The following is a 57,290-nucleotide window of genomic DNA, read 5'->3' as shown; positions in this document are numbered from 1 at the left end:
ACGAAGAAGCCGACCGTGGACCAGACGAGGACGACCATCACACAGATGAGGGCCAGGTTCGGGTCGCCCAGCCAGTCGGGCTGGATGCTGCCGAGCCCCACCCCCTTGAGGACGGAGTTGATGGCTCCGCTGTTGGGGTTGTAGGCGAACTGGAAGAGCAGCGCCACGATCGCGATGGACAGCACCTGCGGGAAGAAGTACACGATCTTGTAGAAGGACGAACCGCGCACTCCGGCGACGGCCGCTCCCCGGCGGCGCCGACCGCCGACATTGAGCATGAACGCGAAGAACAGTGCCAGACCGACGGTGACCAGCGGCAGGACGACGGCGAAGGTCAGGCTGTGCTGGAGCGATTTCCAGAACACCTCGTCGTCGAGCATGCGGCTGTAGTTGTCGAATCCGACCATCCGGAACTCGGGGCTGAGACCGCTCCAGTCCGTGAACGAGTAGTAGATGGACTGGATGAAGGGCCAGATGACGAACAACGCGTACATGGCCAGGGGAACCGCCAGGAACCCCACGATGAAACGGTACTTGCCGTGCTGCATTCCTACCGACCCCGATCTTCCCGCGGAAGTGCCGCTGGTGCCGTGCGTGCGGTGAGTGCCGTACGCAAGGAGCCGGGGCCCGCTCCCGGTCGGCGGGAAGGGGCCCCGGCACAGCTCACTGGTGCTTGTAGTGCTTGATGGAGGAGTCCTTGGCCGCCTCGTCGGCGAACTTCTGGATCTTCTTGATCGTCTCGGCCGGGGTCGCCCGGCCTGCCATCATCTCGCCGATGCCGGCGACACCGATCTTCTCCTTCTGCAGCGCCACATACCAGTCCTGCAGGCGCGGGTTGACCACGTTCTGTCCGGCCTTGTCGAGCGCCGCGACACCGGACTTCAGACCGGGGGTCAGCTCGATCCCGTCGGTGCCGCCGTTGAACGCGGTCAGCGACTTGACGGACTTGGTGAAGTTCTTCGAGGAGGCCTCGCTGAGCATGATGCGCAGCTGCTCCATGCCGCCCTCGATGTTCTTCGCCTTGGCCGGGACGATGAAGGGCTCACCGCCGGAGGCCCAGATCGTGCCGAACGGCATCTTGTCGGAGGAGTCGATGCCGGTCGGGGCGGAGACGGCGAGGTTGAAGTCGGCCGGCATGGTCTTCGCCGCCTCGTTCTCCACCCACGAGCCGTTCGGGATGAAGAGGGCCTTGCCCTCGGTCCAGGCCGTCTGCGACTGGATGTGGTCGAGGCCCGGGGTGCCCTGGAGGATGTAGCCCTTCCGCTGGAGCTCGTAGTACGCCTCGAAACAGGCCTTGACCGCGGGGTGCTCCCAGGCCTTCGGCTCCAGGTTGTCGATCGCGTCGAGGACCTCGCGGCCGCCGACCTTGCCGATCATCGGGTAGAGCGAGAAGGGGACGTAGTACGGGTGCTTGCCGGCGTACGTCCAGCCCGCGATGCCCTTCTTCTTGGCCTTCTCGCAGACGGCCAGCATCTCGTCCCAGGTCTCGGGGTACTTCGCGTCGAGCGAGTCGAGCAGCTTCTGGGAGTACCAGACGCCGTAGACCGTGTAGGCGTAGTACAGGATCCAGACCGGGGCGCCGTCGAACTGGCCCATCTCCACGATGCCCGGGCGCAGGGTGTCGCGGACCTTCTTGCTCGGGTCGTCGACCGAGGCGGCGTCGAGCAGGGCGGTGAGGTCGGCCAGCTGCTTCTGGCCGACGAGGACGCCCATGTCCATCTGCTCGGCGCCGGAGTTGTCGATGAGGTCCGGCGGGTTGCCGCCGTTGAACCGCGGCTGCAGCTCGGTGGTGATCTTCTGGGTGGCGGTGAACTTGACCTTGGCCTGCGGATAGGTGGTCTCGTAGACCTTCACCGCGTCCTTGGCGTACTGCTGGCCGAAGCCTCCGTCGAAGAGGACGAAGTCGAGCGGAGCCGACCCGTTGACGCCGAGCGGGTTCTTCTCGGTCTTGGTGCCCTTCTCGACCTTGTCGCCGCCGTCGGTGGTGCCGCCGCTGGCGCAGGCGGAAAGGAAGCTCATCGTCGGCACCGAGATCAGACCGAGAGCGGCGGAGCGCTTGATCAGATCGCGGCGGCCGAGGCCCTCGTCGTTGTGCGCGGAGGTGGATCCCATGCTCAAGTCCTCGCCTTCATTCAGGACTCAGGCGGTGTACCGGTCGCCCGTTATCTGCTCGCCACAGGCGAAGGGCCCCGCCACCGCATTCGAATGCAGCTTGGGTCGTACACGTGCAGGCGTCGTGCCGTCGATCGCGTGGTACGACGGTCCGGACGCCGACAGGTATAGTCCACTTCCCTTCTCCTGAGCAAGATCGAAAGCAGGTTTGCGCGGCAGTCTTTCCCGAGTTGAGACCTCGCGGATTATGCAGGCGTATCTATGCCGTTTCATCCCCCGACTTGCCGTCAACACCCTTGACACCATCACACACTTGACCCCCTACTGGAGCCTGCGTCTTCGGTTTGACAACGTTGTCCAAATCCAGTGGCAGGAGCGGCGACACGGCATGGAGCCCAGAATTCGCACCCGATCACGGTCCCGGAACCCCCGCTTCAGAGCCGCCGCGCTGGTCGCGTCGACGGCATTGGTACTGAGCTCGGCCCCCTCGGTGGCACAGGCACTTCCCGGCCAAAAAGACATATCCTCCGGGGAGTTCACCACCTCCTTCGAATCGGACGAAACTCAGCCCACTTGGCGTAACACGGTGGACGTCGGATCGGACGGCGCCAAGCGTGCGTCGGGTGTCGACGGCGGCTTCGCCAGTGGAATACCGGGCAATGTCACCGACAAGGTGGTGACGCTGCGCGCCAGCGGCGAGAACGCCGGCTCGGGAGAGACCAAGGAGAACCTGGTCGATCTTCAGCCCTCCACGAAATGGCTGGTCTTCGAGCCCACCGCCTGGATCGAGTTCGACCTGGACGAGCCGGTCAAGGTGGTCACGTACGCGCTGACGTCGGCGAACGACGCGGCCGAGCGCGACCCGCGCGACTGGACGCTGAAGGGCTCGGCCGACGGCAAGGAGTGGAAGGTCCTCGACACCCGCGAGGGACAGGGCTTCACCAAGCGCTTCGAGACGAAGACGTACGACGCCGCCAACGACACGGCGTACGGCCACTACCGGCTCGAGTTCACGAAGAACGCCGGCGCGGGCCTCACCCAGCTGGCCGACGTCCAGTTCTCGAACGGGGACACCTCGACCCCCGTGCCCGAGGACATGCGCAGCCATGTCGACCGCGGCCCCGGCGGCTCGCCGACCGCCAAGGCGAACGCCGGCTTCACCGGCACGCGGGCCCTGCGCTATGCCGGCACGCACAAGCCGGACGGGCGGGCGTACTCGTACAACAAGATCTTCGACGTCGACACCCGGATAGCCCGGGACACCGAGCTGTCGTACCGGATCTTCCCGTCCCTCCCCGAGACGGACCTCAACTATCCCGCCACGAACGTGTCGGTGGACCTGGCCTTCACCGACGGCACCTATCTGAGCGACCTCGGGGCAACCGACTCCCACGGAGGCCTCCTCTCCCCCGGGGGCCAGGGCGCGGCCAAGCGGCTCTACGTCAACCAGTGGAACCAGGTGACCTCGCGGATCGGCACGGTCGCGGCCGGCCGGACCGTCGACCGGATCCTGGTGGCGTACGACTCCCCCAAGGGTCCGGCGAAGTTCCAGGGCTGGATCGACGACGTCGCGCTGAGGGCCAAGGCCCCGGAGAAGCGGCTCGACCGGCTCTCCGACTACGCCTCCACCACCCGGGGGACGAACTCCAGCGGTTCCTTCTCGCGCGGCAACACCTTCCCGGCGACCGCCGTCCCGCACGGCTTCAACTTCTGGACGCCGGTGACCAACGCGGCCTCCAAGAGCTGGCTGTACGAGTACGCGCGCGGCAACAACGCGGACAACCTGCCCACGGTGCAGGCGTTCGCCGCGAGCCATGAGCCGAGCCCCTGGATGGGAGACCGGCAGACCTTCCAGGTGATGCCGTCGGCCGCGGCGGGCACCCCGGCGACGGACCGGGTCGGACGGGCGCTGGCCTTCCGCCACGAGAAGGAGACGGCCCGGCCGCACTACTACGGCGTCACCTTCGAGAACGGCCTGAAGGCCGAGATCACCCCGACCGACCACGCGGCGCTGATGCGCTTCACCTATCCGGGCGACGACGCGAGCGTCGTCCTCGACAACGTCACGGCGGAGGGCGGTCTGACCCTCGACGCGGCGAGCAGCTCCTTCACCGGCTTCTCCGACGTGAAGAGCGGTCTGTCGACGGGCGCCACCAGGATGTTCGTGTACGGCGTCTTCGACGCGCCGGTCACCTCCTCCACGGCCGAGGGCGTCAGAGGTCTGCTCCGCTTCGACGCGGGTGGGGACCGCACGGTCGGCCTGCGCATCGCGACCTCGCTGATCTCCGTCGACCAGGCGAAGGCGAACCTCGCGGACGAGCTCCCGGCGGGCAGCCGCTTCGAGAGCGTGAAGGAGCGGGCTCAGGACGCCTGGGACGAGATCCTGGGCCGGGTCGAGGTCGAGGGTGCCACCCACGACCAGCTGGTGACCCTCTACTCCAGCCTCTACCGGCTCTACCTCTACCCGAACTCCGGATTCGAGAAGGTCGGTTCGAAGCACCGGTACGCCAGCCCGTTCTCCCCCATGACCGGTCCGGACACCCCCACCCATACCGGGGCGAAGGTCGTGGACGGCAAGGTGTACGTCAACAACGGCTTCTGGGACACCTACCGCACGACCTGGCCGGCGTACTCCCTCCTCACGCCGGACAAGGCGGGCGAGCTCGTCGACGGGTTCGTGCAGCAGTACAAGGACGGTGGCTGGATCTCCCGCTGGTCCTCCCCCGGCTACGCCGACCTGATGACCGGCACCTCCTCGGACGTGGCGTTCGCCGACGCCTTCGTCAAGGGCGTGGACTTCGACGCGGAGGCGGCGTACGAGGCGGCGCTGAAGAACGCCACGGTCGTGGCGCCGAGCCGGGGTGTGGGCCGCAAGGGGATGGAGACCTCCCCCTTCCTCGGCTACGCGTCGACCGAGACCCACGAGGGTCTCTCCTGGTCGCTGGAGGGCTACCTCAACGACTACGGCATCGCGAGGATGGCGCAGGCGCTGCACGAGAAGACCGGGAAGAAGCGGTACAAGGAGGAGGCGGCGTACTTCCTCTCCCGCGCGCAGAGCTACGTCTCCCTCTTCGACAAGAAGGCCGGCTTCTTCCAGGGCCGCGACCTGAAGGGCGAGTGGCGGGTTCCCTCGGAGAGTTTCGACCCGAGGATCTGGGGCCACGACTACACCGAGACCAACGGCTGGGGTTACGCCTTCACGGCCCCGCAGGACTCGCGGGGACTCGCCGCGCTGTACGGCGGCCGCAGCGGCCTGGGCAAGAAACTGGACACGTACTTCTCCACGCCGGAGACGGCGAGCCCGGAGTTCGTGGGCTCGTACGGCAGCGTCATCCACGAGATGACCGAGGCGCGTGACGTCCGGATGGGCATGTACGGCCACTCCAACCAGGTCGCCCACCACGTCCCGTACATGTACAACGCGGCCGGGCAGCCCTGGAAGACGCAGGAGAAGGTCCGCGAGGTGCTCTCCCGGCTCTACACGGGCAGCGAGATCGGGCAGGGATACCACGGCGACGAGGACAACGGCGAGCAGTCGGCCTGGTACCTCTTCTCGGCGCTGGGCTTCTACCCGCTCGTGATGGGCAGCGGGGAGTACGCGATCGGCTCGCCGCTCTTCACCAAGGCGACGGTCCGGACGGACGACGGCCGCAAGCTCGTCGTGGAGGCCCCGCGCAACAGCGCGAAGAACATCTACGTCCAGGGCGTGAAGCTGAACGGCAAGCGCTGGAACTCCACCGCACTGCCGCACGACCTGCTGGCACGCGGCGGCACGCTGTCGTTCGAGATGGGCTCCGAGCCCTCGGCCTGGGGCACGGGCGCGCAGGCGGGCCCGGTCTCGATCACCCCGGCCGGCAAGACCCCGTCGCCCCGCACGGACGCCACCACCGGCACCGGCCCGCTCGTCGACGACACCTCGTCCACGTCTGCGGCCGTGACCTCGGTCGAGCTGCCGGTCGCGGAGAAGACGCGGGCGGTGCAGTACACGCTGACGTCGTCGGCGGCGGAATCGGCGCCGACGGGCTGGGTGTTGCAGGGCTCGAAGGACGGACAGAAGTGGACGGACCTGGACAAGAGGTCTGGAGAGACCTTCACTTGGGACCGCCAGACCCGCGCCTTCACGGTCCGGACGCCGGGCTCGTACACGACCTACCGCCTAGTGCTCGCCACGGAGGCACAGTTGGCGGAGGTGGAACTGCTCCACTGACACCCGGTAAACAGGAGCTCCTTACCGAAACAGTTCTGTCACAAACGAATTGACCCGTGAAGATCCTGTGCGAGGATTCCTGGAAGTGAGTGGCCCGCCGCGTCCCTCGGGGCGCGGCGGGCCCATTTCCACCAAAAACGGGAGTAAATACGTGGCCAAGACTTCTGGCCTGAACACCACGGGCATCGTGTCCCGTGTCACGGTCGCGGCGATAACCGCGGCTCTGGTCGCGACGACCACGTCGGCCTTCGCGGCCGACGCCCCGAAGGGCGCCGACCGCGCCCAGGCTGCGCCGTCCGCCTCCGCGTTCAACACGGAGGCCGCGGCCGACGCTCCGGTCAACGCGCTGTACGGCGTGACCAGCGGTGGCGACCTGTACGGCTACGTGCCCAACGGCTCGGGCGGCCTCGACAGCCGGCTGTACACCGGCTTCGGCTGGAACTACGCCAAGCACATGACGCAGGCCGACCACGACGGCGACGGCAGCTCCGACGCCGTCTGGGCCGTCACCAACGGCAACCTGGAGCACCTGCCGTGGGGTGGGGACCCGGTCAAGATCGGCAGCGGCTGGGGCATCTACAACAAGGTCACCTCCGCGGGCAACCTCGGTGGCGCGGCCGCCGACGACCTGCTCGCGCGGGACACCTCCGGCAAGCTGTACCTGTACCTGGGTTACGGCAACGGCAAGCTGACCGGCCGCAAGCTGGTCGGCAGCGGCTGGGGCCAGTACAACCAGATCACCGGCAAGGGCGACCTCACCGGTGACGGCAAGGCCGACATCGTCGCGCGCGACGGCTCGGGCAACCTGTACCTGTACAAGGGCACGGGCAGCTCCACGGCCCCCTTCTCCGGTCGCGTCAAGATCGGCAGCGGCTGGAACATGTTCAACTACCTCGTCTCGGTCGGCGACATCGACTTCGACGGCATCACGGACCTCATCGCCCGTGACAGCGCCGGCGCGCTGTACCTGTACAAGGGCACCGGCAACGCCGCGGGCGTGTTCAAGCCGCGCGTGAAGATCGGCACCAGCGGCTGGAACACCTACCGCCTGATGTTCTGATCGACGTCCTCGACGTCCGGCAGAACGGCGAACAGCCGAACGGGCCCCGCTCCTCTTCCGGGGAGCGGGGCCCTTCGCTTCTGACGACCCCTTTCACCACCGACACTGGAGACTGACGTGGCCAACTCTGGCCTGAACACCACGGGCATCCTGTCCCGTGTCACGGTCGCGGCGATCACCGCGGCCCTGGTGGCGACGACCACGTCGGCCGTCGCGGCCGACGCCCCGAAGGGTGCCGACAAGGCGGCCGCGGCGGCCACCAAGCCCGTGCAGGCGCCGAAGGCGGGTATCGCCTCCACGACCGCCGAGGCCGACTACCGCTGGCTGGGTGCCGTCACAGGCAACACCCTGTACTGGTACTCGCCGAACGGCACGGGCGGCTACGACGCCCGCTCGTGGCAGACCGACACGTGGGGCGACGTCAAGAACGCCCAGCAGGCCGACAACGACGGCGACGGCGTCGCCGACGACATCTGGGTGTGGACCACCGATGGCACCCTCGGCTACGCCGACGGCGACACGGCGGACGACGGCATCAACGTCGGCGGCGGCTGGAACATCTACAACAAGGTCCTCGTCCCGGGCAACCTCGGTGGCGCGGCCGCTCCTGACCTGCTGGCCCGTGACACGTCCGGCAAGCTGTACATCTACCTCGGCTACGGCAACGGCAAGCTGACCGGCCGTACCCTGGTCGGCTCCGGCTGGGGCCAGTACAACCAGATCACCGGCGTCGGCGACCTGAGCGGTGACGGCAAGGCCGACATCGTCGCGCGCGACGGCTCCGGCACGCTGTGGCTGTACAAGGGCACCGGCGACCAGAAGGCCCCGTTCTCGGCCCGTACCAAGGTCGGTACCGGCTGGAACATGTTCAACAACCTCACGGCCGTGAGCGACCTGGACTTCGACGGGATCGCCGACATGGTCGCCCGCGACACGACCGGCAAGCTGTACCGCTACTCGGGCACCGGCAACGCCGCCGCCCCGTTCAAGTCCCGCGTGCTGATCGGCAGCGCCGGCTGGAACACGTACCGCCTGATGTTCTGACCGACGCCCTCGGCGTCCGACGGACACCAGACGAACGGGCCCCGCTCCTCTTCCGAGGAGCGGGGCCCGCTTCGTTCTGTCACCCGATGCGTCAGCCGCGGATCAGGTTGCGCAGCACGTACTGCATGATGCCGCCGTTGCGGTAGTAGTCGGCCTCGCCGGGGGTGTCGATGCGGACGACCGCGTCGAACTCGACACCCGTGTCGGTGGTGACCTTGACCGTGCGCGGCGTGACGCCGTTGTTGAGCTCCTCGACGCCGGTGAAGGAGAAGGTCTCCTCGCCGGTCAGGCCGAGGGTCTCGGCCGACTGGCCCTCCGGGAACTGGAGCGGCAGGACGCCCATGCCGATGAGGTTCGAGCGGTGGATGCGCTCGTACGACTCGGCGATGACGGCCTTGACGCCGAGCAGCGCGGTGCCCTTGGCGGCCCAGTCGCGGGACGAGCCGGAGCCGTACTCCTTGCCCGCCAGGATCGCGAGCGGGGTGCCCTGCTCGATGTAGTTGCGGGAGGCGTCGTAGATGAAGGAGACGGGGGCGCCGTCCTTCGTGAAGTCGCGGGTGTAGCCGCCCTCGGTGCCCGGCGCGATCTGGTTGCGCAGGCGGATGTTGGCGAACGTGCCGCGGATCATGACCTCGTGGTTGCCACGACGCGAGCCGTAGGAGTTGAAGTCACGACGCTCCACACCGTGCTCGGTGAGGTACTTGCCGGCCGGGGTGTCGGCCTTGATGGCGCCGGCCGGGGAGATGTGGTCGGTGGTGACCGAGTCGCCCAGCTTGGCCAGGACGCGCGCGCCGACGATGTCGGTGACCGGGGTGGTCTCCATCGTCATGCCCTCGAAGTACGGGGGCTTGCGGACGTAGGTGGACTCGGTGTCCCACTCGAAGGTGTTGCCGGTCGGGATCGGCAGCGCCTGCCACTGGGCGTCGCCCGCGAAGACGTCCTGGTAGGACTTGTTGAACATGTCCTCGCCGATCGCGTTGGCGACGACGTCGTTGACCTCGGCCTCCGACGGCCAGATGTCCGCGAGGTAGACCGGCTTGCCCTCGGTGTCGGTGCCGAGCGCGTCCTTGGTGATGTCCACCTTCATGGAACCCGCGAGGGCGTACGCGACGACCAGCGGCGGGGAGGCCAGGTAGTTCATCTTGACGTCGGGGTTGATACGGCCCTCGAAGTTCCGGTTGCCGGAGAGGACCGAGGTGACCGCGAGGTCGTGCTCGTTGACGGCCTTGGAGACCTCCTCCGGCAGCGGGCCGGAGTTGCCGATGCAGGTGGTGCAGCCGTAGCCGACGAGGTTGAAGCCGACCTTGTCGAGGTACGGGGTGAGGCCCGCCTTGTCGAAGTAGTCGGTGACGACCTTCGAGCCCGGGGCGAGGGTGGTCTTGACCCACGGCTTGCGGGTCAGGCCCTTCTCCACGGCCTTCTTCGCGACGAGCGCGGCGGCGACCATGACGTACGGGTTCGAGGTGTTGGTGCAGGAGGTGATCGCGGCGACGGTGACGGCGCCGTGGTCCAGCTCGTAGGTGGTGCCGTCGGGAGCGGTCACCTGGACCGGGTTCGACGGGACGCCGTTGCTGACGGCCGGGGCGTCGGAGGCCGGGAAGGACTCCTGGCCCGCCTCGTCGACCATGTCGACGTAGTTGCGGACGTCCTGCTTGAACTGCTCCGCCGCGTTGGCGAGGATGATGCGGTCCTGCGGGCGCTTCGGGCCGGCGATGGAGGGGACGACCGTGGAGAGGTCGAGCTCCAGCTTCTCGGAGAAGTCGGGCTCGGCGGACGGGTCCAGCCAGAGGCCCTGCTCCTTGGCGTACGCCTCGACGAGCGCGACCTGCTGCTCGGAGCGGCCGGTGAGCTTGAGGTAGTTCAGGGTCTCGCCGTCGATCGGGAAGATCGCGGCGGTGGAGCCGAACTCGGGCGACATGTTGCCGATGGTGGCGCGGTTGGCGAGGGAGGTGGCGGCCACGCCCTCACCGTAGAACTCGACGAACTTGCCGACGACGCCGTGCTTGCGCAGCATCTCGGTGATCGTGAGGACGAGGTCGGTGGCGGTGGTGCCGGCCGGGAGCTCGCCGGTCAGCTTGAAGCCGACGACGCGCGGGATCAGCATGGAGACCGGCTGGCCGAGCATGGCGGCCTCGGCCTCGATGCCGCCGACGCCCCAGCCCAGCACACCGAGGCCGTTGACCATGGTGGTGTGCGAGTCGGTGCCGACGAGGGTGTCGGGGTACGCCTGGCCGTTACGGACCATGACCGTACGGGCCAGGTGCTCGATGTTCACCTGGTGGACGATGCCGGTGCCCGGGGGGACGACCTTGAAGTCGTCGAAGGCGGTCTGGCCCCAGCGCAGGAACTGGTAGCGCTCCTTGTTGCGGCCGTACTCCAGCTCGACGTTCTGGCCGAAGGCGTCCTTCGTGCCGAACTTGTCGGCGATGACCGAGTGGTCGATGACCAGCTCGGCCGGGGAGAGCGGGTTGACCTTCGCCGGGTCGCCGCCGAGCTCCTTGACGGCCTCGCGCATGGTGGCGAGGTCGACGACACAGGGAACGCCGGTGAAGTCCTGCATGATCACGCGGGCCGGCGTGAACTGGATCTCCTGGCTCGGCTGGGCCTGCGAGTCCCAGCCTCCGAGGGCCCGAATGTGGTCGGCGGTGATGTTCGCGCCGTCCTCGGTGCGGAGGAGGTTCTCCAGAAGGACCTTCAGGCTGTAGGGAAGGCGCGCGGAGCCCTCGACCTTGTCCAGCTTGAAGATCTCGTACGACTCGTCGCCCACGCGCAGCGTGCTGCGGGCGTCGAAGCTGTTCGCCGACACGACAGTCTCCTTCATCAATGTGCGCGTATTACCGCCATGCTGCCGCCACGACTCCTCGCCGATCCGCTAAGGTAAGACTTAGTTAGGTAACCCTTACCGGGCGGGCGGCCGCGGTGCGCCGTAAGCAGTTATCTCGATGTCGAGATAACTCTAGTGCATCCCCGCCGCCCGGTCATGCCCGGCATGCCTGACCGCCCTCATCCAATCGAGGCGTGTACTCACCGAACCCGGTCGTTCGGCCTTCCGTCTCAGTGAACCCAGTCGTGCGGGTGATCGCACTGGGGGTGCTGGGTGGCCGTACCGGCCGGGGTGGATCTTGCAGGGCCGTACGTCGAGCTGTCGTACGTGGACGCCGTACGTCAGCGGCAGCGGCGTCCACTGATGGTCGAGCGGGTCGGGGTGTCGGAGCCGGTGCTGCCGGCGAATGTCCGGTGGCTGAAAGGCGGAAGTCCCCGATCCGTGCGATCGGGGACTTCGCCAAGGGCAGCCGGAGGATCCTCTTGCGGCCCCGGGGTGCCGGTGCCGGTTACGCGGCGGAGGTGAGTTCGGCGCGGCCGAACAACAGCGCGTGGCCGGTGGGGAGCTGGTGGAGGATGCGGGTGATGAGGTCAGGGCCGGCGTGGGCGGCGACGGCCGCGAAGACGGATCCGGTGTCCCAGCGGGTGGTGGCCAGGGATGCGCCGGAGCGCGCGGCGAGGTCCTTGACGAAGGCCCAGCCGGTCAGCGGCTGGGTGTCGGGGATCTGTGCGGTCAGGACACGTGCGGCTTCCAGGGGCAGGCAGGCGGCAAGGTCGACGCGTTCGTCGCCGGTCAGCTGGCGTCCCAGCCCCGCGAGAACCAGGCGTACGGCTTCCTCGGCTCTCTCGCGGGTGGGGTAGGCGCCTTCGTAGCGGACCTTCTCCAGCATCTGCTCGTACGCCGTCGAGTACGGCTGCTGGTGCTCAGCCGGTACGCGCACGTCGGTGATCACTGCAGTGCATGCCTTTCGTAGAACGGTGCGGGTGTGTGGCACCGAGGTAGGGGTCAGGTGGGCTGGGGGCGGCCGAAGAGGAGGTCGTAGCCTGCGGGGAGCTGGAGCAGGATCTGCCCCAGCAGGTCCTCGCCGGCCGTGTCGGCGACCGTGGACAGCACGGCGCTGACGTCCCAGGTCGCGGTCTGCTCGGTGGCGCCGTCGATCCAGGCCGCGGCTGCCCGCACGAACCGCTCCGGGGGCAGCGGTTCGGCGCTCTGCAGCGGGTTGAGCAGGATCAGGGCGAATTCCTCCGGGAGACGTGCCGCGAGCTGGGCGCGAACCACGCCGACCAGATGCGCGCCGAGCAGGGCCAGCACCACACGGGCCGCGCGCTCGGCTTCCTCCACAGTGCCGTACTCGCCGCGCTCCCTCACGTGGTCGAGGAAGGCTTCGCGTCGCAGGGTCATCTCGCCGCCACCCCTTCTTGTTCTTCGGCCTGCCCATGGGGTGCGGAGGACGGGGTGAGGGGGAGATCAGGTGCCCGTCCTCCGCACCTGTCCGGCGTCAGCCGGAGATCTCCTTGTGGCCGGTCCCGACGCCGATGGAGATCTTGCGGGGCTTGGCACGCTCGGCGATCGGGATGCGCAGGGTCAGCACGCCCGCTTCGTAGTCGGCCTTGATGTGCTCGGTGTCGAGGGTGTCGGCGAGCACGATCTGGCGGGAGAAGACGCCCAGCGGCCGCTCGGACAGCTCCATCTGCACGTCGTCGACCCTCGCCACCGGCCGGCGCTCCGCCTTGACCGTCAGCATGTTCCGCTCGACGTCGATGTCGATCGCGTCCGCGCTGACACCGGGAAGGTCGAAGGCCACCACGTACTCGTCACCCTCACGGTAGGCGTCCATCGGCATCGCCGACGGCTTCGACCAGGTGCCCGGGCCCATCAGCTGCTGCGCCAGCCGGTCCAGCTCACGGAAGGGGTCAGTGCGCATCAACATCGTGAAAACACCTCCAGCAGGTTCAGGCAGATACTGCCAATGCGCCTCACTGACACCGTTGTAACATGTCATCCAATGGATGACAAACACGATGTCGTCTACATGATGACAACCCGAGGGAGGTGCCCGTGACCGCACCCGACCAGCCGGTCTCCACCGACGCCGACGCCCACAGCCCGGCGTCGTTCATCGCCGCCGCGGCGGCCCTGAAAGCCATAGACGACGCCCTGCGCGACGCCCAGCACGAGACCCCCGACACCCTCGGCGCCGGGCCGGCCCCGGAGCAGGCCCTCGCCTCGCTGATGCTGCTGCGGCAGGTACGTGAGCGGCTCGCCGGATGGGAGACCGGCCTGATCGAAACGGCCCGGGACGCAGGCGCCAGCTGGGCCGACCTCGCCTCTCCCCTGGGTGTCGCCAGCCGCCAGGCCGCCGAGCGCCGCTACCTGCGCGGCCGCCCCGGCCCGGCCGGGACCACCGGCGAACAGCGCGTGACGGCCACCCGTCAGGCCCGGGCCGCCGACCGCAACACCGCCACCTGGGCCCGCAACAATGCGGCCGACCTGCGCCGCCTCGCCGGCCAGATCACCGCCCTGACCGACCTTCCCCACGCCGCCCGCCGCCCGCTCGATGAGCTCCACGCGGCCCTCGCCCACGACGACCCCGCCGACCTCATCGTCCCCCTGACCGCGACCCGCCCCCACCTGGCCGCCGCCCACCCCGACCTCGCCGCCCGGCTCGACACCCTCACTCCCCCCTGACCCCGGGGAGGCCCGGGCGCCAAGGAACGAGCGGCGGGCGTCACCCGGGATCCCGCGCGGCGCACGGCCGGATGCACCCGGGATCCCGCGCCACGCGCGCGGTCAGACGTGCCAGACGCCCGTCACCGCTGCCGTACGGACGTAGTCGGCGAAGTCGCGCGGCTCGCGGCCGAGGGCGCGCTGGACACCGTCCGCGAGCCTGGCGAAGCGCTCCTCCCTGATCCAGCCGTAGAGCATGTTCAGCAGGGCGATGTGCTCCTGCGACACGCCACGGCCCGCGGCGTGGGCCGCGAACTCCTCCGGCGAGACAGCGCGGTGGGTGATGTCCCGGCCGGTGGCGCGGGCGATCTCGTCGGCCACGGCGTCCATCGTGAGCAGGCGCGGCCCCGACAGGGAGTACGTCTGCCCGGCGTGACCGGCCTCGGTGAGGGCGGCCACGGCGACGTCGGCGATGTCCTCGGCGTCGACCCACGGCTCGGCGCCCGCCCCCGTCGACGTGACCACCTCGCCGTCGAGAATCTGCCCACGGAAGAGCGGGTCCTCGCTGAAGTTCTGTGCGAACCAGGCCGGCTTCAGGATCGTCCACGCCGTGCCGGACTCCCGTACCGCGCCCTCGCAGGGCAGCTTCTCCTCGCCTTCCGGGGCGACCCAGTCGCTGTGGGAGAGCAGGACGAGGCGCTCGGCCCCGGCGTCGGCGGCGAGCTTGGCGAAGGCGCGCATCGAGATCGCGGCATCCTCGCGCTGCGAGTCGACCAGATAGACCGCGCCGACGCCCGCGAGGGCGGGCGCCCAGGTGTTCTCGTCGGTCCAGTCGAAGCGGGTAGGCCCCTTCCGGGAGGCCGCGCGGACGTCCAGGCCGCGCCGGCGGAGACGGGAGAGGACACGGCGCCCGGTCTTGCCGGTACCGCCGAGAACGAGGATCGGCTCGGTGGTCATGTGAGAAGTCGTCATGAGAGACATCGAACGCGGAGCGCGTGAGGCAGGGAATGGCATGAGCGCTCAGGTCGATGTCTCAGCGTCTCAGAAGGTCGGTGCGCCACGGCGGGCCGGCGTCTAGCCTTGCGCCATGGACGCGTTGGGAAGCCTGCTGTACGAGGTGAGATCCGACGGCGCGCTGTTCAGCCGGAACATCCTGGCGCCGCCGTGGTCGATCCGCTTCGCCGACCGCACACAGCTCACCCTTGTCACGATGGTGCGTGGCGAGGGCTGGCTGCTCCCGGGCGGCGGCGAGCCGGCCGTGCCGCTCGGCCGGGGTGACGTGGCGGTCGTGGTCGGCCCGGAGCCGTTCTCCGTCACCGACGATCCCGGCGCCGGGACGCCGCCGCTGTACGTGCTGGAAGGCCCCGACCGGTGCACGGCGGCCGACGGCCGGGAGGTCTGCGAGGACGTCGTGCTGGGGCTGCGCACCTGCGGAAACGCGCTGGACGGCCCGACGGTGCTGCTCACCGGCAGCTACCACGTGGGCGGGCGGGTCTCCGAGCGGCTGCTGAGCGCGCTCCCCCGGGTGGTCACGGTCCGCCCCGAGGGAGGGCCGGGCCCGATCCTGGACCTCACCGTGGCGGAGATCGGCCGGGACGACCCGGGGCAGCAGGCGGTGCTGGACAGACTCCTGGACCTGTTGCTGCTGTCCACGCTGCGCGAATGGTTCGCCCGCCCGGAGGCCGATCCGCCCGGCTGGTACCGCGCGCTCGGCGACCCGGTCGCGGGCCGGGCGCTGCGGTCGATGCACGACCGTCCGGCGCGGGCGTGGACCGTGGCGGCGCTCGCCGAGGAGGCGGGAGTGTCGCGGGCGACGCTCGCGCGCCGCTTCACCGAGCTGGTAGGCGAGCCGCCCATGGCGTATCTGACCGGCTGGCGGCTCGCGCTGGCAGCCGACCTGCTGGCGCGGACCGACGCCACCGTGGAGTCGATCGCCCGACAGGTCGGCTACCGCAGCGCCTTCGGGCTGAGCGTCGCCTTCCACCGCGTGTACGGGACCCGCCCAAGCCACCACCGCGCGGTGGCCGCGGCCACCGCCGCCTGAGCCCGCCTCTCCCCCCGTACGGGCGCGGAGCGGTTGCCGCGGCCGTACGGCGGATCGAGGATCGGACCATGTTCAGCGGCGCGCATGTGATTCTCTACAGCACCGACGCGGACGCCGACCGGGCGTTCCTGAAGGACGTGCTGGGCTTTGAACACGTGGACGCGGGTCGTGGCTGGCTCATCTTCAAGCTGCCGCCGGCGGAGGTCGCCGTCCACCCCACGCAGGGCGCGCCGAAGCACGAGTTCTATCTGATGTGCGACGACATCGCCCGGACGCTCGCCACGCTGCGGGACCGCGGGGTCGAGACGTCGGAGCCCAGCGACCAGGGGTGGGGGCTGCTGGCCACCGCGCGCATGCCGAGCGGGTCCGAACTGTCCCTGTATGAACCACGACACCCGACCGCTCACGGTTCGTCACCCTGACGGCCCACCCCGGCGCAAGCCCCATCTCATATCTGAGATAGCGTGACGCGCATGGCAGACGACTACCTCGTACGCATCGGCAAGCTCATCCGTGACGCCCGTCAGCACCGGGGCTGGACACAGACGCAGCTCGCCGAAGCCCTGGCCACCAGCCAGAGCGCCGTGAACCGGATCGAACGTGGCAACCAGAACATCAGCCTTGAGATGATCGCACGCATCGGCGAAGCACTCGACAGCGAGATCGTGTCCCTGGGTTACGCCGGCCCCATGCATCTGCGGGTCGTCGGCCGCCGTCGGCTGTCCGGGTCCATCGACGTCAAGACGAGCAAGAACGCGTGTGTCGCGCTGCTCTGCGCCTCGCTCCTCAACAAGGGCCGCACGGTCCTGCGCCGCGTCGCGCGCATCGAGGAGGTCTTCCGGCTCCTGGAGGTCCTCAACTCCATCGGGGTGCGCACCCGTTGGATCAACGACGGGGTCGACCTGGAGATCGTGCCGCCGGCCGAGCTGGACATGGACTCGATCGACGCCGAGGCGGCGATCCGCACGCGCTCGATCATCATGTTCCTCGGCCCGCTCCTGCACCGCCTCGACCGCTTCAAGCTGCCGTACGCGGGCGGCTGCGACCTCGGTACGCGGACGATCGAGCCGCACATGATCGCGCTGCGCCGCTTCGGCCTGGACATCACGGCCACCGAGGGCCTCTACCACGCGCAGGTCGAGTCGTCCGTCGTCCCGGACCGCCCGATCGTCCTGACCGAGCGCGGCGACACCGTGACGGAGAACGCGCTGCTCGCCGCGGCCCGCCACCACGGCGTGACCGTCATCCGCAACGCCTCGTCCAACTACATGGTCCAGGACCTCTGCTTCTTCCTGGAGGCTCTGGGCGTACGGGTGGAGGGCATCGGCACGACGACGCTGACCGTCCACGGCGTCCCGCAGATCGACGTGGACGTGGACTACTCCCCCTCGGAGGACCCGGTCGAGGCGATGAGCCTGCTGGCCGCGGCCGTCGTCACCGAGTCGGAGCTGACGATCCGCCGGGTCCCGATCGAGTTCATGGAGATCGAGCTCGCGGTCCTGGAGGAGATGGGCCTCGACCACGACCGCTCGCCGGAGTACGCGGCGGACAACGGCCGCACGCGCCTGGTCGACCTGACGGTCCGCCCCTCCAAGCTGGAGGCGCCGATCGACAAGATCCACCCGATGCCGTTCCCGGGCCTGAACATCGACAACGTCCCGTTCTTCGCGGCGATCGCGGCGACGGCACAGGGCAAGACGCTGATCCACGACTGGGTCTACGACAACAGGGCGATCTACCTCACGGACCTCAACCGCCTGGGCGGCCGCCTCCAACTCCTGGACCCCCACCGCGTCCTGGTCGAGGGCCCGACCCGCTGGCGCGCGGCCGAGATGATGTGCCCCCCGGCCCTGCGCCCGGCGGTCGTGGTCCTCCTGGCGATGATGGCCGCCGAGGGGACGTCGGTCCTCCGGAACGTCTACGTCATCAACCGAGGCTACGAGGAACTGGCGGAACGCCTGAACTCGGTGGGCGCGCAGATCGAGATCTTCCGGGATATCTGAGCGTCAACGGAAACGGCCCACCACACCCCCGCCGGCCTCTTTCACGCGCGCCGGGAGGGTGTGGGGGCCGCCAGGACTACCGCGGTCGCCGAACCGGAGGGGCCGGACAGCTACGGCCCGGAACCGTCGGCGGGGAACAGCGTCTCTGCGGTACATCTGGGGTTCGGCGATCGCGGATCGCTCCAGTGGCCCGCTGGACACTCGTCAGGGTGGAACTCGGCGTAGAAGATCCGATGCGACCAGCGCCATCGGTCCCCGATGCGCTCCATGTAGCCGTAGGTCGGCTCCGTGTCGCCCGGCCGTACCTCGACGACCTCGGCCGAGCCGTCGAGCACGGTCACCTTCTCCAGGCGGCCGGATGCCGCTTCGTCGAGCGTCGAGGACTCCGAGCCGGCGAAGAACTCCGCCGCAGTCTCGACACACGTGTCAGGCACCGTGTCTTCCAGCTTCCTGCGGTACTCCATCGTCATGAGGCCGCAGAGGGTCTCCCCGTCTCCCTTCCGTACCGCCTCGGACGTTGCGGCCCACGTGTCGCGCACACCGGCCTCGCCCGGCCGGGCCCCGACACCGAGGACGGAGTCTCCGTCTCCCTGCGCGGCCCAGTAGACACCGCCGCCCGTTCCGACCAGGAGCAGGGCCGCGAGTGCGATCCACCAGCGCCCGCCCTTCTTCGTCGTGTTGTTGATGTCCCGGCCTACGACGGTGCCCGAGTTGTCGCGACCGATCGACGGGCCGGTCACCAGGTCCGTGATGTCCCGGCCGGCCAGCAGCGCGCCGTCGCCCGCGGTGAACATGGTGGAGGGAGGATGCGGCGGAGGGGGCGGCACCGGCGGCTTCCGTTCTACGCCGCGATTGAATTCCGTTTCTCCTGTCATGAGTTGATGGCGTCCTCTCCTGCTGTCACATCTCGAAGGTCACCACCGGAGAGAACGGATCCGTCTCCTCCCGCCATGTGCACGTCCTCACCGGCGTCGATCCGCGACGAGCCTCCACGAGGCACACGCGCGTGTGAACGCTCGATACTTCCCTGTGCGAGGAGTGAGCCGTTCCCGGAGCGCATGGTGATCACCGGGGCCGGACTGCTCGGAGTCCTCAGGACGATCACCAGCGGCACCACAGCTGCGACGATGCCCGCAATCGCTCCGCAGACACTCGCGACCTGATCGACTCGGTCCAGTTCTCCGAGGAACGCCCAGGAGGCGAGCCCCACTGCGACCACTGTTCCCAGACATACCAGGACCCAACAAAGAACGCGTCTCCACATCTCTTCTCCCCGCGCACGCGACCAACCGTTCACGATTCGAGTCCCTGCCCTACCGGCAGGGCGCGCTGGCGGACCCCTCGAGTGGGCCCGACCGGTCAACCTTGAGCTTTGACGGCGGTCGGGATGTTCGCCATGTGTCACAGGCAGCCATAATCAACGAATCATCGAATGGAACGTCCTGAAAGGTGACGCGAGTTGGCAGCCAAGACGGGACGTCCGGAGCGGCCGCTCGACCCGCAGGCCGGCCCGCTCGAACGCTTCGCGCTGGGTTTGCGTGAACTACGAGAATCGGCCGGCCTGACCTACATGGAGATGGCCGACGTGGCGCATTTCGCGGCCAGCACCCTTTCGCAGGCCGCTGCCGGGCATCGGCTCCCGACCCGTCCGGTCCTCCTGGCCTACGTCCGTGCCTGTGGCGCAGACCCGGCCCCCTGGGTGGAGCGCTGGGAGCATGTGCGGCATGACGTGTTCGGTCCGGAGCAGGATGAGCGGGGAGCCGCCACCATCACCCCACATGGCTCGGGCCCGCAGGACGTCACCAGTTTCGTGGGGCGAGAGGCCGAACTTGCCGCAGGCAGCAGACTGATCGAGCACGGTCGTCTGGTCACGCTGGCCGGAATCGGCGGTGTGGGGAAGACACGGCTGGCCAAGCGTCTCGTCCGCCAGGTGGCCGGTCGCTTCAAGGACGGTCACTACTGCGTGGAGCTGGCCGACGTCAACGGCGACGATGCCGTCGCGGCAGAAGTCGCCGCAGCGGTCGGCGTGCTGACCGCTACCGAGCAGGACCCTCTGGACGAACTCGCCACAGCTTTGCAGGGCCGGAGCGTGCTCCTCCTGCTCGACAACTGCGAGCACGTCCTGGACGCGAGTGCTCGAACCGTCCGAGCCCTGCTCACACGGCTGCCCGAGCTCCACGTCATCACCACCAGCCGGCAACCGCTCGATCTCGGCGAGGAGCATGTGCTGCAGGTGGAGCCGTTGGGCCTGCCCGCTCCGGGGAGCGGGCAGGCCGACGTGGCCGGGGCGAGGGACGGGCTTCCCGCGGTGTCACCGGCTGTGACCCTCTTCGTCGACCGGGCCGTCGCCGCTTCTCCCGGTTTCGGGGTGACCGAGGCGAATCGGGACACGGTCGCCCGCGTATGCCGGAAACTGGACGGCCTGCCCCTCGCCCTGGAAATCGCGGCACGGCGGCTGCGCACATTGACGCTCGACGAACTCCTGGAACGGCTCGATCACCGGTTGCGGCTCCTCGGCCCCGGTGGCCGCGACCGCACGGCTCATCCTCGTCACCATGCCTTACGCGCGCTCTTCGACTGGAGCTACGAACTGTGCACCGATGCCGAGCGAACCGCCTGGCAGCAGTTGTCGCTCTGTTCCGCCGGAGTGCTGCTCACCGATGCCGAACACCTCTGCGAGCGCACCACGGCAGACGGGGCACAGTGCTCCGTGTCTCCTGACGAGGTCTTCGAGTCCCTGGCGGGGCTCGTGGACAAGTCACTGCTCACAAGGGTGGAGACGGATGGTCGCAGCCGCCTGTACATGCTGGAGACCGTCCGCGCCTACGGGCAGGAGCGCCTCGCGGAGAACGATCTGGCACAGCGCGCGTTGCGCCGCCACCGCGCCTGGTACCTCGATCTCGCCGCGCAGGCGGGGGCCGCCTACGGCACAGCCGAACAGGCCGACTGGCTGCGGCGCCTGCGCTCCGAGCACGCGAATCTGCGGCAGATCGTGACGACGGCCCCGGCGCCCGGTGAGCCGGCGGAGAGCGTGCTCCGCGCGTCTGTCGGCTTCTGGCTCCACTGCCTGGCCTCGGGCCATGTGGGAGAGGGCGCCCACTGGATGGGAAAGATCATCGAGCGGTACCCGCTCCCGCCTCGTTCCGGAACCACCCTGACGTGGTGTCGGGCGGTCTGGGTCGCGGGCTTCCTCCTGCTCCTCCACGCGGACCACAGAGGCTCCGACGAGATGATCGGGCGGGGCGAACAGGCTCTGGCCGACATGCCCGCAGCAGACGTCACGGCGTACGAGGTGCCACGGGCCGAGCTCAGCGCAGCCTTCCTGCAGCTGCGCGGCCTCGCGGCACTGTTGAACGAGGACACCGAGAACGCCGCACGCTACGCGCTGTCCGCACTGGAGACGGGGCACTGGTCCGAGATGCTGCTGACGCGGGCGCAGTGCATCGCCCAACTCGGCTTCTCCGCCAACATCCAAGGAGACCACGCGCGCTCCGTCTCACTGCTCGAACAGGCCTTGGCCATGTCCGAGGCACAAGGAGACACCTGGCACCGCTGCTATCTGCTGTGGGCGCTCGCCATCGAGCGCGGGGAGACGGGGCGCGCCAAGGAGGCTCTCGTACTCCTCCGGCGTGCGCTGCGGCACGTCTGGGAGATCGATGAGCAGATGGGTGAGGCGGTGCTGAGCGAGACACTGGCCTGGGTGCTCGCCTCGTGCGGCGGCGCCCGCTCGGCGGCCCTCGTGCTGGGAGCCGCCGATCGCGTCTGGCACCCGTCCGGCGTTCCTCAGCTCTTCGGTTTCGCCGCCATGGCCGCACACCGTCAGCGCGGCCTCGAACAGGCCCGCCAGGCACTCGGTGAGACTGAGTACGGACGCGCGTACCGAGAGGGCCGGAAGCTCGGCCTGCGCAGGACGCTGGAGAGGGTGCTGACAGATATGGATCGGCCCACCGAGCCTGACTGACGCCCCACGGAAGACCTAGGCCGGGGTGGCCGGGTGGTTGCGGAGTTTCTTGCGGAGCGTGCGGGTTTCCGGGTGCTTCGGGCCCAGGGCCGCGTCCAGGATGGCGAAGCTGTCGTCGTACCACTGGCGGGCGCCCTCGGGGCCCTCGGCGAGGAGGGCGACGTCGCCGAGGCGTTCGCAGAGGAGGCTCAGGGCCCGCTGGCTCGACAGGTCGCGAGGGTCGTCGCCGAGGAGGGTGCGCCGGATCGTCAGCGCCTCGTCGTAGTGGGTGCGGGCGGCTTCCAGTTCGCGGCGGTGCAGGGCCAGGTCGCCGAGTCGCTCGTGCTGGACGCCCAGGTCGCGGCGGGCCCGGGGGTCGTCGGGGGTCTCGGCCGCCAGGTCACGGCGTACGGCCAGGGCGCGGGCGTACCACTCGGCGGCCTCGGCCGGTTCGCCACGGTCCTTCGCCAGCAGTCCGAGCCGTTCCTGGATCACGCCGCGTTCGCGCCGGTCCCCGCGGTGGTGCGGTTCGGTCCCGGTCAGGCGTTCCGCGTACGACAGTGCCGATGCATAGCGCTCCGCGGCGGTAGCGGCGGCGCCCGCGGCCACGGCGACCTCGCCCAGCTTGAACTCGCCGCGTCTCAGGTCCCGCAGCAGCCGGGGGTCGCCCGGGTTCTCGTCGTGCAGCCGCGCGACGATCTCCAGGCTCTCCTCGTACGCCTGCGCGGCCTGGTCGAGGTGGTGCGCGTCCATCCAGAAGTCGCCGTACTTGGTGAACGACACGGCCAGGTCCCTGCGGCCGGCGGTGTCGGGGAACTGTTCGGCGAGGCGGATGGCGTCCGCCAGCATGCGCTCGTAGTGGCGCCGGGCCTCGCGGTGCCTGCCCCGCCGCACGGCCTGATCACCGGCCTGTTCCGCGGAGGTACAGCTCTCGACGATCCCCTGCCGAACCCGGACCGCGTCCCATCTCGTCATCGAACCCCCACACATGCACGGCCCTGCCGTTCACGGCGGGAAACCAGCTGACCAGATCACTATCCCCGGCCGGACACCTCCGGAGGCGCCGGGCGACGAAGCTTCCGCCAGAGTTCACCCAACGGTCGGCGAGCGCGTCACGTGCGGGTCCGGACGGGCGCCCGGCGGGCCGCCCGTCCGGACCGGCTCGGTCACTTCAGGGCGGCGAGGGCGGCCTCGTAGTCGGGCTCGGTGGCGATCTCGCCCACGAGCTCGGAGTGGAGCACCTCGTCGTTCTCGTCCAGCACGACGACGGCGCGGGCGGTCAGACCGGCCAGCGGGCCGTCCGTGATCTCGACGCCGTAATCGGTGTGGAACTCCCGGCCGCGCAGGGTCGAGAGCGTCTTCACGTTCTCCAGCCCCTCGGCACCGCAGAAACGGGCCTGCGCGAAGGGCAGGTCCGCGGATATGCACAGCACGACGGTGTTCTCCAGGTCGGCAGCCTTCTCGTTGAACGTACGGACGGAGGCGGCGCAGACGCCGGTGTCGACGCTCGGGAAGATGTTCAGCACCTTGCGCTGACCGGCGAACTGCTCCAGGGAGCTGTCCGTCAGTTCCTTGGCGACGAGCGAGAAGGCCGGAGCGACGGTGCCGGGCGCGGGCAGCACGCCGTTGACCTGCACCGGGTTGCCCTTGAACGCGATCTGGGCCATGGGGTTTCTCCCTGGGTAGTGGTACCGACAACGTGATCGATCGTACGTCGCGAGAGCTGCGCGGCACGTACCGCCGGCGCTCGGCCGCTACCAGTCGATCCGGTCGAGGACCCACGCCCGCAGGGCCGTGTCGTCGGCCGGCAGCTCCTCTTCGGCCGGACAGGGCGTCAGGACCAGGACGAAGTGGGTGAGGTAGCCGTACGGGCCGTGGTCCTGCAGGGGAGTGACGACGACGGCGTGCGTGCCGGTGCGCCATATCCGGCACAGCGCGAACGGGCCCATGCCGAACTGCCCGTCGGAGCGCACCGTCCGGGCGGGCTCGCCGCCGAGGACCCCGCTCACCGTCGCGGACGCCTCTGCGAGCAGGGTCTCGCAGGTGTCGGGCGTCGCGTCCGTCGAGAAGCGCCAGCCGAGTTCGTCCGCCCATCCGCGGACCTCGTCGGTCAGCCACTGGACGTTGGCCTCCTCCTCGGGGTCGTACGGATACGCCTCGGCGAAGACCAGGTTGAACGTCGCCTTCTCGGATCCGAGGGGATTGTCCTCGTCGTACGAGAGGACATGGCCGTGGCGGGTGCGGTCCGCATCGCAGACCAGGGCCGTGAACTCCCAGCCCAGGGCGTCGGTGCTGTGGTCGAGGAAGTCGTCGTCCTGGACGGGTGCCATGGCGGGGAGCGCCAGCAGGTCGCGGACGGCGAAGGCGGTCAGGGTGGAGGCTGCCAGCGCTTTCACGATCATGACACCGACGGTACGCGCGGCCTCTGACAAGCGGGACGCCTCGACGGGACCGCCCGCCGGCCGGCCCCCGTCGGCCGGTCGGCGGTCCGGCCGGCGGTCCGGCCGGCGGACCAGTCGGGGCAGTCGGCGTCGGTCAGCCCGCTCCGGGCGGCGGCATACCGCCCTTGAGGCGGTCGATGTCCGACTGGCGGACCTGGATCACGAAGAGGGCGATGAAGAACGCCACGATGGCGAACACCGCCGCCGTGATGAAGCCGGACGAGACACCGGACGTCAGGACCTCGTCGGCGTACGGCGGGGGCAGTTGTCCGGTCCTCGCGAACTCGGCCTTCTCCAAGGGGCCCGCCTGGGAGAGGAAGGCGGGGATCTGCACCTTTGCCTCGTTGCGGCTGGCCGTGCCGAAGACGGTCACCAGGATCGACAGGCCCAGCGAACCACCCACCTGCTGGGTGGCGTTGAGCAGTCCGGAAGCGGCGCCAGCCTCCTGCGGCTCGACGTTGGAGAGAGCCATGATCGTCAGCGAGACGAACATCAGGCCCATGCCCATGCCGAAGACGAGGATCGGGCCGAGGATGCTGCCCAGGTAGGTGGAGTCGACACTGGTCAGGGTCAGCCACGAGAGGCCGGCCGCCGACAGGAGCGAGCCGACGACCATGAAGGGTTTCGGCCCGAACCTGGGCAGCAGTTGGGAGGCGAGCCCCGCGCCGACCGCGATGATCGCGCTGACGGGCAGGAACGCGAGACCCGTCTTCAACGGGCTGAAGTGCAGGACGTCCTGCACCCAGAGCGTCAGGAAGAAGAACATCCCGAAGATCGCCGCAGCCAGGCAGAGCATGATCGCGTACGTGCCCGCCCGGTTGCGGTCGGCGAACATGTGCAGCGGGGTGATCGGCTGCTGGGAGCGGCGTTCCACCAGGATGAACAGGAGCAGAAGGACGACCGCCGCGCCGAACGAGGCGAGCGTCAGCGGGTCGCTCCAGCCCTCCTGCGCGGCGCGGATGAACCCATACACCAGAGCCACCATGCCGAGGGTGGAGGTGAACGCACCGGTGAAGTCGAAGTGTCCGGGGTGCCGCTCGGACTCCTTGATGTGGCGGGGCGTGAGGAACACGATGAGCAGCGCGATGGGTACGTTGACGAAGAAGATCCAGCGCCAGTCGAGCCATTCGACGAGCAGCCCGCCGGCGACGAGGCCGATCGCGCCGCCGCCCGCCGACACGGCCGCGAACACGCCGAAGGCCCGGTTGCGTTCCGGACCTTCGTCGAAGTTCGTGGTGATCAGAGAGAGCGACGTCGGGGAGGCGATGGCACCGCCGACGCCCTGGAGGGCACGGGCGGCGAGGAGTTGCCAGTCGTTCTGGGCCAGTCCGCAGAGCAGGGAGGCGAATCCGAAGAGCAGGATGCCGAACATGAAGACGCGGCGGCGGCCGAGGATGTCCCCGGCACGCCCGCCGAGGAGCAGCAGTCCGCCGAAGGTCAGCGTGTAGGCGTTGACCACCCAGGACAGGCTGGTCGTCGAGAAGTCCAGCGAACTCTGGATGTGTGGCAGCGCGATGTTGACGATCGTGATGTCGAGAACGACCATCAGCTGACAGGAAGCGATGACGAAGAGGGCGATGCCCTTGCCGTCGCCCTTGTGCTTCTCCGCCGTGGTCCCCGCTGGGGTTGTCGGCTTGGGTGTACTCATGGCGCGTCGCGTCCTCGCTCTCTGAGGAGGCGTGGGCCGGTCAGTCCACCTTTCGACACTAAGCCCGGGTTCGGCGACTCTCCAGTTGATCAAGCGGGTCCCGTCACTCCAGGACGGCGAGTCCGTCCAGTTCGACGTGTGCCTGCTCGTCCCACAGCCGTACGACTCCGATGACGGCCATCGCCGGGTAGTCGCGCCCGGCCAACCGCCGCCAGATGCGGCCCAGTTCGTGCGCGTGCTGGCGGTAGTCGGCTATGTCGGTGGCGTAGACGGTGACGCGCGCCAGGTCGGCGGGGGAACCGCCCGCGTGCCGGAGGGCGGTGAGGAGGTTGGTGAGGGCGGTCTCGAACTGCTCGGGCAGCGACTCCCCCACGACCTTGCCGTCACGGTCGAGGCTGGTCTGCCCGGCGAGGAGGACGAGTCGCGAGCCGGTGGCGGTCACGGCGTGGGAGAAGCCGGTGGGCGGCGAGAGTTCGGCGGGGTTGTGCCGGTGCAGGCTCATGACGTGGCCTCCTGTGACGGCGCGGAAGACGTCTCGACAAGCTTCTCGTACGGGAGGGGCGACGGCTGCCCCGAAGGCCGGTCCGGGGGCCACGGCGACGGCTCTGCCGGGGCCCGTCGTGCCTCCGCCTTGTACAGCTCCTTCGCGATGATCGTGCGCTGGACCTCGGTGGCGCCTTCGTAGATGCGGGGGGCACGTACCTCCCGGTACAGGTGCTCCAGGAGGTGTCCGCGCTGCAGCGCGCGGGCGCCGTGGAGCTGGACGGCGGCGTCGACGACGTACTGCGCGGTCTCGGTGGCGAGCAGCTTCGCCATCGCCGCGCGGCGCGGCACGTCCTCCGCTCCCGCGTCGTACGCGGCCGCCGCCGCGTAGACGAGGAGGCGCGCGGCCTCGGTCCGGGTGGCCATCTCGGCGACCTGGTGGGCGACGGCCTGGAGGTCGCCGAGTACGCCACCGAAGGCCGGGCGGGCGGCGGTGTGCGTGAGCGTGGCGTCGAGGGCGGCCTGGGCCATGCCGACGGCGAACGCGCCGACGCTGGGACGGAAGCGGTTGAGGGTGGTCATGGCGACCCGGAAGCCGCGGTCGAGCTCGCCGAGGACGTCCGCGGGGCCGACCGGGACCCCGTCGAAGACGAGGGTGCCGATGGCGTGCGGGGCCAGCATGTCGAGGGGGCTGCCGGTCAGGCCCGGCCGGTCGGCGGGGACGAGGAAGGCCGTGACGCCGCGGGCCCCGGCGCCGGGGATCGTACGGGCGAAGACGGTGGCGAAGTCGGCCTCGGGGGCGTTGGAGATCCAGCGCTTCTCGCCGTGCAGGCGCCAGCCGCCCGCGCCGTCCGGGCGGGCTTCCAGGGCGAGCGCGGCGGCGTCGGAGCCGGCGTCGGGCTCGCTGAGCGCGAAGGCCGCGACGGCCCGCCCCGCGACGATCTCGGGGAGCCAGCGGTCGCGCTGTCCGGGGGTGCCGAAGGCGGCGACGGGGTGGCCGCCCAGGCCCTGGAGGGCGAGGGCCGTCTCGGCCTCCGTACAGGCGTGGGCGAGGGACTCGCGGAGCAGGCAGAGGTCGAGGGCGCCCGCGTCGAAGAGCCCGGCCAGCAGGCCGAGCTCGCCGAGGGCGGCGACCAGGGGGCGGTTGACGCGGCCCGGCTCCCCCTTCTCGGCGAGTGGCCGCAGCCGGTCGGCCGCGAGGGCGCGGAGCTCCGCGCAGCGGGCGGTCTGCTGTGGATCGAGTGAGAATACGGACATTCGGACCCCTGTCCCGTTCGCCGACATCACTTCTATCGCGCACCGTTGACTGTCGTCACCATCACGATACGCTCGATGGGCGACCCCACGACGACAAGGGGACGAACTCATGGAGCTGACCCCCTCGGCCCACCACGACACCTTCGCGCGCGAACAGCTGCCGCCGCCGGACCAGTGGCCGCTGCTCCTCTTCGATCTGCCGGGACTCGACTACCCGGAGCGGCTGAACTGCGGTGCGGAGCTGCTCGACCGCACGGTGGAGCGGTTCGGCACGGAGCGCCCGGCGTTCCTGGACGGCGACGGCCATGTCTGGACATATGGACAGCTGAGCGAACGGGTGAACCGGATCGCCCACGTCCTCACCTCCGACCTCGGCGTCCTGCCCGGCAACCGGGTACTCCTGCGCGGCCCGACGACCCCCTGGCTGGCCGCCTGCTGGCTCGCGGTGATGAAGGCGGGCGCCGTCGCCGTCACCGTTCTGGCCCAGCAGCGCGCCCAGGAACTGGCGGTCATGTGCGAGATGGCCCGCTGCACCCACGCGCTCTGCGACATCCGTACGGTCGACGACCTCGCGAAGGCCGAGGTGCCGGGGCTGCGGATCGCGGCCTTCGGCGGAGACGCCCCGGACGACCTGCTCACCCTCGCCGCCGGCCGGCCGCAGACGTACGAGGCCGTGCCGACCGCCGCCGACGACGTGGCGCTGATCGCCTTCACATCGGGCACCACCGGGCGGCCCAAGGGGTGCATGCACTTCCACCGTGACGTGCTCGCCGTCGCCGACACGTTCTCGCAGCACGTCCTGCGGCCCGATCCGGACGACGTCTTCGCGGGCTCCCCTCCCCTCGGCTTCACCTTCGGGCTCGGCGGGCTCGTCCTCTTCCCCCTGCGCGCCGGAGCCAGTGCCCTGCTGCTCGAACAGGCGGGCCCCAAGCAGCTCCTGGAGGCGATCCCGGAGCACCGGGTGTCGGTGCTCTTCACCGCGCCGACGGCGTACCGGGTGATGCTGGAGGAGCTGGACCGGCCCGACGGCCCCGACGTGGACGTACTGCGCTCCCTGCGCCGGTGCGTGTCCGCGGGCGAGAACCTGCCGGCCGCGACCTGGAACGCCTGGTACGAGCGCACCGGCCTGAAGCTCATCAACGGCATCGGCGCGACGGAGCTGCTCCACATCTTCATCTCGGCCGCGGACGGCGACATCCGCCCCGGCACGACCGGGCGGCCGGTCCCCGGCTGGCAGGCGCGGGTGGTGGACCGGGCCGGAGCCGAGGTGGCGGACGGCGTGGAGGGGCTGCTCGCGGTGCGCGGGCCGGTGGGCTGCCGGTATCTCGCCGATCCGCGCCAGCGTGAGTACGTCCACCAGGGCTGGAACGTCACGGGCGACACGTACGTCCGTGAGGCCGACGGCTACTTCCGCTATGTCGCCCGTGCCGACGACATGATCATCTCGGCGGGCTTCAACATCGCCGGACCCCAGGTCGAGGAGGCGCTCCTCGCCCACCCGGACGTGGTGGAGGCCGCGGTGGTGGGGCACGAGGACGCGCTGCGCGGCCAGATCGTGGTGGCGTACGCGGTGGTACGGGACGGGGTGGCGCGGAACGCGGAGACGGCCGCGGCGCTGCGGGCGTTCGTACGGGCCAGGCTGGTGCCGTACAAGAGCCCCCGGAAGGTCGTCTTCCTGGACGCGCTGCCCAGGACGGCCACCGGGAAGCTGCAGCGCTTCCGGCTGCGCGCCGACCCCGACGGCACAGCCACCCCCCAGGGGGTGGCTCGCTAGAGTGATCACGTGGTCGAGCAGCACACCCCCCGTTCCCTGATCGTCTCGCTGTACGGCGCGTACGGCCGCGGCCTCGCGCCGGGCGAGGACCCGTTGCCGGTGGCCGAGCTCATCCGCCTCCTCGCGGCGCTGGGCGTGGACGCGCCGTCGGTGCGCTCGTCGGTGTCCCGGCTGAAGCGGCGGGGCCTGCTGCTGCCCCGCCGGACGGCGGACGGGGCGGCCGGGTACACCCTGTCGGACGACGCCCGCCAGCTCCTGGAGGACGGGGACCGCCGGATCTACGCCCGTACCCGTCCCGCGCTCTCCGACGGGTGGGTGCTCGCCGTCTTCACCGTGCCCGAGGCCGAGCGCCACAAGCGGCACCTGCTGCGCTCGCGGCTCGCCCGGCTGGGCTTCGGCACGGCGTCCCCGGGCGTCTGGATCGCCCCGGCACGGCTGTACGAGGAGACCCGCCACACCCTGGAGCGTCTGGAGCTCTCCGCGTACGTGGACCTCTTCCGCGGCGAGCACCTGGGGTACGCGCCGACGGCGGAGGCGGTGGCCCGCTGGTGGGACCTGCCGTCGATCGCCAAGCTCCACGAGGAGTTCCTCGCCGCCCACGAGCCGGTCCTGCGGGCCTGGAGGGCGTCCCCCGCCTCGGCGGAGGACGCCTACCGCGACTATCTGTTCGCCCTGGACTCCTGGCGCCGCCTCCCCTACGAGGACCCGGTCCTGCCGGCCGAACTGCTGCCGCAGGACTGGCCGGGCGCCCGCTCGGCGGCGGTCTTCGCGGAGCTCCACGAACGGCTGCGGGACCGGGGCGCGGAATTCGCGCGCCCGCCGGCCGGCGAACCGGCGTGACGCGTCCGCGTCCCGGGCGGTGCGGCCTCAGTTCAGGGTGAGGCGGGGTCTGGGCGCGTCCGTGCGGCCCGTGGGGGGTGTGCGGCTGCCCGCCTTGTACGGGTCCGGCCAGGGTGCCGCCGGGCCCTGGTAGCCCTGCTCGGCCGCCGCGTGCAGGGTCCAGTGCGGGTCGTAGAGGTGGGGGCGGGCCAGCGCGCAGAGGTCGGCTCGGCCCGCCAGGAGGAGGGAGTTGACGTCGTCCCAGGAGGAGATCGCGCCGACCGCGATCACGGGGACGCCGAGCGCGTTGCGGATCCGGTCGGCGTACGGGACCTGGTAGGAGCGGCCGTACTCGGGGCGTTCGTCGGGGACGACCTGGCCGGTGGAGACGTCGAGGGCGTCCGCGCCGTGGGCGACGAAGGCACGGGCGATCGCGATCGCGTCCTCGACCGTGGTCCCGCCCTCCGCCCAGTCGGTCGCCGAGAGCCGCACGGTCATCGGCCGGTCGTCGGGCCACACCTCCCGTACGGCGTCGAAGACTTCGAGCGGGAAGCGGAGCCGGTTCTCCAGCGGGCCGCCGTATGCGTCGTCCCGGTGGTTGGTCAGCGGGGAGAGGAAGCCCGAGAGCAGGTAGCCGTGGGCGCAGTGCAGTTCGAGGAGGTCGAATGCGCAGCGGGCGGCGCGCCGGGCGGCGGCGGCGAACTCCTCCCGTACGGCCGTCATGCCCGCCCGGTCCAGGGCACGCGGGACCTGGTTGACGCCCGGCCGGTAGGGCAGCGGTGAGGCGGCCGTCAGCGGCCAGTTGCCGTCGGGGAGCGGCTGGTCGATGCCCTCCCACATACGGCGGGTGGAGCCCTTGCGGCCGGAGTGGCCGAGCTGGACGCCGATCGCCGTGCCGGACGCCTGGGCGTGCGTGAAGGCGGTGATCCGGCTCCAGGCCTCGGCCTGCTCGTCCGTCCAGAGGCCGGTGCAGCCGGGGGTGATTCGGCCCTCGGGGCTGACGCAGACCATCTCGGTCATGACGAGGCCGGCGCCGCCGAGCGCCCGCGCGCCGAGGTGGACGAGGTGGTGGTCGCCGGGGAGGCCGTCCTCGGCGACGTACAGGTCCATCGGCGAGACCACGACCCGGTTGCGCAGGGTGAGTCCGCGCAGCCGGAAGGGCGTGAACATCGGCGGGGTGTCGGGCGGGCAGCCGAAGTCCCGTTCCACGGCGTCGGTGAACCGCGGATCGCGCAGCCGGAGGTTGTCGTGGGTGACGCGGCGGCTGCGGGTGAGGAGGTTGAACGCGAACTGCCGTGGCGGCTGGTGCAGGTAGCCGTCCAGCTCCTCGAACCAGCGCAGGCTGGCCGCCGCCGCGCGCTGGGTGGACTCGACGACGGGCCTGCGCTCGGTCTCGTACGCGACCAGCGCCTCCGCCAGTGTGGGCTGCTCCTCGACGCAGGCGGCGAGCGCGAGGGCGTCCTCGACGGCGAGCTTGGTGCCGGAGCCGATGGAGAAGTGCGCGGTGTGGGCGGCGTCGCCGAGGAGGACGGTGGCGCCGTGCGACCAGCGCTCGTTGACCACCGTACGGAAGGCCGTCCAGGTGGAGCGGTTGGAGCGCAGGGTACGTCCGCCGAGCACGTCGGCGAAGACCTTGGCGCAGCGGGCGGTGGACTCCTCCTCGTCCATCTCGTCGAATCCGGCGGCCCGCCAGACCTCTTCGCGCATCTCGACGATGACGGTGGAGGCGTCGGCGGAGAAGGGGTAGCCGTGGAGCTGCATCACGCCGTGCTCGGTCTCGGCGATCTCGAAGCGGAAGGCGTCGAGGGCGAAGTCGGCGGCGAGCCAGATGTAGCGGCAGCGGTGGGTGGTGACGCGGGGGCGGAAGACGTCGGCGTGCGCCTCCCGGGTGGCGCTGTGGACGCCGTCGGCGGCGATGACGAGGTCGTGGGCGGCGGCCAGCTCGGCGGCGGGCGGTGCCTCGGTACGGAAGCGGAGCCGTACGCCGAGTTCCGCGCACCGCGTGTGCAGGATCTCCAGGAGCCGGCGGCGGCCGAGCGCGGCGAAGCCGTGGCCGGAGGAGGTGAGGAGCCGGCCCCGGTGGCCGATGTGGATGTCGTCCCACCGGACGAACTCGTCCTGGAGGGCCCGGTACACGGCGGGGTCGGCGTGCTCGATGCCGCCGAGTGTCTCGTCGGAGAGGACGACGCCGAAGCCGAAGGTGTCGTCGGGGGCGTTGCGCTCCCAGACGGTGACCTCGCGCGCGGGATCGAGCCGCTTGAGCAGGGCGGCGGCGTAGAGCCCGCCGGGCCCGCCGCCGACGACGGCGACACGGAGGCTTCGCGCGGTAGCGGAGCTCCGCCCCGGAGGGACCGGGCCCGGCGCCTCGGACGCCCCCGGCCTCTCCGGCCCCTCGGACCCCTCGGACGCCGGCGGGGCCGGCCTCTGGTCGGGCATGGTCAGTGCCCCGTCCACTTCGGAGGACGCTTCTCGGTGAACGCGGCGTGGAACTCCGCGTAGTCCTCGCCGTTCATGAGCAGCGCCTGGGTGGCGGCGTCCAGCTCGACGGAGGCCGCGAGCGGCATGTCCAGCTCTGCGGTGAGCAGGGCCTTGGTCTGGGCGTGGGCGAGGGCCGGTCCGTCGGCCAGGCGGCGGGCGAGCTCGGCGGCGCGGGCGGGGGCGCCGCCCTCGTCGGTGAGTTCGCTGAGCAGGCCGATGCGTTCGGCCTCCGTGGCGCGTACCGGTTCGCCGAGCATGAGGAGCCGGGTGGCGTGGCCGAGGCCGACGACCCGGGGCAGCAGATAGGCCGCGCCCATGTCGCCGCCGGAGAGCCCGACGCGGGTGAAGAGGAAGGCGAACCGGGCGCTGGGGTCGGCGATCCGGAAGTCGGCGGCGAGGGCCAGGACCGCGCCCGCGCCGGCCGCGACGCCGTGGACGGCGGCGATCACGGGGAACGGACACTCGCGGATCGCCCGGACGACCTGTCCGGTCATCCGGTTGAAGTCGAGCAGCTGGGCGGTGTCCATGGCGAGGGTCGCGCCGATGATCTCGTCGACGTCGCCGCCGGAGCAGAAGCCGCGCCCCTCACCCCCGAGGACGAGGGCGCGGACGGCACGCTCGCGGGAGAGCTCGGCGAGCAGGTCGCGCAGGTCGGCGTAGGCGCCGAAGGTGAGCGCGTTGAGTTTCTCGGGTCGGTCGAGGGTGACGGTGGCGACGCCGTCGTCGACGGTCAGTCGCAGATGGCGCCAGCGCTCGGTACGGGGTGCGGAGCCGGTAAAGGGGCTCATACGGGACGCCCTCCCTTCCTCCTCCCTGGAGCGTATCACCGTGTTGTGACTGTCGTCACGAGTACGCGATAGGACGAGGGGTGGCCGGTTCCGCTGCCGAAGGTCCCGGCGGGCTGGTGACCCTGGCCCCGCCGATGAGGGAGGGGGTGCCCATGGAGTTCGCGTGGGGGCTTCGTAGGGTGGAAAGCAGGACGCCTCGGGACACGCACTCCCCGCCCCCTCCCCCAGCTCTCCGCGAACGGACCTCCGCCATGCTCGAAGCCACCGCCCCCACCTCGTGGCGCATCGAGCTTCCCCACAGCACGGCCGCCGTGCCGATGGCCCGTGCGCTGGTCCGTACGGCGCTCACGGACGTCGACGCGCCGGCCGACGGCGACACCGCCGAACTGCTGACGGCCGAGCTCGTCGCCAACGCGGTGGAGCACACGGCGGGCGAGGGCCCCATCGCACTGGTCGTCGAGGTGCTGCCGGGCGGTTGCCAGGTCGAGGTGCACGACGGGCGGCCCGCGGGCCCCGGGGAGCTGATCGGCCCGGAGCGAGGTGAGGCGCCGGACCCCTGGCAGGAGCACGGCCGCGGCCTGTTCCTCATCCGCGCGCTCAGCAGCGACTGCGGCCACCGCCCCACCGCGCAGGGCAAGGCGGTCTGGTTCACCCTCCCGGCGCTCCCGGCGCAGCGGCGATCGAGGCCGTAGCGGGCCGGGGCGGCGCCGCCGCGGCCGCGGGGCGGCCCTAGACGGCCCCGGCCCGCCGGGGCCGTCTAGGCCGGGACCCTGTCGGCCGGGGCGTCGTCGGTCGCCGGCGTACCGGCCGCGGCGGCCGGGGCGAGGCGGGAGTTGCGGCGGCCGTAGAGCGTGTAGACCAGCGCGCCGACGGCCAGGAAGACCGCGAACTGCACCCACGTCTGCCAGCCCGTGCCCCAGATCAGGTACAGGCAGAAACCGACGCCGAGTACCGGGCTCAGGGGGTAGAGCGGCACCCGGAAGGAGCGGGACAGCTCCGGGTTCCGGCGGCGCAGCGCGATCACCGCGATGTTGACCACGGCCATGACGGCGAGCGTGCCGATGGTCGTCAGACCGACCACCACGTCGAGCGAGGAGAACGCGGCCGGGACCGCGAAGACGGCGGCCACGATCCAGGTGTTGGCGACGGGGGTCGCGCTCTTCGGGGAGACCCGCTCGAAGACCCGGGGGACGAGTCCGTCGCGGGACATCGACATCAGGACGCGGGTCTGGCCGTACATCACCGCGAGGACGACGGACGCGATCGCGACGACCGCGCCGAAGGCGATGATCCCGCCGCCGATCGCCGACCCGGTGACCTGGTCGACGACGAGCGAGAGCGCGGCAGGCCGGCCGGCGACGTCGTCGGCGCCCAGCGCACCGATCGCCGAGAGCGCCACCGCACCGTAGAGCACCGTGACGACGCCGAGGCAGACGAGGATCGCGATCGGGATGTTGCGACGGGGGTTCTTGACCTCCTCGCCGGCGGTGGTGATCGCGTCGAAGCCGATGTACGAGAAGAACGCCAGCGACGCCCCCGCGGTGATCCCGGCGGCGCCGTGCGCCGCGAACGGCGCGAGGTTGCCGTCCTTGAAGGCGGAGAATCCGACCGCGAGGAAGACGATCAGGATCCCGATCTTGAGGACGGCCATCGCCGCCGTCGCCCGGGCGCTCTCCCGGACGCCGCGCACCAGCAGGACGGCGGCCAGCGCGATGACGATCACCGCGGGCAGGTTGATCACGCCGCCGTCGCCGGGCCCGGCGGAGACCACGTCCGGCAGCCGCAGGCCGACGAGGCTGTCGAGCAGCTCGTTCAGGTACTGGCTCCAGCCGACCGCGACCGCGGAGACCGACACGCCGTACTCCAGGAGCAGGCACCAGCCGACGAGGAAGGCCACCCGCTCGCCGAGGCTCGCGTACGCGAAGGAGTAGGAGGAGCCGGAGACCGGTATCGCGCCGCCCAGCTCGGCGAAGGAGAAGGCGGTGAACACACAGGTGATCGCGGCGAGGACGAAGGAGACGACGACGGCCGGACCCGCCTCCGCGACGCTGTCGGAGAGGCCGACGAAGATGCCGGTGCCGACGATGGCGCCGATGCCGAAACACACGAGCTGGAAGAGGCCCATGGTGCGCTTGAGGCCGTGGCCTTCGAGGTCCGCGCCGGATTCGGCGATGAGCTGCTGGGGGGATTTGATCCGCGGCGCGGACGGGGACATGCGGGGGTTCTCATCTCTGGTCGAGCAGGGCGGACCGGGCGCGGATGTGCAGGGCGCCGGGCGCGGACGTGCGAGTGGGGCCCGAGCGTGCGAGCTCGAACCCCACCATTCGATCCGATGGTAACCACGGGAGCGCATATACCCCCAATCGGGCGTATCGCTATTCGATGCCGGCCATGGTGGCGACGAGGACCGCCTTGATGGTGTGCATCCGGTTCTCGGCCTCGTCGAAGACGACGGAGTGCTCGGACTCGAAGACCTCGTCGGAGACCTCCAGCTCGGTCAGACCGTGCCGGGCGTGGATGTCCCGGCCCACGGCCGTGCCGAGGTCGTGGAAGGCCGGCAGGCAGTGCAGGAACTTCACACCCGCGATGCCCGTCGCGCGCAGGACGTCCATGGTCACGGAGTACGGCGCGAGGTCGGCGATCCGCTCGTCCCAGACCTCCTTGGGCTCGCCCATGGAGACCCAGACGTCGGTGGCGACGAAGTCCGCGCCCCGGACGCCTCCGGCCACGTCCTCGGTGAGGGTGATCGTCGCTCCGCTCTTCTCCGCGAGCGCGCGGGCCGCGGCGACGATCCCCGCGCCCGGCCAGTACGCCTCGGGTGCCACGATCCGCACGTCCATGCCGAGGAGGGCGCCGGTGACGAGGTAGGAGTTGCCCATGTTGAAGCGGGCGTCGCCGAGGTAGGCGAAGGTGACCGCGTCCAGGGGCTTGTCCGTGTGCTCGGTCATGGTGAGGACGTCGGCGAGCATCTGGGTGGGGTGCCAGTCGTCCGTCAGACCGTTGAAGACGGGCACGCCCGCGTGGGTGGCGAAGTCCTCGACCTTCGAGTGGCTGTCGCCGCGGTACTCGATGGCGTCGAACATCCGGCCGAGGACGCGGGCCGTGTCCTTGACCGACTCCTTGTGGCCGATCTGCGAGCCGGCGGGGTCGAGGTAGGTGGTGGAGGCGCCCTGGTCGGCCGCAGCGACCTCGAAGGCACAGCGCGTCCGGGTCGACGTCTTCTCGAAGATCAGCGCGATGTTCCTGCCCCGGAGCCGCTGGACCTCGGCGCCCGCCTTCTTGGCCGCCTTCAGCTCGGCGGCCAGGTCGATCAGACCGCGGAACTCGTCGGCGGTGAAGTCCAGCTCCTTGAGGAAGTGGCGGCCGATGAGATCGGTGGCCATGGGACGCTCCTGGATACGGTCGGGGACGGCGAACATGTCAGCGACTGGAAGTCTATACGTATATCAGTATGGCTATACAGTGACGCCGCACACTCACCGCCCCGCCCTCTGCCCGTGCCTCCTCCTCCCTCACACGGCGTCGCGCTCCACCGGACAGCTCATGCAGCGCGGGCCGCCCCTCCCCCGCCCCAGCTCGCTGCCCGGGATCTCGATCACCTCGATGCCCTGCTTGCGCAGATGGGTGTTGGTGGTCGCGTTCCGCTCGTACGCCACGACCACCCCCGGCTCGACGGCGAGGACGTTGCAGCCGTCGTCCCACTGCTCCCGCTCCGCCGCGTGGACGTCCTGCGTGGCGGTGAGGACGCGGATGTCCTGGAGGCCGAGCGCGGCGGCGATCGCGCTGTGCATGTGCTCGGGCGGATGGTCGGTGACCCGCAGCGACTGGCCCTCGTCGCCCGGTTCGATCGTGTACGAGCGGAGCATGCCGAGCCCCGCGTACTGGGTGAAGGTGTCGTGGTCGACCATCGTCATCACCGTGTCGAGGTGCATGAACGCGCGCCGCTTCGGCATGTCGAGGGCGATGATCGTCCGGGCCGAACCGGCCGCGAACATCCCCCGGGCCAGCATCTCGACCGCCTGCGGGGTGGTCCGCTCGCTCATCCCGATCAGGACGGCCCCGTTGCCGATGACGAGGACGTCCCCGCCCTCGATGGTGGACGGGTAGTCGGCCTGGCCCTCGGACCAGAGGTGGAAGTCGCCCGCCTCGGAGCCGGTGAAGAGCGGATGGTGCTTGTAGATCGCCTCGAAGTGGACCGTCTCGCGCTGCCGGGCGGGCCAGCGCATCGCGTTGATGGAGACGCCGTCGTAGATCCAGGCCGAGGTGTCCCGGGTGAAGATGTGGTTCGGCAGCGGCCTGAGCACGAAGTCGTCCAGGTCCATGACGTGGAACCGGACCGAGGTGGGCTCTCGGTGGGCCGCCAGGAACTCACGCTTCGTCATGCCGCCGACCAGCGCCTCGGCGAGCGCGGTGGCGTCCAGGGAGTCGAAGGCGGCGCGGAGGTGGTCGGCGGCGAGGGGGCCGTACTCCTTCTCGTCGAAGACGCGGTCGAGGACGAGCTTGCGGGCGGCGGGCAGTTCGAGGGACTCGGCGAGCAGGTCCCCGAAGAGATGGACCTCGACGTCCCGGTCGCGCAGCACGTCGGCGAACCCGTCGTGCTCCTGGCGGGCGCGGCGCACCCAGAGCACGTCGTCGAAGAGGAGAGCGTCCTTGTTGGAGGGTGTCAGCCGCTTCAGCTCCAGATCGGGCCGGTGCAGTATGACGCGGCGGAGCCGCCCGGTCTCGGAATCGACATGGAATCCCATGCGCCCATCCTGACGGAGCCGGGCGGCTCGCGCCTGGTTCTCCCCTCACGTCACGTCAGGTCACGTCACGGAGTACGCGACGATGACGGCGAGGAGGGTGACGATCACGGCGACCAGGGTCAGGGCGACGAGCCGGGCGTCACTGCCGGAGGCCTCGCGCGGGGGCGCCGGAGCGGGGCGTAGGGGAGCGGGGGGCGGGGGTACGGGAGCGGCGGGCGGCGGGCGGCGGGCGGCGGGCGGCGGGCGGCGGCGGGTAGTACTACGGACGACGTCCTGTTCCCGCAGCAGCCGGAGCGCCTTGGCGACCGCCTCCCGGGTGGCTCCTATGGCCGCCGCCAGGTCGTGCTGCGGCAGCGGGAGTTCGAGTACGGTGCCGGCGTCGGCGCGCCGACCCGCCCTCTCGGCCAGTTCGACGAGGCGGGCGGCGAGTCGCTGGAGCACCGCCTCGGAGGCGAGGGAGCGGCGCTCGACGTCGGAGCTGCGCAGCCGGGCGGAGAGCTGGCGCATGTTCAGCGCGGTGGCGTGCGGGTGGGTGGCGAGGAAGTGGCGGAAGCGGTCGCCGGAGACCGCCACGGCCTCTACGCGGCCCAGCGCCGTGACGGTGGCGCTGCGGAAGAGCGCCAGGGGTGACGAAGAGGCCCGTCAACGAGCATGAGGGGCGCAGGGGAGCGTATAAATCAGCCCCCTGCGCCCCCGTGGTGCCACGGTCAGAGGCGCGGATCCACCGGCTCGGACTCCAGTGCGAGCACGGCGAACACGGCTTCGTGCACCCGCCAGAGCGGCTCGCCCTCGGCCAGCCGGTCCAGCGCTTCCAGGCCGAGCGCGTACTCACGCAGAGCGAGCGAACGCTTGTGCCCGAGGAAGCGGTTCCGCAGGCGCTCCAGGTTCTCCGGACGGGTGTACTCGGGGCCGTAGATGATCCGCAGGTACTCACGGCCACGGACCTTCACGCCCGGCTGGACGAGCCGGCCGGCCGCACCGCGTACGAGCGCGGAGAGCGGCTTGACCACCATGCCCTCGCCGCCCGCCTCCGTCATCTCCAGCCACCAGTCGACACCGGCCCGTACCGACGCCTCGTCGCCCGTGTCCACCACGAGCCGTCGCGTGCGCTGCAGCAGACCGGTCGGGTCGGCGTCGGTCATCCGGTCGAGCCACCCGAGCTGCTCGTCATGCGGCACGGCCGCGAGCGAGCGCCCCCGCGCGGCGAGGATCTGGAACGGTGCGAAGCGCACGCCCTCGAGACCCTGCGTCGGCCAGCAGTAACGGCGGTACGCCTCGGTGAACGCCTCGGCGTCCGCGGCCCGTTCGCGCTGCTCGGCGAGGAGGGCGCCCACCCCGCTCACACCCCGCGCGACCGCCTGCTCCAGTGCGCCGAGCGCGCCGGGGAAGACGGCGCGGGAGGCCGCGCCGACCGCCGCGTACTGCGAGCGCAGCAGCCCGGCCGACTTCAGCGACCACGGCATCAGTTCGCCGTCGAGCAGCAGCCAGTCCCCCGCGCCGGAGGCACTGTTCGCGGCGGCGAGTTCGTCCCAGAGCCCGGCGGCGGTGATCGCCGTACGGAGCCGCTCCAGGACCTGCTCGGTGACCTCGGGGTCGTCGAAGAAGGGCCGTCCGGTGCGGGTGTGCAGGGCGCCGGTCACTCCCGTGACCCCGAACCGCTCGCGCGCCGTGTCCTCGTCCCGGCAGACCAGGGCTACGGCCCGCGAGCCCATGTGCTTCTCCTCGCACACGACCCGCTCGACACCGTCCGCCCGGTACTGGGCGAAGGCCTCCGCCGGGTGCTCCAGGTAGCCGTCCTCCTTCGAGGTCGCGGTCGGCGCCATGGTCGGCGGCAGGTAGGCGAGCAGTCGCGGGTCGACCGCGAAACGGCTCATGACCTCCAGGGCCGCCGCCGCGTTCTCCTCACGCACGGAGACGTTGCCCATCTGCCGGGTCTCCACGATCCGGCGACCGTGCACGTCGGCCAGGTCGAGCGGGCGTCCCTCGTGGCCGCCGGGCGCCTCGGTGACGAGCGGCCGGGACGGCTCGTACCAGACCTTCTCCGCCGGTACGTCGACGAGTTCGCGCTCCGGCCAGCGCAGCGCGGTCATCTTCCCGCCGAAGACGGCACCGGTGTCCAGGCAGATCGTGTTGTTGACCCACGAGGTGTTCGGGACGGGCGTGTGACCGTAGACGACGGTGGCCCGGCCGCGGTACTCCTCCGCCCACGGGTAGCGCACCGGAAGGCCGAACTCGTCGGTCTCCCCGGTCGTGTCCCCGTACAGGGCGTGCGAGCGCACCCGGCCGGAGGTCCGGCCGTGGTACTTCTCTGGCAGACCGGCGTGACACACGACGAGCCTGCCCTCGTCGAGGACGTAGTGGCTGACGAGCCCGTCGATGAACGCGCCGACCTCGGCCCGGAACTCCTCGCTCTCCCGGCCCAGCTGCTCGATGGTCTCGGCGAGGCCGTGGGTCTCCTGGACCTTGCGGCCCTTGAGCCAGCGGCCGAGCTTGTTCTCGTGGTTTCCGGGCACGCAGAGCGCGTCGCCGGCCGCGACCATCCCCATCACGCGGCGCAGGACGCCGGGGCTGTCGGGACCGCGGTCGACGAGGTCGCCGACGAAGACGGCCGTACGTCCCTCGGGGTGATGCCCGTCGACATAGCCGAGCCTGCCGAGCAGGGTCTCCAGCTCGGAGTGGCAGCCGTGGATGTCACCGATGATGTCGAACGGGCCGGTGAGGTGACGCAGATCGTTGAACCGCCTCTCCAGGACGACCTCGGCCGCCTCCACCTCCTCGACGCTGCGCAGGACGTGCACCTTGCGGAAGCCCTCGCGCTCCAGTCCGCGCAGCGAGCGGCGCAGCTCACGGCGGTGGCGCTGGACGACGTGGCGCGGCATGTCCGAACGGTCGGGACGCGCAGCGTTCCGTGCCTGGCAGACCTCCTCGGGAAGGTCGAGGACGATCGCGATCGGCAGGACGTCGTACTGCCGGGCCAGCTGCACCAGCTGGCGCCGGGCCTCCTGCTGCACGTTGGTGGCGTCGACGACGGTCAGCCGGCCCGCCTCCAGGCGCTTGCCCGCGATGTAGTGCAGGACGTCGAAGGCGTCCCTGCTGGCGCTCTGGTCGTTCTCGTCGTCGGCGACCAGACCGCGGCAGAAGTCGGAGGAGATGACCTCGGTGGGCTTGAAGTGGCGGCGCGCGAAGGTGGACTTGCCGGAGCCGCTCGCACCGATCAGGACCACGAGGGACAGGTCGGTGACGGGCAGCCGGCGGCCGCCGGCCGTGGCGGTCCCGGTGGCGGTGGTCTCGGTGGTCATGCCTGCTCCTCCTTCGGGGTCGGGGTCTGCTGGGTGAAGACGGCCATCTGCGTGGGCGGGCCGACCTCGGGGTCGTCCGGGCCGACCGGGGTGAACCCGACGCCGTACCCGTACTGTTCGCCGACGCGTGCGGCCCACGCGCGGAACTCCTCGCGGGTCCACTCGAAGCGGTGGTCGCCGTGCCGGACGTGCCCGGCCGGGAGGGACTCCCAGCGGACGTTGTACTCGACGTTCGGTGTGGTCACGAGGACCGTCCGGGGGCGCGCCGAACCGAACACCGCGTATTCGAGCGCGGGCAGCCTCGGCAGGTCGAGGTGCTCGATGACCTCGCTCAGGACCGCCGCGTCGTAGCCGGTCAGGCGCTTGTCGGTGTACGCGAGCGAGCCCTGGATCAGCTTCACCCGGCCGGCCTGGCGCTCCCCGAGCCGCTCCAGGCGCAGCCGCCGCCCGGCGATGGTCAGGGCCCGTACGGAGACGTCGACGCCCACGATGTCGGTGAAGCGCACGTCCTTGAGCAGCGCCTGCACCAACTGGCCCTGTCCGCAGCCGAGATCGAGCACACGGCTCGCGTCGGCGGCGCGCAGGGCGGCGAGGATCGCCTCGCGGCGCTGCTCGGCGAGCGGCACCGGCTTCTCCGGGGTGTCCGTCGCCTCGCCGGTCGTCCGGTCCGCCGTCCGGCCGGTCGTCCCGTCCGTCGACTCGTCCGCCGTCTCGTCCGCGTCGACCGCGTTGTCGAGGTCTTCGGCCTCCAGCCCGTCGGACTCGGCGAGCCGGGCCAGTTCCAGGCGTTCCATGGCGTCGCGGGTCAGGCCCCAGCGGCGCGAGAGGTAGCGGCTGGTGATCAGCTTCTGCTCGGGGTGCTCGGCGAGCCAGCCGTCACCGGCGCGCAGCAGCTTGTCGACCTCGTCGGGCGCGACCCAGTAGTGCTTGGCGTCGTCGAGGACGGGCAGCAGCACGTACAGCTGGTTGAGCGCGTCGGCGAGCCGCAGCTCCCCTTCGAGGACGAGCCGTACGTAACGCGAGTCGCCCCACTCCGGGAACGTGGTGTCCAGGGCCACCGGCTCGGCGTCGACCGTGTCCCAGCCCAGCGGCCCGAACAGCTTGCCGACCAGCTCGGCACCGCCGCGCGCCGGGAGCGCCGGGACCTCGATACGCAGCGGCAGGGGCGCGGCGGCACGCTCGGGCATCGCCTTGCAGGCACCGCGCAGGGCGCTCTTGAAGACGGTGGCGAGCGCGACGGCGAGCAGCGAGGACGCGGCGTACGGCCGGTCGTTCACATACTGCGCGAGCGCCGAGTCGGGGGCGCCGCCCCTGCCTTTGCCCTTGCCGCGGCGCACCAGCGCGATGGGGTCCACTTCGAGGAGGAGCGCGGCCGTGCACCGCTCGGCGGTCGCCTCGGGGTAGAGGACGTGCGCCGTGCCGTGCGAGGTCGAGAACGTCTGCGCGTTGTCGGGATGCTTGTGCAGCAGAAAGCCCAGATCGGTCGCGGGACGTTCGGGGGTGCCGGTGGTACTGATCGTCAGGAACACACGTCCGAGTATGGTCGGGGATCCCTACTGCGACCAGGCATTTTCGGGTGCATCGGCGCCGCGCACCGCGGTGCTCCCGTTCGGTCGGCCCGCGGTGGCCCCCCTTCGCTCGGCGGGTCGTCACCCCGGCGGGCGCCGCGGCGCCGCGGGCATGGCGGCGGCCAGCGCGGCGATCCGGTCCGGTCCCACGCGGCAGCACCCGCCGATCAGCCGCGCGCCGGCGGCGGGCCAGTCCCGCATGCGCTCCGGGTCGAAGGATCCGCCGCCGCTCCAGGACCGGGCGCCCGCGTCCCACTCCTCCCCGCTGTTGGGGTAGACGACGACCGGCTTTCCAGTGGCCTCGGTCGCGATCCGCACGGCCCGCGCGGCATCGTCCGGCGCACAGCAGTTGACCCCTACCGCGATCACCTGGTCGTTCCCCGCCACGAGCCCGAACGCCTCCGTGAGACCCTGCCCGGCGCGCGTCCGCTCCCCTTCGATCGTGTACGAGAGCCAGACCGGCACCCCGCACCCCTCGGCCGCCCACAGGAGCGCCTCGGCCTCGACGGCGTCCGGCACCGTCTCCAGCGCCAGCACGTCCGGTCCCCCCGCCGCGAGCGCCTCGATCCGGGGCCGGTGGAACCGCTCCAGCTCGCGCACACCCAGCCCGTACCGTCCCCGGTACTCGCTCCCGTCCGCGAGCATCGCCCCGTACGGTCCCACCGAACCAGCCACCCAGACCGGCTGCGCGGCGCCTTCCGCCGCCGCCCGGGCCAGTTCCACGCTCCGCGCGAGCAGCCGCGCGGCCTCGGCCCGTCCGACACCGCGCCGGGCGAAGCCCTCGAAGGTGGCCTGGTAGCTGCCGGTGATCAGTACCCGGGCGCCCGCCCGTACGTACGCCGTGTGCGCCGCGCCGATCTGCTCGGGTCCGTCGACGAGCAGCCGCGCCGACCACAGCTCGTCACGGAGATCGCACCCCTGCGCCTCCAACTGGTGGGCGAGTCCGCCGTCGAGGACGAGCACCTCGTCGGCCAGCGCCTCGGCGAGCGTACAGACGGGCCTCATCGCGCGCCTCCGCTCAGCCGAGCTGGGACTGGACCTGGGCGGAGATCAGCTCCAGGTGGTCCAGGTCGTCCAGGTCGAGCACCTGGAGATAGATCCTGGACGCCCCGATCGCTCCGTACCGGCCGATCTTGTCCACGACCTCGGCGGGCGAGCCGGCCAGGCCGTTCGCCTTCAGCTCCTCGACCTCGCGCCCGATGGCCGCCGCCCGGCGGGCCACCTCGGCGTCGTCCTTGCCGACGCAGACCACCAGGGCGTTGGAGTACACCAGCGCGTCGGCGCCGCGGCCCGCGGCCTCCGCGGCGGCCCGGACGCGTCCGAACTGCCGCTCGCTGTCCTCCAGGGAGGCGAAGGGGATGTTGAACTCGTCGGCGTACCGCGCGGCCAGGCGCGGCGTGCGGCTCGCACCGTGTCCGCCGATGAGCACCGGGACCCTGTCCTGGGCCGGCTTCGGCAGCGCCGGCGAGTCGGTGAGCTGGTAGTACTCGCCGTCGTAGGAGAACGTCTTGCCGAGCTCCGTGCCCCACAGCCCGGTGACGATCGCCAGCTGCTCCTCGAGCCGGCCGAACCTCTCCTTGGGGAACGGGATCCCGTACGCCCGGTGCTCCTCCTCGAACCAGCCCGCGCCCAGGCCCAGTTCGACCCGGCCACCGGACATCTGGTCGACCTGGGCGACCTGGATGGCGAGGACGCCCGGGAGGCGGAAGGTGCCGGCGGTCATCAGTGTGCCGAGACGGATCCGCCGGGTCTCCCGGGCCAGGCCGGCCAGGGTGATCCAGGCGTCGGTCGGCCCGGGCAGCCCGTCGGCGGAGCCCATGCTGACGTAGTGGTCGGACCGGAAGAAGGCGTCGAAGCCGAGGTCCTCGGTGGCCTTGGCGACCGTGAGCAGGGTGTCGTAGTCGGCCCCTTGCTGGGGCTCGGTGAAGATTCGAAGATCCATGCCTCCATCCTGCACCTCGGGGCGGCCGTCAACCTCTCCGTCAGCCCCGCGGACGCCGCGGCTCGGTCGGGTGAATATCCGGACCTCCGGCGGTGCGCGGTCCGCTGGGCCAGTGACCGGGGCCCGGCACCGTCGTTGGCTCGGGCGGAGCCGGACCGCCCGGCCCGCGTGCCGGCGGCCGCTGCCGGTGCGTCGTTCTCACGTGTGGCCCTCCCTCGCGGGACGGGCCTGGGCCGAGGAGGCCGCCATGTCCCAGGAAGCCGCGCCCGAAAGGGCGCTGCCCGAGCAGCCGGTACAGCAGTCGCAGTCCGTGCCCGAGCAGAAGGGCTCCGGCGCCCCCAAGGGCCTGCTGCAGCAGATGGAGGAACTGATGGCGGCGCTCAACGCCGACCTGTCGCAGCTCGACGCCGAACTTCAGTCCTCGGCGGACCGCCAGGAGCCCCGCACCGGGGACGCCCCCGGCGCGGGCTGACAGCACCCCGGCCGCCCTCCAGCCGTCTCCCCCATGCCCGCTCCCGCGGTCGCCGTTCATCGCGGCGCCGCCGGGCCCGCCCGGCCCCGGGCGGCATCGGGCGGCCGGTCCCGCTCCCGGATCGCGAGTCGTCGCAGCATCCCGCGCACCCGGTCGTTCGACTCGTCGGCGGCGTCGATCGCCTCGATGCACTGCCAGTACAACCCCTCCTCGTCGGTCGCGCAGGCCACGCCGACCAGGGCGATGCCCACCTCTCCCAGGAGCGCGCCGAGCGCGGTCAACGCCACGCGCTCGTTCGTCACTTCGGTCAGCAGGGCGGCTCTCGGCCCGCCCGTCCGCAGCACCGGGTGCTCTGCCACCCCGCGCCCGCCGCCGATCTCACTGAGCCCCCGCGCCTCGCTCCGCACCTCCTGCGGCCCGCAGAGCGCGAGATGACTCCCTATCGCCTGTGCGAGGGCCTGGGCCTGCCAGGCCTCCGCCACGATGTCCAGTGCCGTCCGGCTCTCCGCCAGCGCGTGCCGGCCCGCCGCGATCAGTCGCTCCGCTTCCATGGACGCCGCCCCCGTTCGTACGACTTACTGCCCACTGAATCCATTACCCAGAGTGAAGGCGCCTGAGCCCAAACGCCAGAGGAATTCGGAAATCTGTGGACAGGAAGCTCGATGGGGAGAAGTCGATCACTCCGAAGAGTGACGATCACCGTTTTCAGTGGCGTTTACGTCTCCTCCGGCGGTCGTACCGCCGGGAAACGGAGCTCGTTCCTGTCGATCTTCGCCGACAGCGCGGCCAGCGGGTCGACGTCCAGCGCCGCGCAGAACTGCAGCAGATAGGCCAGTACGTCCGCGACCTCGTCCTCCACCCGGTGCGCCTTGTCCGGGTCGTCCATCACCCGCCCCGCCTGCTCCGGCGTCAACCACTGGAAGATCTCCAGGAGTTCGGCGGCCTCGACGCTGAGCGCCGCCGCCAGGTTCTTGGGCGTGTGGTACGGCTGCCAGGCCCGCGCCGCCGCGAACTCGGTCAACCTGCGCTGCAGTCCCGCTACATCCAGTTCACTCACGCCCCAGGTGTACCACCGACACCCCAGGTGTCTCACGTGCGTAGTCCGCCGCCGCCTCTCCGACCGTGCCGACGAGCCGGATGTGCCCGTCGGCACAGATGCCGGCGGCGAGGTCGAGGAGCGCGCGGAGCTGGAGCCCGTCCAGACATCCGTCCAGGCCGTCGGCGAGGACGGTCAGCGTCCGCATGGCGGAGGGCACTTCGGCGAGCTGGTCCATGGCCAGCACGCCGGGTCCGGTGAGCAGGACGAGGGCGAGGGCGAGGTAGCGCAGCTCGCCGTCGCCGAGCCGGCCCAGCGGGGTCACGACCGGCACGCCGCCGCGCGGCGCCGGAACCACGACGCCGCCCGGCGCGACGCCCGGCACCCCGCCCAGTACGCCTCCCGCCGGCCCTCCCGCCGACCCTCCCACCGACCCGCCGGCCGGCCCACCCGCCGACCCGCCCGCCGCGCCCCTCGGACCGCGCTCGAGGAACGCCCGTACCGTCGCGTCCGGCAGTTCCTCCACACGCAGTCCCGTGACGACACCCGCGCAGCCGGCGCCCGCGACCGCCGCGAGCCGGGCATGGCGCCGCGCGCACTCGGTCGCGGTGCGGTGCAGCACCTCCGCCAGGTTGTCGCAGCCGCGCCGCAGCCGCCCCTCGCCCTTCGGCACGGGAGCCCGCATCCGCGACGGCCGGGGGTCGCACGGGAAGACCGAGCGCAGGGCGACGACCACCTGCTCGGCGGCGGCCAGGACCTCCAGCTGCCCCTTCGTCTTCCCGGCCACGCGCAGGGGCAACAGGGCGGTGCCGAGCCGGCCGTCGGGGAACGGCGCGCGGGTGACGGGGGTGGTGCCCGCGGTGTGCCATTCGGCCTGGACGGTGCTGCGCCCGGGGTCGCGGAGGGCGGTGGTGAGCAGCGTGCGGCCGCGGCAGGTGAGTCGTTCGCCGACGATACGGAGGGAGGGTTCGACCTGGACGGCGAGGTCGAGGCGGACCGGCCCGGCAGGGCCGTCGACGGTGCAGCCGATCCGGAATCCCCGCCTCCCCTGGGCGTCGGGCCGAGCTCGCTCGGGCACGCAGGCGACGGCGTCGGGGAAGGCGGCGGCCAGGTCCTCACCCGCGCCGAGCCGGGCCAGCGCCTCGTACGCCCGCAAGGCGGTGGACTTTCCGGTGCCGCTGGCCCCGGTGAAGAGGGTCACGGGACCGAGCGGGTGGACGGCGGCGCGGTGCGCGGCGAAGGCGGAGAGCCGGAGTTCGGTGACGGCGGGCCGTGGGGTCCGGACGGTCCGGACAGCACCGGCTGACGGGCCGGTCGACGAGCCGGCCGCCGGACCCGCTGACGGGCCGGCCGCCGCTGTGCCACCGCCTAAGGGGGCCCGGACCGGGCTCCGAGCCTGCGTGCTCCGTGCCTGGGTCGTACAGGCGAGGGACCCGGCGGCGCGGGGGGAGGGGACGGAATCAGGCATTCGGTCGGGCGTCGGGCCGCCGGTGGAGTCCATGATCGGACCGTACGCAGAACCGCGGATGACGAACCGTTACGCCCTGACCATCTTCCTACGATCGGGGGACGGCGACTCCCGCCACGTCCTCGTCCGCCTCCGCGTCGGACGCGCCCTCGACCTCCGTGCCGGCGGGCGCGAGAAGGAAGACGTTGCGGTCGACCCGGTGCATGACGCTGCCGAGCCCGAACACGACGCCGCTGCTGAAGTCCAGGATGCGCTTGGCGACGTCGGTGTCGGCGCTCGTCAGGTCGAGGAGCACCGGAATCTGCGCGATGAGGTAGTCGGCGACCTCGCGCGCGTCCGCGAAGACCTGCACGCGCAGGACGATCATGCGGCGCTGCTCGGCCGCCTCGTACGGGTCGGGCACCGCGCGGTGGTCGACCCTGGACGGCCATTCGTCACGCCCGCGCAGGGGCAGGACCTGCGCCAGGCCCTCCCACTGTTCGTCGGTGACGTCGTACCTCTCGTACCTACTCATGCACCCATCCTCCCGTTACTCACCCGTTCGGCCCAACAGCGACACGAGCCGACCCGGGTGTGCGCTCAGCGTTCGACCGGCAGTCCGCGCGGTTCCTTGATCCGTTTCATGATGATCTGCGAGTTGACCTCGGTGACCCCGGTCAGCGAGGTCAGCCGTTCGATCCACAGCCGTTCGTACGCGGCGAGGTCCGCGACCGCGATCCGCAGCAGGCAGCCGGGGCTGCCGAACAGCCGGTGCGCCTCGATGACGTCGGGGATGTCCCGCAGCGCTTCCTCGAAGGCCTCGACGGTCTCCCGGTCCCGTCGGACCTCGATCGAGACGAGCACCTCGAAGCCCCGCCCGACGGCCGCCGGATCGATGACCGCGCGATAGCCCTGGATCACGCCGTCCTCCTCCAGCTGCCGCACCCGTCGCAGGCAGGCGGAGGCGCTGAGGCCGATGCGCTGGGCGAGCTCCAGGTTGGTCAGCCGACCGTCCTCCTGGAGTTCACGCAAGATACTGCGATCGATCCGATCCATGACGCAATTATGCACGCCATATCTCGCAAGGTCGGCCTCGAAGTCGCAATCACATTCCATACAAGCTGACCTATCGTTGCGAAGGCGACACCCTTCGATCTCCGGGACAGACAGACATGCAGTGGACACGCGACGACCGGCCGCGCCGGATCACCCTCATCAGCACGGGCGGCACCATAGCCAGCCGCTGGCAGGGCGCCGGGTACGCCGCCGACGCCTCCGGTGACGACGTCCTGGCCACCTCGGCACTGCCCGAGGGCGTGACGGTCGAGGTCGTCGACCTGTTCAACGTCAACAGCTCCCGGATGACCTCCGCCCGGCAGGTCACCCTGCTGCGCGCGGTCCACGCGGCGCTCGCCGACCCCGGCGTCGACGGCGTCGTGGTCACCCACGGCACGGACACCCTGGAGGAGTCCGCCTTCTTCCTGGACCTGCACCACACGGACCCGCGACCGGTCGTCTTCACCGGCGCCCAGCGTCCGCTCGGTACGGGGGACGGAGACGGCCCCGGCAACGTGTACGACGCCCTTCAGGTCGCCGCCTCGGTCCGCGACCTGGGCGTGCTCGTCGTCTTCGACGGCCGGGTGCACGCGGCGCGCGGCACCGTGAAGACGCAGACCCTGGCGGCGGACGCGTTCGCCGACCCGTCGGAGTCCAGCCTCGGGAAGGTCGGTTTCGGCAGCGTGGACATCCGCCGCAGCCCCGACCGGCCCGCTCCGCTCCCCCTGCCCACGGCCGCCGTCGAGGACCTCCCGCGGGTCGACGTGGTGATGCACCACAGCGACGGCGACCCCCTCTTCCTGAACACCTCCGTCGCGGCCGGCGCGCGGGGCGTCGTGCTCGTCGGTACGGGCGCGGGCAACGCGACCCCGGAGATCGTCGAGGCCGTCGGCGCGGCGGTCGCCCAGGGCACCCTGGTGGCGCTGAGCACGCGGGTGCCGGCCGGCCCGGTCGCCGAGCTCTACACCGGCGGCGGGGCCGTGGACCTGGTGGCCGCCGGAGCCGTACCGGCCGGAACGCTGCGTGCGGGGCAGGCCCGGATGGCGGTCCTGGCGACCCTCCTGTCCGACGTCGCTCCGGAGCGCCGGCCGGCGCTGCTGCACCGGCTGCTGAACGGCCCCGCGCGCCCGGAGCCCGCCCTCACGGCGTCCGGCTCCCGCTTCAACGGCACCTCCTGACGCAGAGCCACCCCGCCTCTCTCCTTCCCCACCTCTCTCCTTTCCTCGCTTCTCTCCTCCCCCTCCTCCCCTCCCCCTCGAAGGCACCTCGATGACGACTGTGTCCCGCCGTGAGCACGACCTCCTCGGAGAGCGGGACGTGCCCGCCGACGCGTACTGGGGCATCCATTCCCTGCGCGCCATGGAGAACTTCCCGATCACGGGAACGCCGATCTCCGTCTACCCGCAGCTGATCGACGCGCTGGCCGCCGTCAAGGAGGCGGCCGCGCTCGCCAACGAGGAACTCGGCCTGCTCTCCCCGGCGAAGACGGCCGCGATCGTCGCCGCCTGCCGGGAGATCCGCGGCGGGAAGCTGCACGAGCAGTTCGTCGTGGACGTGGTCCAGGGCGGCGCCGGAACGTCGACGAACATGAACGCCAACGAGGTCGTCGCCAACCGCGCCCTCGAACTCCTCGGCCACGCCAAGGGCGAGTACGAGCACCTCCACCCCAACGAGGACGTCAACCTCAGCCAGTCCACCAACGACGTCTACCCGACCGCCGTCCGGATCGCTGCGATCACCGCCGTGCACGGTCTGCTCCAGGCGACCGCGGTGCTCCAGGACGCGTTCGCGGCGAAGGCCATCGAGTTCCGGGACGTCCTCAAGATGGGGCGCACCCAGCTCCAGGACGCGGTGCCGATGACGCTGGGCCAGGAGTTCTCCACGTACGCGGTGATGCTGGACGAGGACCGCAACCGGCTCGCCGAGGCCGTGGAGCTCATCCACGAGATCAATCTGGGCGCCACCGCGATCGGCACGGGCCTCAACGCCCCGCCCGCGTACGCCGAGACGGCCCGCCGCCACCTCGCCGAGATCACCGGCATGCCCCTGGTGACCTCGGCCAACCTGGTGGAGGCGACCCAGGACTGCGGCGCCTTCGTCCAGCTCTCGGGTGTCCTCAAGCGGCTGGCGGTCAAGCTCTCCAAGACCTGCAACGACCTGCGCCTGCTCTCCTCGGGCCCGCGCGCCGGCCTGAACGAGATCAACCTCCCCGCCGTACAGGCCGGTTCGAGCATCATGCCGGGCAAGGTCAACCCGGTGATCCCGGAGGTCGTCAACCAGGTCGCCTTCGAGGTGATCGGCAACGACATGACGATCACCATGGCGGCGGAGGGCGGCCAGCTCCAGCTGAACGCCTTCGAGCCGATCATCCTGCACTCCCTGGCGAAGAGCATCACCTCGCTGCGTGCCGCCTGCCTCACTCTCGCCGAGCGGTGCGTGGTGGGCATCACGGCCAACGTGGACGAGCTGCGGGCTGCGGTCGAGAACTCCATCGGCCTGGCCACGGCGCTCAACCCGTACATCGGCTACACCGCCGCCACCGCGATCGCCAAGGAGGCCCTCCTGACGGGCCGGGGCGTCGCCGAACTCACCCTGGAGAAGGGACTCCTGCCCGCGGAGCGCATCGCGGAACTCCTCACCCCGGAGCGCCTGACCGGCATCGAACCCCGCCCGGTCGCCTGAACCAGCAGGCAGCCGGCGCTGTCAGATCCGGAGCCAGGCCGCCGTGTCCGTCGGGAGGCGGCCCGCCGGGTCGAGGGGGGCGCTGGTGAGGAGGACGTGGGCGGGCGCGGGGAGAGGGGTGGGGGTCGGTGAGAGGTTGACCAGGCAGAGCAGGCCCCCCGGGCGGGTGAAGGCGAGGACTCCCTCCGGGGACGGGAGCCAGGTCAGCGGGCCGTCGCCGAAGCCCTCCTCCGTGCGGCGCAGACTCAGGGCCGTCCGGTAGAGGGTGAGCATCGACTCCGGGTCCGTGTGCTGGCGGTCGACCGCGTAGCGGGCCCAGTCGCTGGGCTGGGGGAGCCAGGGCTCGGAGGTCGGACCGAAGCCGTACCAGGGTGCTTCGGCGTTCCAGGGCAGAGGGACGCGGCAGCCGTCACGGCCCGGGTCGGTGCCCTGGGAGCGGGCGTGCATGGGGTCCTGGATGCGGTCGCGCGGGATGTCGGCCTCGGGGAGGCCGAGTTCCTCGCCCTGGTAGACGTAGACCGAACCGGGCAGGGCGAGGGTGAGGAGCGCGGCGGCGCGGGCGCGGCGGGTGCCGAGGTCCAGGTCGGTGGGGGTGCCGAAGGCCTTCGTCGCGAAGTCGAAGCCGGTGTCCCCGCGCCCGTAGCGGGTGGCGGTCCGGGTGACGTCGTGGTTGCAGAGGACCCAGGTGGCGGGGGCGCCGACCGGCGCGTGTTCGGCCAGGGTGTCGTCGATGGTGCGGCGCAGCCGGTCCGCCTCCCAGGGGCAGGAGAGGAAGTTGAAGTTGAAGGCCGTGTGCAGCTCGTCGGGGCGCAGGTAGCGGGCGAACCGTTCGGAGTCGGGCAGCCACACCTCGCCGACGAAGACGCCCTGGTAGGTGTCGGCGATCGCCCGCCAGGACCGGTAGATGTCGTGGAGTTCGTCCTGGTCGATGTACGGGTGGGGGTCGACGCCCTCGACGAAGTCGGCGAGGGCCGGGTCCTTGGCCAGCAGCGCGGCGGAGTCGATGCGTACGCCGGCGACACCGCGCTCGAACCAGAAGCGGAGCACGTCCTCGTGTTCTCTGCGGACCGCCGGGTGGGCCCAGTTGAGGTCGGGCTGCTCCGGGGTGAAGAGGTGGAGGTACCACTCGCCGTCCTCGACCCGGGTCCAGGTCCGTCCGGAGAACTGTGACGGCCAGTCGTTGGGCGGGAGTTCGCCGTGCTCGCCGCGGCCCGGCCGGAAGTGGAACAGTTCGCGTTCGGGGCTGCCGGGTCCGGCCGCGAGCGCCGCGCGGAACCAGGCGTGCTGGTCGGAGACGTGGTTGGGAACGATGTCGACGATCACGCGGATGCCGAGTCCGCGGGCTTCGGCGATGAGCTTCTCGGCCTCGGCGAGGGTGCCGAAGGCGGGGTCGATGGTGCGGTAGTCGGCGACGTCGTATCCGCCGTCGACCAGCGGGGAGAGGTACCACGGGGTGAACCACACGGCGTCGACGCCGAGTTCGGCGAGGTAGGGCAGTCTCGCCCGGACGCCCGCGAGGTCCCCGGTGCCGTCGCCGTCGCCGTCGGCGAAGCTGCGTGGGTATACCTGGTAGATGACGGCGTCGCGCCACCAGTCGTCGGTGCGGTGCGAGTGAGGGGCTGCCACGTGACGGTCCTTTCGGGCAGGTCGGAGTTCTTCGCCGCCGGCCCGGCGTGCTGCGGGGCGTGTGGACGGGCCGGCGGCGAAGGTCTGGGGGTGCGGGACGAGGCGGCGGGGACGGGCGTGGTCAGCCCTTGAGTCCGCCCGCCGTGAGACCGCTCATGATGTTGCGCTGGAAGACCAGGAAGAGGAGCAGTGTCGGCACCGAGGCGATCGTGAGCGCCGCGATGAGGACGTTCACCGGCACGCCGTTGGAGAGCGAGTAGATGCCGACGTTGAGTGTCTGCATCGCGGGGTCGGGGAGGGTGAGCATCGGCCAGAGGAAGTCCTTCCAGACCCCCACGACGGCGAAGATCGACACCACGCCCAGGATGGGGCGCGAGACGGGCAGCACGATCGACCACAGGATGCGCGTCGGCGAGGCCCCGTCCATCGACGCGGCGTCGAGCAGCTCTCTCGGGATCGAGTCGAAGAACCGCTTGAGCAGGAAGATGTTAAAGGCGTTGGTGACGGACGGGAGCCAGATCGCCCAGGGGGTGTTGAGGAGGTTGCGCTCCACGACGGGCACGTCCAGGACCGTGAGGTACTGCGGGACGACGAGGACGGTCGCCGGGATCATGAGCGTCGCCAGCATCAGGCCGAGGATGGCCTTGCCCAGGACGGGCCGCAGCTTGGAGAGCGAGTAGGCGGCCGCCACGTCGAGGACGAGCTGGAAGGCGAGCGCGCCGAACGCGTAGTAGAGAGTGTTGAAGAGCAGGGTGGCGAGGTCCATGACCTCCCAGGCCCGGCTGTAGTTCGCCGGCTCGAAGGTCCCGGGCACGAGGGTCGGCGGCGTCTGGATGACCTCCTGGGCGTCCTTGAAGCCGCTCGTCACCAGCCAGTACAGCGGGCCGAGGAAGGCGAGGGTGAAGCCGCCGACGACCACGGCGAAGACGGTCCAGTAGAGGACCCTGCCGCGGGGGCGGGCGAGCTGCGCCGGCGAGATGAGTGTGCGTGTGGACATGCTGGTCTCCCCCGGTCCTACTCGTCCTCGGCGCGGCTGAGCTTCACGTACGCGGCGGAGAACCCGGCCAGCAGTACGAGCAGGAGCAGGCCGAGCGCCGCCGCGGCACCGTAGTTGTTGAAGTTGAAGGCGTACTGGTAGATGAGGTAGACGACGGTCGTGGTGGAGCCTTCGGGGCCGGCGCCGCCGGTGAGCAGGAACGGTTCGACGAAGACCTGCATGGTGGCGATGATCTGCATGAGCAGCATCAGGGAGAGGATGAGCCGGGTCTGGGGGATGGTGACGTGCCAGATCTTGCGGAACAGTCCGGCGCCGTCCAGCTCGGCCGCCTCGTACAGCTCGCCGGGGATGGACTGGAGCGCGGCGAGGTAGATGAGGGCCGCGCCGCCCATGTTCATCCAGGTGGAGGCGATGACCACGGAGAGCATCGAGAGGTCGGGGTCCTGGAGCCACTGCTGTTCGGGCAGTCCGACCGAGGTGAGCATCTCGTTGAGCAGGCCGTAGCCGGGGTCGTACAGGTACTTGAAGAGGAGGACCGAGGCGACCGGCGGCAGCATCACGGGCAGGTAGACGAGCAGCCGGAGGTAGCCCTGGCCGTGGTGGAACTCGTTGATGACGAGGGCGACGACGAAGGGGACGGCGAAGCCGAAAACCAGGGCGAGGACGGTGAACAGGAGCGTGTTGCGCCAGGCCTGCCAGAAGGCCGGGTCGTTGAAGACGGTGACGAGGTTGTCGAGACCGACCCAGCTGGTCTCGCCGCTCTCGGTCTTCTGGAAAGCGAGGAAGAACTCCCTGACCATCGGGTACCAGGAGAACACCGCGAAGCAGACGACCGCGCCGATCAGGAATCCGTGGGCGGTGAGGTTGCGCTTCAGGTTCCGGGCGAACCGCCCGGCGGGCGGCACGGGGTCCGTCTCGTACGGCGGTGAGGGGTGGCGGGAGGCCGCTGTGCTCGGGGTCAGGCTGGGGGCCGACATCTCGTCGCTCCTTGGTGCTGGTGCCGGGTTGACGTCCGTGGGCGGGGCGGAGCGGGGGCGGCCGGACGGCCGGCCCCCCGCCGCCGGTCCCGTCACCCGTTGGCGAGGACCTGGTTCACCTGCGTCTCCGCGGTCGCGAGGAGCTTGTCGATGTCGGCGTCCTTGTTGGTGAGGATGCCGGACATCACGTTGTCGAGGACCTTGTAGACCTCCTGCGCCTTCGGCGGCTCCGCCTTGCCCGCGACGGGGTTGTCCATGAAGGTCCTGAAGTTGGCGACCGGCATGGTGGCGTGCTCCGTGCGGGCGGCGTCGTCCTGGGCCTTGGAGTCGTTCAGCCAGAAGTTGGGCTGCGGGACGCCGACGGGCAGGCCGTCCTGCTTGCTGCGCGACCAGTCGAACTGGCCCTTGCCGACGGTGAGGTTCTTGAAGTTCAGCCAGGCGATCGCGGCCTTGATCTTGTCGCCGGATATGCCCTGCTTGATCATGTAGTTGTTGCCGCCGGCCAGGGTGGCCTTCTCGCCGGGGATCGGTCCCATGCCGAAGTTCTCGTACTTCGCGCCGAGTTGCTGGACCATGTACGCGATGTCGTCGGGCGCGGCGAGGAACATGCCGAGCTTGTCGGTCGCGATCTGCTTCTGCAGGTCTCCCCACTTGAGCAGCTGGGTCTTGCCCATGCTGTCGTCCTCCCAGCGCATGGCGTGGAGGTTCCTGGCGACCTGCTTGCCGAGCTCGTTGTTGAAGGCGGCCTTCGTGCCGCTCGCGTCGACGACGTCCCCGCCCAGGCTGTACATCTGCGCGGTGAAGTGCCAGCCGCCGGTGTTGCCCGCGCTGTACTCGCCGAACCCGGCGATGCCCTGCCCCAGGCCCGCGATCTTCTTGGCGGCGGCGCGGACCTCCTCCCAGGTGCGCGGCGGGGCGTCGGGGTCGAGGCCGGCCTGCTGGAAGAGCTTGCGGTTGACGAGCAGGCCCATCGTGTAGTTGCTGGTGGGCAGGCCGTACAGCTTGCCGTCCTTCTTGAGCGAGCCGAGGACGTTCGGGTCGATGTTCTTGAGGAGCGGGACGCTCTTGTCGTTGACGTAGGCGCTGATGTCGGCGGCGCCGTCGTTGTCCAGCACCTGGGGCAGGTCGGTGAAGTACGTGTAGAAGACGTCCGGCTGCGACCTGGCCTTGAGCATCGCGGTGAAGCGGGGCGGTTCGAGGCACTGGCCGGCGGTGGAGCGGCCCTCGATCGTGACGTTGGGGTACGTCTTGTTGAAGGCGGCGACGTCCTCCTTCCACTCCTTGAGCTCGGCCGCCTTCGCCGCCGGGGGCATGCAGTCGATGGTGATCGTCACCTTGGTCTTCGGGTCCAGCGGAGCGGAGGGATCGGACGACCCACCGCCCCCGGAACCACCGCTGCCGTTGTTGCTGCTGCTCGTGCCGCAGGCGGCGAGCGCGGTCAGCGTGAGCGCGGAGACGAGGGTGACCGCGCTGGCGCGGCGCGTACGGCGGAACCGGGCACTTCTCATGGGTGGTCCCCTTCGGGCATGAACGTGGAGGTCGCGTCACCCCACCGCCGGTGCGTTTGTGGGGCGCGCCACACTCAACCACCATCAACAAGTGAACGCAATATGTCGCGCTGATTTCGCAATTGCCTGACAGAGAAAGGGAAGGATGACGAGGTCGCAGGCCGGGAAGCGCCTGATCCCGAGGCCCCACGGGGCCTCCAAGGGGCCTCCGGGGCGGCGGGGTGACAGAACGCACGCAAGGCCGGTGCAAGCGGCCGCAAACCGCCTGCACCAGCCTCACAGGGCCCGTCGCGCGTGGGTGTCGCGCGAATCCCTACGGGTTGATGTCGATCTCGAAGGTGGAGGT

The 57,290-nt window shown here is 70.8% G+C and carries 47 protein-coding genes and 1 pseudogene (2 of these 48 cut by a window edge); 14 read left to right on the top strand and 34 right to left on the bottom strand.

Features of this window, described 5'->3' with window-relative positions; translation table 11 throughout:
• Positions 1-548 carry the 5' portion of a sugar ABC transporter permease gene (locus ACF1G2_RS32275; protein WP_352186952.1) on the bottom strand. It extends 382 nt beyond the left edge of the window, so the window shows 548 of its 930 coding nt (coding positions 1-548); it begins with the start codon at positions 546-548; its stop codon lies beyond the left edge, outside the window.
• A gap of 115 nt (positions 549-663) precedes the next feature.
• Positions 664-2,112, bottom strand: coding sequence for an N-acetylglucosamine/diacetylchitobiose ABC transporter substrate-binding protein (ngcE, locus tag ACF1G2_RS32270; RefSeq protein ID WP_391801706.1), 1,449 nt, complete (start codon positions 2,110-2,112; stop codon positions 664-666).
• A gap of 388 nt (positions 2,113-2,500) precedes the next feature.
• On the opposite strand from ngcE, the gene ACF1G2_RS32265 reads away from it, so the two are divergent.
• The 3 genes from ACF1G2_RS32265 to ACF1G2_RS32255 all read left to right on the top strand — a co-directional run bounded on the left by ACF1G2_RS32265 (position 2,501) and on the right by ACF1G2_RS32255 (position 8,423).
• Entirely contained in the window at positions 2,501-6,319 is a 3,819-nt protein-coding gene (locus ACF1G2_RS32265) for a GH92 family glycosyl hydrolase (RefSeq protein WP_391801705.1), read from the top strand.
• Between the two features lie 151 nt (positions 6,320-6,470).
• A complete protein-coding gene (locus ACF1G2_RS32260; RefSeq protein WP_391801704.1) occupies positions 6,471-7,379 on the top strand; it encodes an FG-GAP repeat domain-containing protein in 909 nt (302 codons plus the stop codon).
• 117 nt (positions 7,380-7,496) lie between these two features.
• Complete coding sequence (locus ACF1G2_RS32255) at positions 7,497-8,423, top strand: FG-GAP repeat domain-containing protein (RefSeq protein ID WP_391801703.1); 927 nt, start codon at positions 7,497-7,499, stop codon at positions 8,421-8,423.
• A 91-nt stretch (positions 8,424-8,514) separates the two neighbouring features.
• On the opposite strand, the gene acnA is transcribed toward ACF1G2_RS32255, so the two are convergent.
• The 4 genes from acnA to ACF1G2_RS32235 all read right to left on the bottom strand — a co-directional run bounded on the left by acnA (position 8,515) and on the right by ACF1G2_RS32235 (position 13,177).
• On the bottom strand, positions 8,515-11,229 hold the full coding sequence (gene acnA, locus ACF1G2_RS32250) for an aconitate hydratase AcnA (RefSeq protein ID WP_391801702.1): 2,715 nt from the start codon (positions 11,227-11,229) through the stop codon (positions 8,515-8,517).
• 526 nt (positions 11,230-11,755) lie between these two features.
• Positions 11,756-12,199, bottom strand: a complete 444-nt coding sequence (locus ACF1G2_RS32245) for a DUF2267 domain-containing protein (RefSeq protein WP_361976484.1) — start codon at positions 12,197-12,199, stop codon at positions 11,756-11,758.
• Between the two features lie 53 nt (positions 12,200-12,252).
• Entirely contained in the window at positions 12,253-12,648 is a 396-nt protein-coding gene (locus ACF1G2_RS32240) for a DUF2267 domain-containing protein (RefSeq protein WP_391801701.1), read from the bottom strand.
• Between the two features lie 97 nt (positions 12,649-12,745).
• Positions 12,746-13,177 (bottom strand): Hsp20/alpha crystallin family protein, encoded by a 432-nt coding sequence (locus ACF1G2_RS32235; protein WP_391801700.1) that lies wholly within the window; start codon positions 13,175-13,177, stop codon positions 12,746-12,748.
• Positions 13,178-13,305: 128 nt separating this feature from the next.
• Here ACF1G2_RS32235 and ACF1G2_RS32230 point away from each other — a divergent pair, with 128 nt between their 5' ends.
• The gene (locus ACF1G2_RS32230; protein WP_391801699.1) at positions 13,306-13,935 is read left to right on the top strand and encodes a type III effector protein; all 630 of its coding nucleotides are present in this window, start codon (positions 13,306-13,308) and stop codon (positions 13,933-13,935) included.
• A gap of 102 nt (positions 13,936-14,037) precedes the next feature.
• Here the strand turns inward: ACF1G2_RS32230 and ACF1G2_RS32225 are convergent, their stop codons facing one another.
• Complete coding sequence (locus ACF1G2_RS32225; RefSeq protein WP_391801698.1) at positions 14,038-14,886, bottom strand: NAD(P)H-binding protein; 849 nt, start codon at positions 14,884-14,886, stop codon at positions 14,038-14,040.
• Between the two features lie 115 nt (positions 14,887-15,001).
• Here ACF1G2_RS32225 and ACF1G2_RS32220 point away from each other — a divergent pair, with 115 nt between their 5' ends.
• The 3 genes from ACF1G2_RS32220 to ACF1G2_RS32210 all read left to right on the top strand — a co-directional run bounded on the left by ACF1G2_RS32220 (position 15,002) and on the right by ACF1G2_RS32210 (position 17,961).
• Entirely contained in the window at positions 15,002-15,958 is a 957-nt protein-coding gene (locus ACF1G2_RS32220) for an AraC family transcriptional regulator (protein ID WP_391801697.1), read from the top strand.
• 68 nt (positions 15,959-16,026) lie between these two features.
• Complete coding sequence (locus ACF1G2_RS32215) at positions 16,027-16,380, top strand: VOC family protein (protein WP_391801696.1); 354 nt, start codon at positions 16,027-16,029, stop codon at positions 16,378-16,380.
• A gap of 51 nt (positions 16,381-16,431) precedes the next feature.
• Positions 16,432-17,961, top strand: a complete 1,530-nt coding sequence (locus tag ACF1G2_RS32210) for a helix-turn-helix domain-containing protein (RefSeq protein WP_391801695.1) — start codon at positions 16,432-16,434, stop codon at positions 17,959-17,961.
• A gap of 110 nt (positions 17,962-18,071) precedes the next feature.
• Here the strand turns inward: ACF1G2_RS32210 and ACF1G2_RS32205 are convergent, their stop codons facing one another.
• Positions 18,072-18,755, bottom strand: a complete 684-nt coding sequence (locus tag ACF1G2_RS32205) for a hypothetical protein (RefSeq protein ID WP_391801694.1) — start codon at positions 18,753-18,755, stop codon at positions 18,072-18,074.
• 665 nt (positions 18,756-19,420) lie between these two features.
• On the opposite strand from ACF1G2_RS32205, the gene ACF1G2_RS32200 reads away from it, so the two are divergent.
• Positions 19,421-21,922, top strand: a complete 2,502-nt coding sequence (locus ACF1G2_RS32200; protein WP_391801693.1) for an ATP-binding protein — start codon at positions 19,421-19,423, stop codon at positions 21,920-21,922.
• A 15-nt stretch (positions 21,923-21,937) separates the two neighbouring features.
• Here the strand turns inward: ACF1G2_RS32200 and ACF1G2_RS32195 are convergent, their stop codons facing one another.
• The 6 genes from ACF1G2_RS32195 to ACF1G2_RS32170 form a co-directional block, all read right to left on the bottom strand.
• Complete coding sequence (locus tag ACF1G2_RS32195; RefSeq protein ID WP_391801692.1) at positions 21,938-22,876, bottom strand: tetratricopeptide repeat protein; 939 nt, start codon at positions 22,874-22,876, stop codon at positions 21,938-21,940.
• Between the two features lie 191 nt (positions 22,877-23,067).
• On the bottom strand, positions 23,068-23,568 hold the full coding sequence (gene tpx, locus ACF1G2_RS32190; RefSeq protein WP_391801691.1) for a thiol peroxidase: 501 nt from the start codon (positions 23,566-23,568) through the stop codon (positions 23,068-23,070).
• A gap of 87 nt (positions 23,569-23,655) precedes the next feature.
• Positions 23,656-24,303 carry a hypothetical protein gene (locus ACF1G2_RS32185; protein ID WP_391801690.1) on the bottom strand — a complete coding sequence of 216 codons (648 nt, stop codon included), beginning with the start codon at positions 24,301-24,303 and terminating at the stop codon, positions 23,656-23,658.
• Between the two features lie 133 nt (positions 24,304-24,436).
• Positions 24,437-25,990 (bottom strand): MFS transporter, encoded by a 1,554-nt coding sequence (locus ACF1G2_RS32180; protein ID WP_391801689.1) that lies wholly within the window; start codon positions 25,988-25,990, stop codon positions 24,437-24,439.
• Between the two features lie 103 nt (positions 25,991-26,093).
• The gene (locus tag ACF1G2_RS32175; RefSeq protein ID WP_391801688.1) at positions 26,094-26,492 is read right to left on the bottom strand and encodes a RidA family protein; all 399 of its coding nucleotides are present in this window, start codon (positions 26,490-26,492) and stop codon (positions 26,094-26,096) included.
• Entirely contained in the window at positions 26,489-27,730 is a 1,242-nt protein-coding gene (locus tag ACF1G2_RS32170) for an acyl-CoA dehydrogenase family protein (protein WP_391801687.1), read from the bottom strand. The genes ACF1G2_RS32175 and ACF1G2_RS32170 overlap by 4 nt, the downstream gene beginning before the upstream one ends.
• Before the next feature lie 109 nt (positions 27,731-27,839).
• Here ACF1G2_RS32170 and ACF1G2_RS32165 point away from each other — a divergent pair, with 109 nt between their 5' ends.
• Entirely contained in the window at positions 27,840-29,504 is a 1,665-nt protein-coding gene (locus ACF1G2_RS32165; protein WP_391801686.1) for an AMP-binding protein, read from the top strand.
• A gap of 9 nt (positions 29,505-29,513) precedes the next feature.
• Entirely contained in the window at positions 29,514-30,344 is an 831-nt protein-coding gene (locus tag ACF1G2_RS32160; RefSeq protein ID WP_391801685.1) for a PaaX family transcriptional regulator C-terminal domain-containing protein, read from the top strand.
• 27 nt (positions 30,345-30,371) lie between these two features.
• Here the strand turns inward: ACF1G2_RS32160 and ACF1G2_RS32155 are convergent, their stop codons facing one another.
• Complete coding sequence (locus ACF1G2_RS32155; protein WP_391801684.1) at positions 30,372-32,759, bottom strand: bifunctional salicylyl-CoA 5-hydroxylase/oxidoreductase; 2,388 nt, start codon at positions 32,757-32,759, stop codon at positions 30,372-30,374.
• Positions 32,760-32,761: 2 nt separating this feature from the next.
• Positions 32,762-33,589 carry an enoyl-CoA hydratase family protein gene (locus ACF1G2_RS32150; RefSeq protein WP_391801683.1) on the bottom strand — a complete coding sequence of 276 codons (828 nt, stop codon included), beginning with the start codon at positions 33,587-33,589 and terminating at the stop codon, positions 32,762-32,764.
• Positions 33,590-33,840: 251 nt separating this feature from the next.
• Here ACF1G2_RS32150 and ACF1G2_RS32145 point away from each other — a divergent pair, with 251 nt between their 5' ends.
• On the top strand, positions 33,841-34,281 hold the full coding sequence (locus ACF1G2_RS32145; RefSeq protein WP_391801682.1) for an ATP-binding protein: 441 nt from the start codon (positions 33,841-33,843) through the stop codon (positions 34,279-34,281).
• A 65-nt stretch (positions 34,282-34,346) separates the two neighbouring features.
• On the opposite strand, the gene ACF1G2_RS32140 is transcribed toward ACF1G2_RS32145, so the two are convergent.
• The 8 genes and pseudogenes from ACF1G2_RS32140 to ACF1G2_RS32105 form a co-directional block, all read right to left on the bottom strand.
• Positions 34,347-35,804, bottom strand: coding sequence for an amino acid permease (locus ACF1G2_RS32140; protein ID WP_391801681.1), 1,458 nt, complete (start codon positions 35,802-35,804; stop codon positions 34,347-34,349).
• Between the two features lie 160 nt (positions 35,805-35,964).
• Positions 35,965-36,972, bottom strand: a complete 1,008-nt coding sequence (gene argF, locus ACF1G2_RS32135) for an ornithine carbamoyltransferase (RefSeq protein WP_391801680.1) — start codon at positions 36,970-36,972, stop codon at positions 35,965-35,967.
• Positions 36,973-37,101: 129 nt separating this feature from the next.
• The gene (locus ACF1G2_RS32130) at positions 37,102-38,334 is read right to left on the bottom strand and encodes an arginine deiminase (protein WP_391801679.1); all 1,233 of its coding nucleotides are present in this window, start codon (positions 38,332-38,334) and stop codon (positions 37,102-37,104) included.
• Positions 38,335-38,580: 246 nt separating this feature from the next.
• Positions 38,581-38,946: pseudogene (locus ACF1G2_RS32125) on the bottom strand (Crp/Fnr family transcriptional regulator); the annotation flags it as partial.
• A 95-nt stretch (positions 38,947-39,041) separates the two neighbouring features.
• Positions 39,042-41,633 carry a polynucleotide kinase-phosphatase gene (locus ACF1G2_RS32120; RefSeq protein ID WP_391801678.1) on the bottom strand — a complete coding sequence of 864 codons (2,592 nt, stop codon included), beginning with the start codon at positions 41,631-41,633 and terminating at the stop codon, positions 39,042-39,044.
• The gene (locus ACF1G2_RS32115; RefSeq protein WP_391801677.1) at positions 41,630-43,162 is read right to left on the bottom strand and encodes a 3' terminal RNA ribose 2'-O-methyltransferase Hen1; all 1,533 of its coding nucleotides are present in this window, start codon (positions 43,160-43,162) and stop codon (positions 41,630-41,632) included. Before ACF1G2_RS32115 ends, ACF1G2_RS32120 begins: the two co-directional genes overlap by 4 nt.
• Positions 43,163-43,282: 120 nt before the next feature.
• A complete protein-coding gene (gene mmuM / locus ACF1G2_RS32110) occupies positions 43,283-44,206 on the bottom strand; it encodes a homocysteine S-methyltransferase (RefSeq protein ID WP_391801676.1) in 924 nt (307 codons plus the stop codon).
• Between the two features lie 13 nt (positions 44,207-44,219).
• Entirely contained in the window at positions 44,220-45,143 is a 924-nt protein-coding gene (locus ACF1G2_RS32105) for an LLM class F420-dependent oxidoreductase (RefSeq protein ID WP_391801675.1), read from the bottom strand.
• Between the two features lie 247 nt (positions 45,144-45,390).
• On the opposite strand from ACF1G2_RS32105, the gene ACF1G2_RS32100 reads away from it, so the two are divergent.
• Positions 45,391-45,615, top strand: a complete 225-nt coding sequence (locus ACF1G2_RS32100) for a hypothetical protein (protein ID WP_391801674.1) — start codon at positions 45,391-45,393, stop codon at positions 45,613-45,615.
• Positions 45,616-45,671: 56 nt separating this feature from the next.
• Here ACF1G2_RS32100 and ACF1G2_RS32095 read toward each other — a convergent pair whose 3' ends face one another.
• The 5 genes from ACF1G2_RS32095 to ACF1G2_RS32075 form a co-directional block, all read right to left on the bottom strand.
• Positions 45,672-46,166 (bottom strand): DUF6099 family protein, encoded by a 495-nt coding sequence (locus tag ACF1G2_RS32095; RefSeq protein ID WP_391801673.1) that lies wholly within the window; start codon positions 46,164-46,166, stop codon positions 45,672-45,674.
• A gap of 164 nt (positions 46,167-46,330) precedes the next feature.
• Positions 46,331-46,672 (bottom strand): nucleotide pyrophosphohydrolase, encoded by a 342-nt coding sequence (locus ACF1G2_RS32090; protein ID WP_391801672.1) that lies wholly within the window; start codon positions 46,670-46,672, stop codon positions 46,331-46,333.
• Complete coding sequence (locus tag ACF1G2_RS32085; protein ID WP_391801671.1) at positions 46,665-48,152, bottom strand: ATP-binding protein; 1,488 nt, start codon at positions 48,150-48,152, stop codon at positions 46,665-46,667. The genes ACF1G2_RS32090 and ACF1G2_RS32085 overlap by 8 nt, the downstream gene beginning before the upstream one ends.
• Positions 48,153-48,207: 55 nt before the next feature.
• Positions 48,208-48,633 carry a cell division protein SepF gene (gene sepF / locus ACF1G2_RS32080; RefSeq protein ID WP_391801670.1) on the bottom strand — a complete coding sequence of 142 codons (426 nt, stop codon included), beginning with the start codon at positions 48,631-48,633 and terminating at the stop codon, positions 48,208-48,210.
• A 65-nt stretch (positions 48,634-48,698) separates the two neighbouring features.
• A complete protein-coding gene (locus ACF1G2_RS32075) occupies positions 48,699-49,154 on the bottom strand; it encodes an Lrp/AsnC family transcriptional regulator (protein WP_260226008.1) in 456 nt (151 codons plus the stop codon).
• A 116-nt stretch (positions 49,155-49,270) separates the two neighbouring features.
• Here ACF1G2_RS32075 and ACF1G2_RS32070 point away from each other — a divergent pair, with 116 nt between their 5' ends.
• Positions 49,271-50,332, top strand: coding sequence for an asparaginase (locus ACF1G2_RS32070; RefSeq protein ID WP_391801669.1), 1,062 nt, complete (start codon positions 49,271-49,273; stop codon positions 50,330-50,332).
• Between the two features lie 91 nt (positions 50,333-50,423).
• Positions 50,424-51,836, top strand: coding sequence for an aspartate ammonia-lyase (gene aspA / locus ACF1G2_RS32065; RefSeq protein ID WP_391801668.1), 1,413 nt, complete (start codon positions 50,424-50,426; stop codon positions 51,834-51,836).
• A gap of 21 nt (positions 51,837-51,857) precedes the next feature.
• Here aspA and ACF1G2_RS32060 read toward each other — a convergent pair whose 3' ends face one another.
• The 5 genes from ACF1G2_RS32060 to ACF1G2_RS32040 all read right to left on the bottom strand — a co-directional run.
• Entirely contained in the window at positions 51,858-53,462 is a 1,605-nt protein-coding gene (locus tag ACF1G2_RS32060; RefSeq protein WP_391801667.1) for a glycoside hydrolase family 13 protein, read from the bottom strand.
• Between the two features lie 121 nt (positions 53,463-53,583).
• Entirely contained in the window at positions 53,584-54,459 is an 876-nt protein-coding gene (locus tag ACF1G2_RS32055; RefSeq protein ID WP_391801666.1) for a carbohydrate ABC transporter permease, read from the bottom strand.
• Positions 54,460-54,476: 17 nt separating this feature from the next.
• Positions 54,477-55,436: a carbohydrate ABC transporter permease gene (locus ACF1G2_RS32050; RefSeq protein WP_391801665.1), complete on the bottom strand. Its 960-nt coding sequence runs from the start codon at positions 55,434-55,436 to the stop codon at positions 54,477-54,479.
• A gap of 92 nt (positions 55,437-55,528) precedes the next feature.
• Positions 55,529-56,944, bottom strand: a complete 1,416-nt coding sequence (locus ACF1G2_RS32045; RefSeq protein WP_391801664.1) for an extracellular solute-binding protein — start codon at positions 56,942-56,944, stop codon at positions 55,529-55,531.
• A 313-nt stretch (positions 56,945-57,257) separates the two neighbouring features.
• On the bottom strand, positions 57,258-57,290 hold the end of the coding sequence (locus ACF1G2_RS32040; RefSeq protein WP_391801663.1) for a discoidin domain-containing protein. Its footprint extends 4,254 nt past the window's final position; only the last 33 of its 4,287 coding nucleotides appear in the window; its start codon lies beyond the right edge, outside the window — the gene reads right to left on this strand; the stop codon is at positions 57,258-57,260.

This window comes from Streptomyces sp. NPDC013457 (assembly GCF_043089925.1).
Classification (GTDB): domain Bacteria; phylum Actinomycetota; class Actinomycetes; order Streptomycetales; family Streptomycetaceae; genus Streptomyces.
The sequence above is the reverse complement of the archived record's forward strand: the minus strand, read 5'-3'. Positions and strand labels throughout refer to the sequence as shown.

Excerpts from the sequence above, each read along its gene's own strand:
- ngcE (WP_391801706.1), bottom strand. The coding sequence starts at position 2,112 with ATGGGATCCACCTCCGCGCACAACGACGAGGGCCTCGGCCGCCGCGAT.
- ACF1G2_RS32265 (WP_391801705.1), top strand. The coding sequence starts at position 2,501 with ATGGAGCCCAGAATTCGCACCCGATCACGGTCCCGGAACCCCCGCTTC.
- ACF1G2_RS32240 (WP_391801701.1), bottom strand. The coding sequence starts at position 12,648 with ATGACCCTGCGACGCGAAGCCTTCCTCGACCACGTGAGGGAGCGCGGC.
- ACF1G2_RS32235 (WP_391801700.1), bottom strand. The coding sequence starts at position 13,177 with ATGTTGATGCGCACTGACCCCTTCCGTGAGCTGGACCGGCTGGCGCAG.
- ACF1G2_RS32225 (WP_391801698.1), bottom strand. The coding sequence starts at position 14,886 with ATGACGACTTCTCACATGACCACCGAGCCGATCCTCGTTCTCGGCGGT.
- ACF1G2_RS32220 (WP_391801697.1), top strand. The coding sequence starts at position 15,002 with ATGGACGCGTTGGGAAGCCTGCTGTACGAGGTGAGATCCGACGGCGCG.
- ACF1G2_RS32215 (WP_391801696.1), top strand. The coding sequence starts at position 16,027 with ATGTTCAGCGGCGCGCATGTGATTCTCTACAGCACCGACGCGGACGCC.
- ACF1G2_RS32210 (WP_391801695.1), top strand. The coding sequence starts at position 16,432 with ATGGCAGACGACTACCTCGTACGCATCGGCAAGCTCATCCGTGACGCC.
- ACF1G2_RS32205 (WP_391801694.1), bottom strand. The coding sequence starts at position 18,755 with ATGTTCACCGCGGGCGACGGCGCGCTGCTGGCCGGCCGGGACATCACG.
- ACF1G2_RS32195 (WP_391801692.1), bottom strand. The coding sequence starts at position 22,876 with ATGACGAGATGGGACGCGGTCCGGGTTCGGCAGGGGATCGTCGAGAGC.
- tpx (WP_391801691.1), bottom strand. The coding sequence starts at position 23,568 with ATGGCCCAGATCGCGTTCAAGGGCAACCCGGTGCAGGTCAACGGCGTG.
- ACF1G2_RS32185 (WP_391801690.1), bottom strand. The coding sequence starts at position 24,303 with ATGATCGTGAAAGCGCTGGCAGCCTCCACCCTGACCGCCTTCGCCGTC.
- ACF1G2_RS32180 (WP_391801689.1), bottom strand. The coding sequence starts at position 25,990 with ATGAGTACACCCAAGCCGACAACCCCAGCGGGGACCACGGCGGAGAAG.
- ACF1G2_RS32175 (WP_391801688.1), bottom strand. The coding sequence starts at position 26,492 with ATGAGCCTGCACCGGCACAACCCCGCCGAACTCTCGCCGCCCACCGGC.
- ACF1G2_RS32170 (WP_391801687.1), bottom strand. The coding sequence starts at position 27,730 with ATGTCCGTATTCTCACTCGATCCACAGCAGACCGCCCGCTGCGCGGAG.
- ACF1G2_RS32165 (WP_391801686.1), top strand. The coding sequence starts at position 27,840 with ATGGAGCTGACCCCCTCGGCCCACCACGACACCTTCGCGCGCGAACAG.
- ACF1G2_RS32155 (WP_391801684.1), bottom strand. The coding sequence starts at position 32,759 with ATGCCCGACCAGAGGCCGGCCCCGCCGGCGTCCGAGGGGTCCGAGGGG.
- ACF1G2_RS32150 (WP_391801683.1), bottom strand. The coding sequence starts at position 33,589 with ATGAGCCCCTTTACCGGCTCCGCACCCCGTACCGAGCGCTGGCGCCAT.
- ACF1G2_RS32145 (WP_391801682.1), top strand. The coding sequence starts at position 33,841 with ATGCTCGAAGCCACCGCCCCCACCTCGTGGCGCATCGAGCTTCCCCAC.
- ACF1G2_RS32140 (WP_391801681.1), bottom strand. The coding sequence starts at position 35,804 with ATGTCCCCGTCCGCGCCGCGGATCAAATCCCCCCAGCAGCTCATCGCC.
- argF (WP_391801680.1), bottom strand. The coding sequence starts at position 36,972 with ATGGCCACCGATCTCATCGGCCGCCACTTCCTCAAGGAGCTGGACTTC.
- ACF1G2_RS32130 (WP_391801679.1), bottom strand. The coding sequence starts at position 38,334 with ATGGGATTCCATGTCGATTCCGAGACCGGGCGGCTCCGCCGCGTCATA.
- ACF1G2_RS32120 (WP_391801678.1), bottom strand. The coding sequence starts at position 41,633 with ATGACCACCGAGACCACCGCCACCGGGACCGCCACGGCCGGCGGCCGC.
- mmuM (WP_391801676.1), bottom strand. The coding sequence starts at position 44,206 with ATGAGGCCCGTCTGTACGCTCGCCGAGGCGCTGGCCGACGAGGTGCTC.
- ACF1G2_RS32105 (WP_391801675.1), bottom strand. The coding sequence starts at position 45,143 with ATGGATCTTCGAATCTTCACCGAGCCCCAGCAAGGGGCCGACTACGAC.
- ACF1G2_RS32100 (WP_391801674.1), top strand. The coding sequence starts at position 45,391 with ATGTCCCAGGAAGCCGCGCCCGAAAGGGCGCTGCCCGAGCAGCCGGTA.
- ACF1G2_RS32095 (WP_391801673.1), bottom strand. The coding sequence starts at position 46,166 with ATGGAAGCGGAGCGACTGATCGCGGCGGGCCGGCACGCGCTGGCGGAG.
- ACF1G2_RS32085 (WP_391801671.1), bottom strand. The coding sequence starts at position 48,152 with ATGGACTCCACCGGCGGCCCGACGCCCGACCGAATGCCTGATTCCGTC.
- sepF (WP_391801670.1), bottom strand. The coding sequence starts at position 48,633 with ATGAGTAGGTACGAGAGGTACGACGTCACCGACGAACAGTGGGAGGGC.
- ACF1G2_RS32075 (WP_260226008.1), bottom strand. The coding sequence starts at position 49,154 with ATGGATCGGATCGATCGCAGTATCTTGCGTGAACTCCAGGAGGACGGT.
- ACF1G2_RS32070 (WP_391801669.1), top strand. The coding sequence starts at position 49,271 with ATGCAGTGGACACGCGACGACCGGCCGCGCCGGATCACCCTCATCAGC.
- aspA (WP_391801668.1), top strand. The coding sequence starts at position 50,424 with ATGACGACTGTGTCCCGCCGTGAGCACGACCTCCTCGGAGAGCGGGAC.
- ACF1G2_RS32055 (WP_391801666.1), bottom strand. The coding sequence starts at position 54,459 with ATGTCCACACGCACACTCATCTCGCCGGCGCAGCTCGCCCGCCCCCGC.
- ACF1G2_RS32050 (WP_391801665.1), bottom strand. The coding sequence starts at position 55,436 with ATGTCGGCCCCCAGCCTGACCCCGAGCACAGCGGCCTCCCGCCACCCC.
- ACF1G2_RS32045 (WP_391801664.1), bottom strand. The coding sequence starts at position 56,944 with ATGAGAAGTGCCCGGTTCCGCCGTACGCGCCGCGCCAGCGCGGTCACC.